Origin of the sequence: Nocardioides panacihumi (assembly GCF_039530925.1) — a bacterium.
In the GTDB taxonomy this organism is placed as follows: domain Bacteria; phylum Actinomycetota; class Actinomycetes; order Propionibacteriales; family Nocardioidaceae; genus Nocardioides; species Nocardioides panacihumi.
Genome location: NZ_BAAAPB010000001.1, coordinates 1,268,437 through 1,322,432, shown reverse-complemented (window position 1 = coordinate 1,322,432; position 53,996 = coordinate 1,268,437). Strand labels below are relative to the sequence as shown.

At 71.8% G+C, this 53,996-nt stretch carries 59 protein-coding genes (1 of these 59 running past the window's edge); 20 read left to right on the top strand and 39 right to left on the bottom strand.

The annotated features are described in order from the left end of the window. The 5 genes from ABD205_RS06315 to ABD205_RS06295 all read right to left on the bottom strand — a co-directional run. A protein-coding gene (locus tag ABD205_RS06315; RefSeq protein WP_344043527.1) for an NADH-quinone oxidoreductase subunit C crosses the window boundary here: on the bottom strand, positions 1–569 show its 5' portion. It extends 115 nt beyond the left edge of the window; 569 of the gene's 684 nt are visible here — the first part of the coding sequence; its start codon is at positions 567–569; its stop codon lies off the left edge, out of view. Further along, complete coding sequence (locus ABD205_RS06310; protein WP_344043525.1) at positions 566–1,120, bottom strand: NuoB/complex I 20 kDa subunit family protein; 555 nt, start codon at positions 1,118–1,120, stop codon at positions 566–568. Before ABD205_RS06310 ends, ABD205_RS06315 begins: the two co-directional genes overlap by 4 nt. 135 nt (positions 1,121–1,255) lie before the next feature. Continuing rightward, a complete protein-coding gene (locus tag ABD205_RS06305) occupies positions 1,256–1,615 on the bottom strand; it encodes an NADH-quinone oxidoreductase subunit A (RefSeq protein ID WP_344043523.1) in 360 nt (119 codons plus the stop codon). Between the two features lie 169 nt (positions 1,616–1,784). Next, positions 1,785–2,474 carry a demethylmenaquinone methyltransferase gene (locus tag ABD205_RS06300; RefSeq protein ID WP_344043521.1) on the bottom strand — a complete coding sequence of 230 codons (690 nt, stop codon included), beginning with the start codon at positions 2,472–2,474 and terminating at the stop codon, positions 1,785–1,787. Positions 2,475–2,478: 4 nt separating this feature from the next. Next, positions 2,479–3,075: a hypothetical protein gene (locus ABD205_RS06295; protein WP_344043519.1), complete on the bottom strand. Its 597-nt coding sequence runs from the start codon at positions 3,073–3,075 to the stop codon at positions 2,479–2,481. Positions 3,076–3,152: 77 nt separating this feature from the next. On the opposite strand from ABD205_RS06295, the gene ABD205_RS06290 reads away from it, so the two are divergent. After that, positions 3,153–4,385: an isochorismate synthase gene (locus tag ABD205_RS06290; RefSeq protein WP_344043517.1), complete on the top strand. Its 1,233-nt coding sequence runs from the start codon at positions 3,153–3,155 to the stop codon at positions 4,383–4,385. Between the two features lie 220 nt (positions 4,386–4,605). On the opposite strand, the gene ABD205_RS06285 is transcribed toward ABD205_RS06290, so the two are convergent. After that, the gene (locus tag ABD205_RS06285; protein ID WP_344043515.1) at positions 4,606–4,887 is read right to left on the bottom strand and encodes a YciI family protein; all 282 of its coding nucleotides are present in this window, start codon (positions 4,885–4,887) and stop codon (positions 4,606–4,608) included. Beyond that, positions 4,887–5,525, bottom strand: coding sequence for an MBL fold metallo-hydrolase (locus ABD205_RS06280; protein ID WP_344043513.1), 639 nt, complete (start codon positions 5,523–5,525; stop codon positions 4,887–4,889). Before ABD205_RS06280 ends, ABD205_RS06285 begins: the two co-directional genes overlap by 1 nt. Positions 5,526–5,619: 94 nt before the next feature. On the opposite strand from ABD205_RS06280, the gene ABD205_RS06275 reads away from it, so the two are divergent. The 3 genes from ABD205_RS06275 to ABD205_RS06265 are packed head-to-tail and all read left to right on the top strand — an operon-like array spanning position 5,620 to position 7,021. Further along, positions 5,620–5,979, top strand: coding sequence for an ArsR/SmtB family transcription factor (locus ABD205_RS06275; protein WP_344043511.1), 360 nt, complete (start codon positions 5,620–5,622; stop codon positions 5,977–5,979). Beyond that, the gene (locus ABD205_RS06270) at positions 5,976–6,473 is read left to right on the top strand and encodes an SRPBCC family protein (protein ID WP_344043509.1); all 498 of its coding nucleotides are present in this window, start codon (positions 5,976–5,978) and stop codon (positions 6,471–6,473) included. The genes ABD205_RS06275 and ABD205_RS06270 overlap by 4 nt, the downstream gene beginning before the upstream one ends. Continuing rightward, complete coding sequence (locus tag ABD205_RS06265; RefSeq protein ID WP_344043507.1) at positions 6,470–7,021, top strand: TIGR03086 family metal-binding protein; 552 nt, start codon at positions 6,470–6,472, stop codon at positions 7,019–7,021. The genes ABD205_RS06270 and ABD205_RS06265 overlap by 4 nt, the downstream gene beginning before the upstream one ends. A 121-nt stretch (positions 7,022–7,142) precedes the next feature. On the opposite strand, the gene menD is transcribed toward ABD205_RS06265, so the two are convergent. The 3 genes from menD to ABD205_RS06250 all read right to left on the bottom strand — a co-directional run bounded on the left by menD (position 7,143) and on the right by ABD205_RS06250 (position 10,811). Continuing rightward, a complete protein-coding gene (menD, locus tag ABD205_RS06260; protein WP_344043505.1) occupies positions 7,143–8,744 on the bottom strand; it encodes a 2-succinyl-5-enolpyruvyl-6-hydroxy-3-cyclohexene-1-carboxylic-acid synthase in 1,602 nt (533 codons plus the stop codon). Further along, positions 8,741–9,685 (bottom strand): o-succinylbenzoate synthase, encoded by a 945-nt coding sequence (locus ABD205_RS06255; protein WP_344044469.1) that lies wholly within the window; start codon positions 9,683–9,685, stop codon positions 8,741–8,743. Before ABD205_RS06255 ends, menD begins: the two co-directional genes overlap by 4 nt. 124 nt (positions 9,686–9,809) lie before the next feature. Continuing rightward, entirely contained in the window at positions 9,810–10,811 is a 1,002-nt protein-coding gene (locus ABD205_RS06250) for an AMP-binding protein (RefSeq protein WP_344043503.1), read from the bottom strand. A 37-nt stretch (positions 10,812–10,848) separates the two neighbouring features. Between ABD205_RS06250 and ABD205_RS06245 the strand changes: the two genes are divergently transcribed. The 3 genes from ABD205_RS06245 (at position 10,849) to ABD205_RS06235 (ending at position 14,369) form a co-directional block, all read left to right on the top strand. Further along, positions 10,849–12,135 carry an MFS transporter gene (locus ABD205_RS06245; RefSeq protein ID WP_344043501.1) on the top strand — a complete coding sequence of 429 codons (1,287 nt, stop codon included), beginning with the start codon at positions 10,849–10,851 and terminating at the stop codon, positions 12,133–12,135. Between the two features lie 26 nt (positions 12,136–12,161). Next, positions 12,162–13,433, top strand: coding sequence for an MFS transporter (locus ABD205_RS06240; protein ID WP_344043499.1), 1,272 nt, complete (start codon positions 12,162–12,164; stop codon positions 13,431–13,433). A 63-nt stretch (positions 13,434–13,496) separates the two neighbouring features. Then, positions 13,497–14,369, top strand: a complete 873-nt coding sequence (locus tag ABD205_RS06235; RefSeq protein WP_344043497.1) for a 1,4-dihydroxy-2-naphthoate polyprenyltransferase — start codon at positions 13,497–13,499, stop codon at positions 14,367–14,369. Here ABD205_RS06235 and ABD205_RS06230 read toward each other — a convergent pair. Beyond that, on the bottom strand, positions 14,362–14,973 hold the full coding sequence (locus ABD205_RS06230) for a CG0192-related protein (protein WP_344043495.1): 612 nt from the start codon (positions 14,971–14,973) through the stop codon (positions 14,362–14,364). The two genes, ABD205_RS06235 and ABD205_RS06230, sit on opposite strands and share 8 nt — an antisense overlap. A 4-nt stretch (positions 14,974–14,977) precedes the next feature. Continuing rightward, complete coding sequence (locus ABD205_RS06225; protein ID WP_344043493.1) at positions 14,978–15,238, bottom strand: DUF4229 domain-containing protein; 261 nt, start codon at positions 15,236–15,238, stop codon at positions 14,978–14,980. 48 nt (positions 15,239–15,286) lie between these two features. Here ABD205_RS06225 and ABD205_RS06220 point away from each other — a divergent pair, with 48 nt between their 5' ends. Then, a complete protein-coding gene (locus tag ABD205_RS06220) occupies positions 15,287–15,493 on the top strand; it encodes a hypothetical protein (RefSeq protein WP_344043491.1) in 207 nt (68 codons plus the stop codon). Positions 15,494–15,670: 177 nt separating this feature from the next. Here ABD205_RS06220 and ccsB read toward each other — a convergent pair whose 3' ends face one another. Genes ccsB through hemL form a run of 6 tightly spaced genes read right to left on the bottom strand, consistent with a single transcriptional unit; the run spans position 15,671 to position 21,657 of the window. Continuing rightward, on the bottom strand, positions 15,671–16,669 hold the full coding sequence (gene ccsB, locus ABD205_RS06215) for a c-type cytochrome biogenesis protein CcsB (protein WP_344043489.1): 999 nt from the start codon (positions 16,667–16,669) through the stop codon (positions 15,671–15,673). Next, positions 16,666–18,285: a cytochrome c biogenesis protein ResB gene (gene resB / locus ABD205_RS06210; protein ID WP_344043487.1), complete on the bottom strand. Its 1,620-nt coding sequence runs from the start codon at positions 18,283–18,285 to the stop codon at positions 16,666–16,668. The genes ccsB and resB overlap by 4 nt, the downstream gene beginning before the upstream one ends. Then, the gene (locus tag ABD205_RS06205; RefSeq protein ID WP_344043485.1) at positions 18,282–19,037 is read right to left on the bottom strand and encodes a cytochrome c biogenesis CcdA family protein; all 756 of its coding nucleotides are present in this window, start codon (positions 19,035–19,037) and stop codon (positions 18,282–18,284) included. The genes resB and ABD205_RS06205 overlap by 4 nt, the downstream gene beginning before the upstream one ends. Continuing rightward, entirely contained in the window at positions 19,034–19,621 is a 588-nt protein-coding gene (locus ABD205_RS06200; RefSeq protein WP_344043483.1) for a TlpA disulfide reductase family protein, read from the bottom strand. The genes ABD205_RS06205 and ABD205_RS06200 overlap by 4 nt, the downstream gene beginning before the upstream one ends. A gap of 6 nt (positions 19,622–19,627) precedes the next feature. Further along, positions 19,628–20,305, bottom strand: coding sequence for a histidine phosphatase family protein (locus ABD205_RS06195; RefSeq protein ID WP_344043481.1), 678 nt, complete (start codon positions 20,303–20,305; stop codon positions 19,628–19,630). Beyond that, positions 20,302–21,657, bottom strand: a complete 1,356-nt coding sequence (hemL, locus tag ABD205_RS06190) for a glutamate-1-semialdehyde 2,1-aminomutase (RefSeq protein WP_344043479.1) — start codon at positions 21,655–21,657, stop codon at positions 20,302–20,304. The genes ABD205_RS06195 and hemL overlap by 4 nt, the downstream gene beginning before the upstream one ends. 190 nt (positions 21,658–21,847) lie before the next feature. Between hemL and ABD205_RS06185 the strand changes: the two genes are divergently transcribed. Beyond that, a complete protein-coding gene (locus ABD205_RS06185; protein ID WP_344043477.1) occupies positions 21,848–23,074 on the top strand; it encodes a lytic transglycosylase domain-containing protein in 1,227 nt (408 codons plus the stop codon). A gap of 101 nt (positions 23,075–23,175) precedes the next feature. Here the strand turns inward: ABD205_RS06185 and hemB are convergent, their stop codons facing one another. The 7 genes from hemB to ABD205_RS06150 all read right to left on the bottom strand — a co-directional run bounded on the left by hemB (position 23,176) and on the right by ABD205_RS06150 (position 30,957). After that, positions 23,176–24,156, bottom strand: a complete 981-nt coding sequence (hemB, locus tag ABD205_RS06180; RefSeq protein WP_344043475.1) for a porphobilinogen synthase — start codon at positions 24,154–24,156, stop codon at positions 23,176–23,178. 127 nt (positions 24,157–24,283) lie between these two features. Beyond that, the gene (locus ABD205_RS06175; protein ID WP_344043473.1) at positions 24,284–25,957 is read right to left on the bottom strand and encodes a bifunctional uroporphyrinogen-III C-methyltransferase/uroporphyrinogen-III synthase; all 1,674 of its coding nucleotides are present in this window, start codon (positions 25,955–25,957) and stop codon (positions 24,284–24,286) included. A 31-nt stretch (positions 25,958–25,988) separates the two neighbouring features. Further along, positions 25,989–26,927, bottom strand: coding sequence for a hydroxymethylbilane synthase (gene hemC, locus ABD205_RS06170; RefSeq protein ID WP_344043471.1), 939 nt, complete (start codon positions 26,925–26,927; stop codon positions 25,989–25,991). Beyond that, the gene (locus ABD205_RS06165; RefSeq protein ID WP_344043469.1) at positions 26,924–28,201 is read right to left on the bottom strand and encodes a glutamyl-tRNA reductase; all 1,278 of its coding nucleotides are present in this window, start codon (positions 28,199–28,201) and stop codon (positions 26,924–26,926) included. Before ABD205_RS06165 ends, hemC begins: the two co-directional genes overlap by 4 nt. Further along, positions 28,198–28,863: a redox-sensing transcriptional repressor Rex gene (locus tag ABD205_RS06160; protein ID WP_344043467.1), complete on the bottom strand. Its 666-nt coding sequence runs from the start codon at positions 28,861–28,863 to the stop codon at positions 28,198–28,200. The genes ABD205_RS06165 and ABD205_RS06160 overlap by 4 nt, the downstream gene beginning before the upstream one ends. Positions 28,864–29,101: 238 nt before the next feature. Beyond that, the gene (locus ABD205_RS06155; protein WP_344043465.1) at positions 29,102–29,344 is read right to left on the bottom strand and encodes a glutaredoxin family protein; all 243 of its coding nucleotides are present in this window, start codon (positions 29,342–29,344) and stop codon (positions 29,102–29,104) included. Further along, positions 29,341–30,957 carry a class I adenylate-forming enzyme family protein gene (locus ABD205_RS06150; protein WP_344043463.1) on the bottom strand — a complete coding sequence of 539 codons (1,617 nt, stop codon included), beginning with the start codon at positions 30,955–30,957 and terminating at the stop codon, positions 29,341–29,343. The genes ABD205_RS06155 and ABD205_RS06150 overlap by 4 nt, the downstream gene beginning before the upstream one ends. Before the next feature lie 69 nt (positions 30,958–31,026). Between ABD205_RS06150 and ABD205_RS06145 the strand changes: the two genes are divergently transcribed. From ABD205_RS06145 to ABD205_RS06135, 3 genes are all read left to right on the top strand, one after another. Next, positions 31,027–31,902: an HAD family hydrolase gene (locus ABD205_RS06145; protein ID WP_344043461.1), complete on the top strand. Its 876-nt coding sequence runs from the start codon at positions 31,027–31,029 to the stop codon at positions 31,900–31,902. Positions 31,903–32,065: 163 nt separating this feature from the next. Then, positions 32,066–32,848: a sigma-70 family RNA polymerase sigma factor gene (locus tag ABD205_RS06140; RefSeq protein WP_344043459.1), complete on the top strand. Its 783-nt coding sequence runs from the start codon at positions 32,066–32,068 to the stop codon at positions 32,846–32,848. 113 nt (positions 32,849–32,961) lie between these two features. Then, positions 32,962–34,227 carry a DUF5667 domain-containing protein gene (locus tag ABD205_RS06135; RefSeq protein ID WP_344043457.1) on the top strand — a complete coding sequence of 422 codons (1,266 nt, stop codon included), beginning with the start codon at positions 32,962–32,964 and terminating at the stop codon, positions 34,225–34,227. Positions 34,228–34,276: 49 nt separating this feature from the next. On the opposite strand, the gene ABD205_RS06130 is transcribed toward ABD205_RS06135, so the two are convergent. The 5 genes from ABD205_RS06130 to ABD205_RS06110 all read right to left on the bottom strand — a co-directional run bounded on the left by ABD205_RS06130 (position 34,277) and on the right by ABD205_RS06110 (position 38,610). Beyond that, complete coding sequence (locus ABD205_RS06130) at positions 34,277–35,470, bottom strand: lysophospholipid acyltransferase family protein (RefSeq protein ID WP_344043455.1); 1,194 nt, start codon at positions 35,468–35,470, stop codon at positions 34,277–34,279. Continuing rightward, on the bottom strand, positions 35,467–36,507 hold the full coding sequence (locus ABD205_RS06125) for an NAD-dependent epimerase/dehydratase family protein (protein ID WP_344043453.1): 1,041 nt from the start codon (positions 36,505–36,507) through the stop codon (positions 35,467–35,469). The genes ABD205_RS06130 and ABD205_RS06125 overlap by 4 nt, the downstream gene beginning before the upstream one ends. Before the next feature lie 103 nt (positions 36,508–36,610). Further along, the gene (locus ABD205_RS06120; RefSeq protein WP_017933175.1) at positions 36,611–36,712 is read right to left on the bottom strand and encodes a 30S ribosomal protein bS22; all 102 of its coding nucleotides are present in this window, start codon (positions 36,710–36,712) and stop codon (positions 36,611–36,613) included. 327 nt (positions 36,713–37,039) lie between these two features. Next, positions 37,040–37,240 (bottom strand): helix-turn-helix domain-containing protein, encoded by a 201-nt coding sequence (locus ABD205_RS06115; protein ID WP_344043448.1) that lies wholly within the window; start codon positions 37,238–37,240, stop codon positions 37,040–37,042. Positions 37,241–37,425: 185 nt separating this feature from the next. After that, entirely contained in the window at positions 37,426–38,610 is a 1,185-nt protein-coding gene (locus tag ABD205_RS06110; protein ID WP_344043446.1) for an acetoin utilization protein AcuC, read from the bottom strand. A 108-nt stretch (positions 38,611–38,718) separates the two neighbouring features. Between ABD205_RS06110 and ABD205_RS06105 the strand changes: the two genes are divergently transcribed. After that, complete coding sequence (locus ABD205_RS06105; protein ID WP_344043444.1) at positions 38,719–39,192, top strand: DUF2231 domain-containing protein; 474 nt, start codon at positions 38,719–38,721, stop codon at positions 39,190–39,192. 10 nt (positions 39,193–39,202) lie between these two features. On the opposite strand, the gene proC is transcribed toward ABD205_RS06105, so the two are convergent. The 6 genes from proC to ABD205_RS06075 form a co-directional block, all read right to left on the bottom strand. After that, positions 39,203–40,006, bottom strand: coding sequence for a pyrroline-5-carboxylate reductase (gene proC / locus ABD205_RS06100; RefSeq protein WP_344043442.1), 804 nt, complete (start codon positions 40,004–40,006; stop codon positions 39,203–39,205). A 291-nt stretch (positions 40,007–40,297) separates the two neighbouring features. After that, positions 40,298–41,035, bottom strand: a complete 738-nt coding sequence (locus tag ABD205_RS06095) for an ABC transporter permease (protein WP_344043440.1) — start codon at positions 41,033–41,035, stop codon at positions 40,298–40,300. Continuing rightward, positions 41,032–41,745: an ABC transporter ATP-binding protein gene (locus tag ABD205_RS06090; RefSeq protein WP_344043438.1), complete on the bottom strand. Its 714-nt coding sequence runs from the start codon at positions 41,743–41,745 to the stop codon at positions 41,032–41,034. The genes ABD205_RS06095 and ABD205_RS06090 overlap by 4 nt, the downstream gene beginning before the upstream one ends. A gap of 32 nt (positions 41,746–41,777) precedes the next feature. Continuing rightward, a complete protein-coding gene (locus ABD205_RS06085) occupies positions 41,778–42,368 on the bottom strand; it encodes a TetR/AcrR family transcriptional regulator (protein WP_344043436.1) in 591 nt (196 codons plus the stop codon). 18 nt (positions 42,369–42,386) lie between these two features. Then, on the bottom strand, positions 42,387–43,178 hold the full coding sequence (locus ABD205_RS06080; RefSeq protein ID WP_344043434.1) for a sugar phosphate isomerase/epimerase family protein: 792 nt from the start codon (positions 43,176–43,178) through the stop codon (positions 42,387–42,389). Next, positions 43,175–44,125, bottom strand: a complete 951-nt coding sequence (locus tag ABD205_RS06075) for a Ppx/GppA family phosphatase (RefSeq protein ID WP_344043432.1) — start codon at positions 44,123–44,125, stop codon at positions 43,175–43,177. Before ABD205_RS06075 ends, ABD205_RS06080 begins: the two co-directional genes overlap by 4 nt. Positions 44,126–44,211: 86 nt before the next feature. Between ABD205_RS06075 and ABD205_RS06070 the strand changes: the two genes are divergently transcribed. From ABD205_RS06070 to ABD205_RS06060, 3 genes are all read left to right on the top strand, one after another. Then, positions 44,212–44,973, top strand: a complete 762-nt coding sequence (locus ABD205_RS06070; protein WP_344043430.1) for a DUF3109 family protein — start codon at positions 44,212–44,214, stop codon at positions 44,971–44,973. A 102-nt stretch (positions 44,974–45,075) separates the two neighbouring features. Then, on the top strand, positions 45,076–45,735 hold the full coding sequence (locus ABD205_RS06065; RefSeq protein ID WP_344043428.1) for a VOC family protein: 660 nt from the start codon (positions 45,076–45,078) through the stop codon (positions 45,733–45,735). 17 nt (positions 45,736–45,752) lie between these two features. Continuing rightward, positions 45,753–46,436 carry a class I SAM-dependent methyltransferase gene (locus tag ABD205_RS06060; RefSeq protein ID WP_344043426.1) on the top strand — a complete coding sequence of 228 codons (684 nt, stop codon included), beginning with the start codon at positions 45,753–45,755 and terminating at the stop codon, positions 46,434–46,436. Positions 46,437–46,506: 70 nt separating this feature from the next. Here the strand turns inward: ABD205_RS06060 and ABD205_RS06055 are convergent, their stop codons facing one another. Then, positions 46,507–47,691 (bottom strand): NAD(P)/FAD-dependent oxidoreductase, encoded by a 1,185-nt coding sequence (locus ABD205_RS06055; RefSeq protein ID WP_344043424.1) that lies wholly within the window; start codon positions 47,689–47,691, stop codon positions 46,507–46,509. 69 nt (positions 47,692–47,760) lie between these two features. On the opposite strand from ABD205_RS06055, the gene ABD205_RS06050 reads away from it, so the two are divergent. Beyond that, positions 47,761–48,252 carry a hypothetical protein gene (locus tag ABD205_RS06050; protein ID WP_344043422.1) on the top strand — a complete coding sequence of 164 codons (492 nt, stop codon included), beginning with the start codon at positions 47,761–47,763 and terminating at the stop codon, positions 48,250–48,252. A gap of 32 nt (positions 48,253–48,284) precedes the next feature. Here the strand turns inward: ABD205_RS06050 and ABD205_RS06045 are convergent, their stop codons facing one another. Beyond that, positions 48,285–49,352: a LacI family DNA-binding transcriptional regulator gene (locus ABD205_RS06045; protein ID WP_344043421.1), complete on the bottom strand. Its 1,068-nt coding sequence runs from the start codon at positions 49,350–49,352 to the stop codon at positions 48,285–48,287. 101 nt (positions 49,353–49,453) lie between these two features. On the opposite strand from ABD205_RS06045, the gene radA reads away from it, so the two are divergent. Together radA and disA are read left to right on the top strand one after the other, a co-directional pair. Further along, entirely contained in the window at positions 49,454–50,881 is a 1,428-nt protein-coding gene (gene radA, locus ABD205_RS06040; protein ID WP_344043419.1) for a DNA repair protein RadA, read from the top strand. A 50-nt stretch (positions 50,882–50,931) separates the two neighbouring features. Continuing rightward, positions 50,932–52,014: a DNA integrity scanning diadenylate cyclase DisA gene (gene disA, locus ABD205_RS06035; RefSeq protein ID WP_344043417.1), complete on the top strand. Its 1,083-nt coding sequence runs from the start codon at positions 50,932–50,934 to the stop codon at positions 52,012–52,014. Positions 52,015–52,156: 142 nt separating this feature from the next. Here disA and ABD205_RS06030 read toward each other — a convergent pair whose 3' ends face one another. Continuing rightward, the gene (locus ABD205_RS06030; RefSeq protein WP_344043415.1) at positions 52,157–52,972 is read right to left on the bottom strand and encodes a hypothetical protein; all 816 of its coding nucleotides are present in this window, start codon (positions 52,970–52,972) and stop codon (positions 52,157–52,159) included. An 82-nt stretch (positions 52,973–53,054) separates the two neighbouring features. Between ABD205_RS06030 and ABD205_RS06025 the strand changes: the two genes are divergently transcribed. Next, positions 53,055–53,921, top strand: a complete 867-nt coding sequence (locus ABD205_RS06025) for an HhH-GPD family protein (RefSeq protein ID WP_344043413.1) — start codon at positions 53,055–53,057, stop codon at positions 53,919–53,921. The last annotated feature ends 75 nt before the right edge of the window (positions 53,922–53,996 follow it).

Sequence of the window (53,996 nt, the reverse complement as noted above, 5' to 3'; positions counted from 1 at the left end):
ATCAGGATCCGGGTCAGCGCAGGGTGTCCCTCGAAGACCAGCCCGAACATGTCGTAGGTCTCCCGCTCGTGCCAGTCCAGGGTCGGGTAGACCGGCACCAGGCTGGGCAGCCGCGGGTCCGCGTCGGGCGCGGTGGTCTCGACCCGGATCCGGCGGTTGTGGGTCATCGAGAGCAGGTGGTAGACGGCGTGCAGCTCCTTGCCCGCGTCATCGGGGTAGTGCACCCCGCTCACGCCGGAGCAGAACTCGAACCGGAGCTTGTCGCGCAGGATCCGCGCGACCGCGACGAGGTCGTCGCGGCGCACGTGGAACGTGATCTCGCCACGGTCGATGACGACGGTGGGCTCCGCCTCGGCGAGCGCGCCCGCGACCTCGTCGTACCAGCCGCCGTACGGCGCCGTGGCGGGCGCCGGGAACAGCACCGGCCGCACCAGACCGCCGAAGCCGGACGTGTCGCCGGTGCCGGAGGTGCCGAACATGCCGCTGCGGGTGCCGATCTGCTCCTGCTCGACGGCGGCCGGGCTCGTCGTCTCGTCCGGGACGTTGTCGGGGACGTTCCCCTCGGTCATCGGAGCAGGCCCTTCATGTTCGACGTCGGGAGCGCCTTGAGGGCGTCGTCCTCGCGCTGCACGATCTGGCGCTCGCGGTTGACGCCCAGCTTGGCGTGCTGCACCTGGTCGTGCAGCTTGAGGATCGCGTCGATCAGCATCTCCGGGCGCGGAGGGCAGCCAGGGAGGTACATGTCGACGGGGACGACGTGGTCGACGCCCTGCACGATCGCGTAGTTGTTGAACATCCCGCCCGAGCTCGCGCACACGCCCATCGCCAGGACCCACTTGGGCTCGGGCATCTGGTCGTAGATCTGGCGAAGGACGGGGGCCATCTTCTGGCTCACCCGGCCGGCGACGATCATCAGGTCGGCCTGGCGAGGCGACGCGCGGAAGACCTCCATGCCGAAGCGGGCCAAGTCGTACTTCGGGCCGCCGCTCGTCATCATCTCGATCGCGCAGCACGCGAGGCCGAACGTGGCGGGCCAGAAGCTCGCCTTGCGCATGTAGCCGGCGACGCCCTCGACCGTGGTGAGCAGGACGCCGGACGGCAGCTTCTCTTCAATCCCCATGTCAGATGTCTCCCTCAGAGGGTCGTGAGGCGCGTGCCGAGCCGAGGCGGAGGAGCGAGGGCGGCCTTCGTACGGAGCGCAGCGGCGCGGCCGTCGACCGACGGCGACGCTGGCGGGGTGCGTGGATCACGAGCCTCAGTCCCAGTCGAGTCCGCCGCGGCGCCATACGTAGGCGTAGGCCATGAAGACCGTGGCGATGAAGAGCGCCATCTCGACGAGTCCGTAGAAGCGGAGCGAGTCGAAGAAGACCGCGAACGGGTAGAGGAAGATGATCTCGACGTCGAAGACGATGAATAGCATCGCGATGATGTAGTACTTCACCGGGAAGCGGCCACCGCCCACGGGGTGCGGCGTCGGCTCGATGCCGCACTCGTAGGAGTCGAGCTTCGCGCGGTTGTAGCGCTTCGGGCCGACCAGGCTCGACATCACCACGGAGCCGACGGCGAACAGCGTCGCGAGCGCCATCAGCACCAACACCGGTGTGTAGAGGTGCACCAGCACGTCCTCCCTGAGCCCACGAGTTCCGACCGGGCTTTGTGATCTTGTGAACTGGATCACAAACCCGCTCAGATGTTTCTATCACTCGTGAGGCATGGCGTCACGCATTACCCGGGTCACAACCCCGTCACAACCGCCAGGGGCCGCGGGAGAGCCGGCCCGAGGGTCAGGCGGTGGCGCGATGGAGGGCGACGATGCCGCCCGAGAGGTTGCGCCACTGGGGGTGGTTCCAGCCCGCCTCGCGGATCATCAGGGCCAGGCCCTGCTGGTCGGGCCAGGCGCGGATCGACTCGGCCAGGTAGACGTAGGCATCGGGTGAGGACGAGACCGCACGGGCGACCTTGGGCAGCGTCTTCATGAGGTACTCCATGTAGACGGTGCGGAAGGCGCGGTTCGCCGGGTGGCTGAACTCGCAGACGACCAGACGGCCGCCCGGCTTCGTCACGCGGCGCAGCTCGGCCAGGCCAGCGGCCGGGTCGACGATGTTGCGCAGCCCGAAGGAGATCGTCACGGCGTCGAACGTCGCGTCGGCGAAGGGCAGCCTCGTGCCGTCTCCAGCCGTGAACGGAAGCTCCGGCTTCGCGGCCTTCCCGACCTGGAGCATGCCGAGGGAGAAGTCGCACGGCACCACCACGGCGCCGGCGTCGGCGAACGGCTGCGACGACGTGCCGGTGCCGGCCGCGAGGTCGAGGACCCGCTCGCCCGGCTGCGGGTCGACCGCGTCGTACACGTCACGGCGCCAGCGGCGGTCCTGGCCGAGCGAGAGGACGTCGTTGGTCAGGTCGTAGCGGCGCGCGACGGCGTCGAACATGCGACGGACGTCGACCGGCTGCTTGTCGAGCTCGGCCCGTGCCATGGGACTACTTCACCTCGTCGAAGACGTCGTCGACGACCGCGACGGCCTTCGTGAGGGCGAGAGGGCTGGTCACCTGGACGGTGAGGTCACCGTCGGACTTCTGGCACTCGACGTACGACGCCTGCACGTTGCCCTGGCCGTCGGCCTGGCCGGTCTGGATGCAGACCACGTCGCCCTTGCGGACCAGGCTCTCGACCTGCTGGCCGGCCTGGGCCGTCTTCGGGTCGGAGAACTGGAACGGCGCGAACGCGCCGCCGGGAGCGCGGAAGACCTGCACGATGAGCGGGGTCGAGAGGTCCTTGCTGACGTAGCTGCGCGTCGCGGACTTCACGCCGGAGGCCTGCAGCGCCTTGTCGCCGTACGTCCGGGCCGAGCGCTCGGTGGTCGAGGCCTGCTTGACCTTGGCGTCGGTGGCGCCCTGGGCGCCCTTGTAGGCCGCCTCGAGGTCGGTGGCCGTGTAGCCGCCGGGCAGCTTGTCGGGCAGGGCGATGTCACTCGTGTCGCCGTTGACCTTCGGCAGGACGACCGCGAAGACGGCTGCCAGCGCGAGGACGATGATGCCGAGGATGACTCCGGGCAGGACGACGCGTCGGTTGCTCACGGGCCACGACGGTACCGCCTGCGCAAGGCGTGCCCCTCATCGGCGTCAGCCTGGGAGGCAACCTCTAGAGTGGGCGGGTGCAGTCCGCTCTCGTCGCCCGCACGGTCGCCGTGCCGGCAGAGGTCGCGGCCGACCTGATCGCGCTGCTTCCCGCCGACGCCCCGGTGTCCTGGGTGCGCCGCGGTGAGGGTCTGGTCGGCTGGGGCGTGTCCGCGACGCTGCGAACCACCGGCCCGACGCGCTTCACCGACGCCGCCAAGTGGTGGGCCGAGCTCGTCGCCCGCTCGACGGTCACCGACGAGGTCGGCGAGCCGGGCACCGGCCTGGTCGCTTTCGGGTCGTTCGCCTTCGCCGACGACGCGAGCGTCGACTCGGTCCTCACCGTCCCGGCCGTCGTCGTCGGCCGTCGCGGCGCCGTCGCCTGGGTCACCACGATCGGCGACGTCCTGCCACGGGAGTGGCTGCCCGAGCGGGCGCTGCCCGCCGTGGCACCCCAGGGAGTGACGTACGCCGACGGCGCGCTCGACAGCGAGCAGTGGATGAGCGCCGTCGCCGAGGCCGTCGCCCGGATCGAGGCCGGCGCGCTCGAGAAGGTCGTGCTCGCGCGCGACCTGGTCGCGACCGCCGAGTCGCCCATCGACGTGCGCTGGCCGCTGGCGCAGCTCGCCTCGGCGTACCCGATGTGCTGGACGTTCCACGTCGACGGCCTCTTCGGCGCCACCCCCGAGCTGCTGGTGCGCCGCGAGCGCGGCCTGGTCACCTCCCGGGTGCTCGCCGGCACCATCCGTCGCACCGGTGACGAGACGCGCGACGACGAGCTCGCCGGCGCACTGTCACGGTCGTCGAAGGACCTCGAGGAGCACGAGTACGCCGTCCGCTCGGTCGCCGACGCGCTCGAGCCGCACTGCTCCTCGATGAACGTCCCGGAGGCGCCGTTCGTGCTGCACCTCCCCAACGTCATGCACCTGGCGACGGACGTGACAGGAGTCGTCCACGACGGGATCACGTCCCTCGAGCTGGCCGCCGCACTGCACCCGTCCGCAGCCGTCGGGGGCACCCCGCGCGACCGGGCGGTCGCGCTGATCGACGAGCTCGAGCAGATGTCACGCGACCGCTACGCCGCGCCGGTGGGCTGGATGGACGCGGCCGGCGACGGCGAGTGGGGCATCGCGTTGCGCTCCGCGCTGCTGAGCGGGGATACGGTGCGGCTCTTCGCCGGCTGCGGCGTCGTCGGCTCCTCGGACCCGGCCGCCGAGCTCGCCGAGTCGCAGGCCAAGCTCGTCCCGGTGCGGGACGCGCTCGGCGGCTGACGCGTCCGGGGGCGGGCGGAGTACCCGGTTAACCGGGGACTCCGTACGCGACCCAGGGAAGAGCGGAACTCCCGGGGTGTCGTGCACCCCCGGAAGTTCCGGAGTACCCGGTTAACCGGGGACTCCGTACGCAACCCAGGGAAGAGCGGAACTTCCGGGGTGTCGTGCACCCCCGGAAGTTCCGGAGTACCCGGTTAACCGGGTACTCCGCCGCCCACCCTCAGAGGTCCACCGAGTCGCGCCAGGGGCCCAGGACGGGGTTCCAGCCGACTACGGACCGCTCCGTGATCAGGTCGGCGGTCCAGAACGGGTCGTCATCGAGGACCTCCTCGACCTCGGCGACCGACTTCGCCTCCCAGATCAGCAGGGCGCCGTTGTCGTCGGTCGGCCCCGAGAGGAGCAGTCCGTCCGTCGCTGCGAGGAAGGCACGATGCTCGGACCGGAGTCGGTCGAGTGCGTCGGTGTCGGTCGAGTAGACGTAGGTCACCGCATAGATGGCCATCAGAGATCCTGTCCGTCCTGGAGCCGGGTGTACTCCTGCCCGGCCTTGGGCAGGAAGAGGTTGATCTGGTTGTCGAAGATCGCCGAGCCCGCCGCGGAGTAGACGCGGTCGTGGATGGCGACGTTGCGGGGAGCCTTGACCGCACGCGCGAAGTCGATGAGGTCGCGGCTCGCCGCCCACGGGGCGGAGACCGGCAGGAAGAGGACGTCGACCTGCTCGCCAGGTCCGGTGAGCGCGTCGCCGGGGTGGAAGAGCCGCTGGCCGCCCATCTCGATGCGGTAGCCACTGTTGAAGAAGCGCGGCAGCTCCTCGTGGATGACCGCGTGGAGCTCGCCGACCGCGGTGACCGCGACGCCGGCAGCCGAGAACGACTCCCCCGGGGAGACGACCGTGGTGCGCTCCGCGACGTCGGGCGCGTCCTCGCGGATCTTCGCGGCGACCGCGTCGATCGTGAAGACGGGCGCATCGGACCTGCCGAGCAGGTCGGGCAGGTAGTGGTCGGGGTGCTCGTGGGTGATCAGGACGGCGTCGGCGCCGTCGATCGCCTCGGGGTCGGTGAACATCCCGGGGTCCAGCACCAGCGTGGTGCCGTCGTGCTCCAGCCGGACGCACGCGTGACCGAACTTGGTGATCCGCATGGCGTCAGCCTAGTGGCCGACGTGATCAACCTGTCGGTTGACCACAGGGTCGGGCAAGGCTATCGTCGTACTCAACCGATGAGTTGAGGATGGCATGGACGACGACAGGCTCTCGCTGGTGTTCGCGGCACTCGCGGACCCGATCCGGCGGGACATGGTCGCCCGCCTCACCGACGGCGACGCGGGCGTGAGCGAGCTCGCCGCGCCGTACGACGTGACGCTGCAGGCCGTCTCGAAGCACCTCAAGGTGCTCGAGGATGCGGGCCTCGTCTCGCGCCGGCGCGAGGCGCAGCGGCGTCCCGTCCATCTCGAGGCGGAGGTGTTCGACCTGATGACGAAGTGGATCGAGCGCTACCGCGAGCGCGCCGAGGAGCGGTTCCAACGCCTGGACGCCGTCCTCGACCGGCTGCAGGACAAGGAGCAGGAACCGACCAAGGAAGAGGACGCATCATGACCACCACCACCCGGCGCGAGACCGAGATCGAGGCGGCGAAGGACGTCCCGACGATCACGATCACCCGCGAGTTCGATGCTCCCCGCGAGCTCGTGTTCCGCGCGTGGACCGACCCCGAGCTCGTCGTGCAGTGGCTCGGCCCCAAGGCCTCCCGGATGCGGGTCACCCACTGGGACTGCCGCACCGGCGGGTCGTGGGCCTACGTCGACGGGCGCGACGGCGATCCCGAGTACGCCGCCTTCTACGGCAGCTTCCACGAGGTCCGCGAGCCCGCACGACTGGTGCAGACGTTCACGTGGGCCGGCGCCCCCGACGGCGTCTCGCTCGAGACCCTGACCCTCGAGGAGCTGCCCGGTGGTCGCACCCGGTCGGTGGCCGTGAGCGTCGTGGAGACCTTCGAGATCCGCGACATGATCCTGTCCAGTGGGATGTCCACCGGGGTCATCGAGGGCTACGAGAAGCTCGACGAGCTGCTGGGTACCGAGCGGTCATGACTCCCTCAGAGCAGCATGCGTACGACGCGGAGCGGTTCGCCGCGCTCACCGAAGGTGCCTCGGCCGGTGACTGGTCGCGGGCATCGCCGGTCGCGGCCTGGACCGCGCGAGACGTGGTCGGCCACCTCGTCGAGTGGCTGCCGCCCTTCGTGTCGCGGGCCGGCGTGACGTTGAGCGACGTACCGGTCGAGGACGACCCCGTGGCCGCCTGGCACACCCGCGCCGACGAGGTCCAGCAGGTGCTCGACCAGCGGGGCGACGACGTCTTCGCGAGCCCGATGTTCGGCGAGATGCCGCTCTCCAGGGCGATCGACCAGTTCTACACGAACGACGTGTGGATGCACTCCTGGGACCTCGCCCGGGCGCTCGGCGTCGACTTCGACCTCGGCGAGGAGCGCTGCGCGCGGGCGCTGGCCGGGATGGAGCCGATGGACGAGGTGCTGCGCAGCAGCGGGCAGTTCGGCCCGCAGGTGCCGGTGCCGTCCGACGCGTCCGTCCAGGACCGGTTCATCGGCTTCATCGGTCGGGACCCGTACTGGCGGCCCTGAGGGGTAACCGTCTGTTCGGTACAGCACCCGAGGGGTAACCGTCTGTTCGATACGGCACCTGACGGTTGCAAGGGTCAGGTGGCGTACCGAACAGACGGTTACCCCTGTATCGAACAGACGGTTACCCCTCCGCGAGGCCCCGGATCCGGGCGTCCAGCGCCCGGCGGTCCGTGCGGCTGACGACCGCCTCGACGACCTCGATGCCGCCGTTCGGCATGGCGAGCGCCTGCTCGAGTGCGGGAAGCGAGTCGACCCGGGTGTACGCCGTCCGGCTGGCCGCGCACAGCGACTCGATCGAGACGCCGTGCGGGGTGCCGAAGAGTCGCTCGAAGCGATCGGCATACGCGGCCGCACCCTGCTCGAGCGTCGCGAAGATCGACCCGCCGTCGTCGTTCGAGACCACGATCGTCAGGTCGGGCCGCGGCTCGTCCGGGCCGAGCACCAGCCCGTTGGAGTCGTGCAGGAAGGTCACGTCGCCCATCAGCGCCAGGTCGCGGGTCGAGGATCGGCCGAGCGCAGCACCGATCGCCGTGGAGACGACCCCGTCGATGCCCGCCAGCCCCCGGTTGGACAGCACCTTGCGCCGAGCGCCGACCTCGTAGCGCGGCACCATCAGGTCGAGGTCGCGGATCGGGTTCGAGGCACCGACGACGAGCTGCCCGCCGGGCGGCAGGGCGCGGGCGACGGCACCGGCGACGGCGTACGGCGTCAGAGCGGGCTGCCCGGCCAGCAACGCGTCGAGCCGACGGCCGACGGCCCTGTCCGCGTCCCGCCACGCCGTCAGCCAGGCCGGGTCGTCCGAGCCCTCGACGTGGAGCCGGGTGACGAAGCTGCGATCGACCGGGAACGGCCGCTCCCACCACGCGCCCGGGACCGGGCCGGCGACGACCTCGACGTCCTCGCGCGCGAGCAGCCGGCTGACCGGCCGGGAGAGCGTCGGGTGGCCGCAGACGACGACGCGCTGGATCTCTTCGGCGAGCGGCGAGCCCAGCAGCAGGCGGTAGGTGCGCAGGGCGTTCTCGCCCGTGCGTGAGCCGCTGGACGGCTCGGCGAACAGAGGCCAGCCGGCGGTCTCGGCGAGCACCCGTGCGGGCGGGCCGGCGTCGTCGCCGGCGACCACGACCGTGCGGGCACCCAGCTCGATCGACTCGTAGATGCGCGGCTCGGGCCGCTGGATCCGCGGGCGCGCCTCGATCTCGGGCACGGACCACGGTGCATCGGGCAGGAGCGGCTCGTCGAGGTGGACGTTCCAGTGCAGGGGGCCGGGCGCCGCCCAGAGCTCGTCGACGTCGACGTCGCCGAGCGCGGAGAGGCTGCGCCACGGGACGAGCGGGCCGAGGATCGCGCGCTGGTCGGTGGTCTGGTTGGCCCCCGTGCCGTAGAGCCGCTCGGGCCGGTCGGCGCTCACGACGACGAGCGGCACCCCGGAGTGGGCCGCCTCCAGCGCGGCCGGGTGCAGGTTGGCGACAGCCGTGCCGCTCGTGCACATCACCGCCGCGCGGGACCCGGTCTTGGTGAGCCCCAGCGCCAGGAAGGCGGCGCTGCGCTCGTCGACACGGGTGTGCAGGCGGACACGCCCGGCCGCGGCGGCGTCGTAGGCGGCGAACGAGAGCGGCGCGTTGCGGCTCCCCGGCGCGATCACGACCTCCCGGACGCCCGCCTCGACCAGCGCGGACACGACGGCGCGGGCGAGGTCGGTGCTGCCGGTCGGCGCGAGGGTCACGAGCGGAACTCTCTCACCGCCGCGAGCCGGGCGTCCCAGTGGGCGCGCCGCTCCTCGGTCGCCGCGAGGGCGGCGAGCCTGTCGGCGTCGACCGACGGCTCGGTCACCGGCAGCTCGCCGTCGACGGGCAGCAGCGGTCGGGTCACGACGTCGTCGGTCAACAGCTGCACGGTCGCGAGTCCGCAGGCGTACGGCAGCTCCGGCAGCGCGGCCGCCAGCGCGACCCCGGCCGCGATCCCGACACTCGTCTCCAGTGCGCTCGAGACGACGACCGGCAGACCGATCTCCTCGGCGATCCGCAGGCAGGCGCGTACGCCGCCCAGCGGCTGCACCTTGAGCACGGCGATGTCGGCCGCCTCGAGATCACGGACGCGGTAGGGGTCGGCGGCCCGCCGGATCGACTCGTCGGCCGCGATCGGGACGTCCACCCGCCGCCTGACCCGGGCCAGGTCCTCGACGTCGGCGACCGGCTGCTCGACGTACTCCAGGCCGACCGCGCGATCCAGCGCACCGATGCTCGCCACGGCGGTGTCCACGTCCCACAGGCCGTTGACGTCGACCCGGATCCTGCCGTCCCGCCCGAGGGCGTCGCGGACGGCCTCGACCCGGGCCAGGTCGTCGCTCAGCGTCTGGCCGGGCTCGCCGACCTTCACCTTGGCGGTGCGGCAGCCGCTGCGACCGACGATGTCGTGAGCCTGCTCGGGCCCGACGGCGGGCACGGTGACGTTCACGGGGATGCTCGTGCGCACCGGTCGCGGCCAGTCCCCCGCCGCAGCCTCCTCGGCCGCCCGCAGCCACGGCTCGACCACGGCCACGTCGGTGTAGTCGAGGAACGGGCTCCACTCCCCCCACCCCGAGCCGGTGCGGATCAGCATCCCCTCACGGACGGTGATGCCCCGGAAGCGGGTGCGCATGGGGATCGACCAGACGTGGGTCTCCATCACGCTCGACCTCCTCGGTCGGGGCGACCGGGGCGACCGGGGTAACTCAGTGTCCGCCGAGGTACGAGGCCGTTGGAACGGGCTTGTGCCCCACCGAACACTGAGTTACCCCCGCAGAGCCGCGTCACGCCAGCCCCCGCAGCAGCACCCGGTCGGGCTTGCCGTTGGGCAGCATCGGGATCTCGGGCAGGCTGACGAGCTGGCGCGGGGCCCAGGAGCGCGGACGCTCCTGCGCGACCCAGTTGCGCAGCTCGTCGAGGGTCGCCGTGCCGACGACGAAGGCCACGAGCCGGTTGCCCCACTCCTCGTCGGGTACGCCGAGCACCTCCGCGGCGTCCACCAGCGGATGCGCCCGCAGCCGGGCCGCGACGGCCGGGGCGGGCACGTTGACGCCGCCGGTGACGACCATGTCGTCGATGCGGCCGAGCAGCTGCAGCCGCCCGTCCTCGTCGAGCCGTCCCGCGTCGGAGGTGAGGAACCAGCCGTCGACCAGGACCTCGGCGGTCAGCTCCGGGTCGCCGCGGTAGCCCTCGAACAGCACCGGCCCGCCGATCCTCACCCGGCCGTCGGCGCCGAGCGCCAGCGCGACGCCGTCGAGCGGGAGGCCGTCGTACACGCAACCGCCGCAGGTCTCCGCCGAGCCGTACGTCGCGACGACCCGCACCCCCGCCTCGGCCGCCCGCGCCCGTAGTGCCGGGTCGATCGGGCCGCCGCCCAGCAGCACGGTGTGGAACTCGGCCAGGGCGGAGGCGTCGGTGTCGAGCAGCCGCTGGAGCTGCGTCGGCACGACCGACAGGAAGCCGCCCGGCCCGAGCGCGGCGACGGCGTCCGCGAAGGAGTCCTCGAGCACCACCGGCTCGCGCCCGGCCACGAGCGACCGGACGATCACGTTCAGCCCAGCGACGTACGACGCCGGCAGCGCCAGCAGCCACCTCCCGGCTCCTCCCACGCGGGCCGCCGACGCGTCCGCGGAGGCCAGCATCGCCCGGCGCGACAGCTCCACGCGTTTGGGCCGTCCGGTCGATCCGGACGTCTCGACGACCCACGGCTCGGGCTCTCCCGGAGCGGCCAGCCACCGGTCGACGGCGGCGACGACGTCGGCCGTCCTGGGACCGGTCTTAACCATGTGACGAACGCTAGCCGCCCATGGTCAGATGAGACTCATGCCCTCCCCCTCCCCAGCCCGGGGCTTCTTGGCGCGCCTGATCCCGCCGACGCCGCTCTCGCGGCGCCTGGCGGTGCAGTCGATGGTGTTCGCGCTCGGCGAGGGCACCTTCAACACGGGCAGCGCCGTCTTCCTGACCCAGGTCGTCGGCATGTCGGCCGCGCAGGCGGGTCTGGGCATCAGCATCACGATGGTCGCCTCGTTCCTCTTCTCCTACCCGCTGGGCCTGGTCGTGGACCGGATGGGTCCCAAGCGGATGTGGTCGCTGGCGGCGTTCGGCCGGGGCGCGGCCTTCCTCGCGCTGCCGTTCGTCGACTCCTTCGGCCAGTACGTCGTCGTGGGCGTCGTCTTCGCCGCCTTCGAAGCGCTCGGCGACACCAGTCGCGAGGCCTACATCCTCGACGTCATGTCGCGCGAGGAGCGGCTGAGCACGCAGGCGTACCTCTACTCCTGGCTCAACGCAGGCTTCACGCTGGGCGCGATCCTCGGCGGCGCAGCGCTGGCGTTCGACAACCTCGACGTCATCAGGTTCACGCCGTGGTTCGCGGCCGCACTGATGCTCGCCAACTCGGTGTCGATCAGCCGCATGCCGAAGGCGCCGCACGACCTGCGCGTCGCGGCCGGGGAGGTGCGGCAGCGCATCGCGGGACCGGGGCCGATACGCAACGTCGGCTGGATCCTCACCGAGCTGTTCACCGGCACGATGTGGACCAACCAGGTGCTGCTGAACATCGTCATTCCACTGTGGCTCGTCCAGCGCACCGATGCGCCGCACGTCCTGCTGGCGTGGCTGTTCGGCACCAACACCGTGCTGTGCATCTTCCTGCCGCCGTACATGTCGAAGATGGTCACCGACCTGCGCAGCGCGATGCGCAACATCGGCATCGCGACCGCGTTCTTCGTCGTCAGCTGCGTGATCACCATGGCCACCCACTCCACGGTCGGCTTCCTGACCATCGCACTGGTCTGGCTCGGTCACGTCACCGTCACCGGCGCCGAGCTCTTCCTGTCCGCGGCGAACTGGACCTTCCAGGCCGACCTGATGGACCCGCGCCGGCGCGGTGAGTACCAGGGCGTCGGCGACGTCTTCGCCAAGGCGGGCTTCCTGTGGGCGCCGGCGGTCTACACCTACCTGGCCATGAACTGGGGGGACGCCGGCTGGCTGCTCATCGCCGCCATCGTCTCGGTCGCCGCGCTGTGCCTGCGCTGGACGGTCGCCGCGGCGGGACGCTTCGCCGAGCGGAACTTCCCGGTGGCGGACTCCATGGTGTCTGATATATCTTGACGTCAAGATATACGGAAGGGAATCACTTGCTGACACGTCTGCTCCGCGGCCTCGTGCCCGAGGACCCGCTCACCCGGCGGCTGACCATCCAGTCGGTCATCTCGGCGTTCGGCGAGGGCGCCTTCCTCACCGGCTCGGCGTTCTACTTCACACAGCTGGTCGGCCTCTCCCCGCAGCACGTCGGCCTGGGACTCTCGCTCGCCGCGGCCGTGCAGTTCCTCGCGTCGGTGCCAACGGGGCGCTGGGTGGACAGAGCGGGCGCCAAGCGGGCCTGGCTCTCGATGGCCGCCGTGGAGGCGGTGCTCTACTTCCTCTGGCCGGCGATCAACGGCTTCGTCACCTTCCTCGCGCTCATGGCGGCGATGAGCGTCGTCGAGTCGGCGATGCGCGCGGGCCGCAACGCGTACACGATCGCCGTCTTCCCGCGGGAGCAGCGCGTCGCCTCCCAGGCGTTCATGCGCGCAGCACGCAACGTCGGCTACACCCTCGGCGCGCTGCTGGCCGGCCTCGCGCTCGCGATGGAGTCGAACACCGCCATGGAGCTCGTGCCGCTGGTCACCGGCGCACTGCTGGTCGCCAACACCCTCTGGGTCTGGCGCCTGCCCGCACTCGAGGTCCGCGTGCCCGAGCCGGCGCTGTCCAAGACGCTGGAGGACGCCATCGAGACAGGCGGCGAGAAGGGCGGCGCGCTGCGCAACCGCGGCTTCCTGATGATGTCGATCTTCAACGGCGTGCTGAGCACCCACGGCGTGCTCCTCAACACCGTGATCCCGCTGTGGCTGGTCAACGAGACGGACGCGCCCCGGGTGCTGCTCGCCTGGCTGTTCGGCACCAACACCGTCATGGCGGTGTTCCTCCAGGTCGCCGCCGCCCGCGGCGTGACCACGGTCGCGGAGTCGCTGCGCGCGCAGTACCGCGGTGCCGCCTGCTTCGTCCTCTCCTGCGGCATCGTCCTGGTCACCCACGACACCGCCGGCTGGGTCACGATCGTGCTCGTCTGGGTCGGCCACGTGACGGTCACCGGCTCGGAGCTGTTCCAGTCGGCCGGCATGTGGGGCCTGGTCGCGGAGCTGTCCGACCCCGAGCGCCTCGGCGACTACCAGGGGGTCTCGTCGCTGGGCTACACGCTCGGCGAGGTGTGGGCGCCGGCGCTCTACACGTTCCTCGCGATGTCGCTCGGCGCTCCGGGCTGGATCATCATCGCGCTCATCGTCGTGGCCGCGGCCGTCGCGATCGGCCCGGCGACCCGGTCGGCCGAGCGCTACCTGGCCCGGCAAGGCGTGTCCGTCGCCGCATGACGCCGGGGGTGACCGGGAGGTCACTCGCCGCCTCGCGCCGGCAGACGTGTTGAATGACCCCTCGTGGCGACAGCAGCACAGTGGTTCGAGGGGGCGCGCCCGAAGACGCTCCCGGCGGCGATCTCCCCGGTCGTGGCCGGCACCGGCCTGGCGGCGTACGACGACCAGCTGGTCTGGTGGAAGGCGCTGCTCGCCCTCGTGGTGGCGCTGGCGCTGCAGGTGGCGGTCAACTACGCCAACGACTACTCCGACGGCATCCGTGGGACCGACGACGACCGGGTCGGCCCGCTGCGGCTGACCGGCTCCCGGCTGGCGGGGCCCGGTGCCGTGAAGCGGGCCGCGTTCGGCGCCTTCGGCGTGGCCGCGGTGGCCGGCCTCGTGCTGGCGGCGAGCACCGGCTGGTGGCTGGTGCTCGTCGGGGCGCTCTGCATCCTCGCCGCGTGGTTCTACACCGGCGGGGAGCGCCCGTACGGCTACGCCGGCCTCGGCGAGGTCATGGTGTTCGTCTTCTTCGGCCTCGTCGCCGTCGTCGGCACCTACTACGTGCAGGCGGAGCAGTGGTCCTGGCCGGCGCTGTACGCCGCGGTCGGGGTCGGGGCCCTCGCCTGCGCGATCCTGGTCGCCAACAACCTGCGTGACATCCCCACCGACACCGTCGCCGGCAAGCGGACGCTGGCCGTGATCCTGGGGGACGGCCGCACGCGCGCCCTCTACACGCTGCTGGTGCTCGCCGCGGCCGCCGCGGTCGTCGCGGTCGCCGTGTCGACGACGTGGTGGGCGTTGATCGGGCTGGGCTTCCTGGCCATCGCCGGACGCTCCGCACGCACAGTCGCGCAAGGCGCCGTCGGACCAGCGCTGATCCCGGTGCTCCAGGCCAGCGGTCGCGCCGAGCTGCTGTGGGCGGTGCTGGTCGCCGTACCGCTCGCTCTCAGCTGAGCGCCGCGACGACCGTCCCGGCGCCGTCCCACACGACCGACAGGGTCTCGCGGCCCGACACCTCGGCCGGCAGCAGTCGGGCGAGGACGAGCTCGCCGCCGGGCGACCCGACGACGGCGGTCGCGCCGCTGCTGCGGACGCTGACGGGACCGATCTCAGGGCCAGTGGCGGCAGAGCCGCTTCCGCTGGCGCGCACCGCCGGCGTACGTCGCTCGACGACCTGACCCTCGCGCGCCACCTCCAGCGTGGCCTGCTCGCCCCCGGTCACGATGGCGGTCACGAAGGCGCGCACCGCGACGGGGTCGGCGCACGCGTCGTAGATCCAGCGCTTCCCGAGCACGGTGTGCTCCATCGTGCCGAGCAGGAACGCCTCGGCGCCCTCGAGCGGCGCGGCGCGGTAGGTCAGCGGCAGGTGCAGCACCCGCTCCCCGGCCCGGAAGAGGAGGGCCTCGATGCCGACCTCGCCGTCGGGGTCGTCGAACCGGTAGGCGCCGAACTGCTCGACCTCGCCGAGCCCCTCGGCCCAGGGCTGTGTCGGCAGCCAGGCGGCGACGAGCTCCGGCTTGGTGGGCGACAGCGACGCGTCTGCGTGGACGACGGCCATCGCGTCAGTCCTGGTCTTCCTTGGTGCGCATGCGCTCCATGGTCGCGTCGGCCCGCCTCTCGACCTTGGACGCGAAGGCGACACGCTGGCCGTTGAGGAGGAAGTACGACGCGACGCCGCTGACCACGAAAGAGATCAGCAGCACCACGAACACCGAGGTCGCCGTGAGACCTTCGCCGACGAGCATCCAGATCCCGGCGATGACGGCGAACGTGGCGACCAGCAGGGCCAGTCGCATCAAGGTGTAGACGACGAACTCCTTCACCCGACCAACCCTAGGACGGGATGTGGAAATCCGAACTATCGTGGAGGCGTGCTCAAGGTCCTGCTCGTGCTGATCATCATCGCGATCGCCACGTACGCGCTGGTCCGGGTAACCCAGCGCCGAGGCGTGACTCCGCCGCTCGCCGGCACACGTCGCTCCACCCGCCCGACCGGGCCGCTCGGGCCGGACGACGACGAAGAGTTCCTCCGCGACCTCGACCGCAAGAGGCTGGACGGCGACGGGCCGGACAGCTAGCTCGGTCGGAGTACCCGGTTAACCGGGGACTCCGGACGTTACCCAGGGAAGAGCGGAACTCCCGGGGTGTCGTGCACCCCCGGAAGTTCCGGAGTACCCGGTTAACCGGGGACTCCGTACGCAACCCAGGGAAGAGCGGAACTCCCGGGGTGTTGTGCACCCCCGGAAGTTCCGGAGTCACCGGTTAACCGGGTACTCCGCCACCGAGGGCGCCGCCGGCGCGGCGTAGGAGTGCTGCGACGTCGACGAGAAGTAGTTGATCCCGATGAAGTTGAACCAGAGCGTGCCCACGCCGACCAGCGCCAGGATCGCGGCGTTGCGGCCGCGCCAGCCGGCGGTCGCCCGGGCGTGCAGGTAGCCCGCGTAGACGACCCAGGTGATGAACGCCCAGACCTCCTTGGGGTCCCAGTTCCAGTACGACGACCAGGCCTGGTGCGCCCAGATCGGGCCGGTGATGAGGACGGCGAACGTCCACACCGGGAAGCCGAACGCGTGGATCCGGTAGGCGATGCGGTCGAGCACGTCGAGCGACGGGACGCGCGACAGCCAGCCCCCGACGAGGCCGGACCCCTCACGTGAGCCGACGCGCGCCTTCACCAGGTAGGCCGCCGAGACGATGCCGCCCAGCGTGAACGCGCCGGTCGCGAGGATCGCCGAGACGACGTGGATCACCAGCCAGTAGGAGTTGAGCGCCTCGGTCAGCTCGGCGACGGGCTCGTAGAGCCACAGCACGGCCACCATCAGGCAGACCAGCACGAACGTCACGACGATCGGCGCCATCCACTGCAGCGCGAAGCGGCGGTGCAGGACGACGTACGCCGCGGCGACGACGAAGGTGCCGCTCAGCGTGAACTCGTACATGTTGCCCCACGGGACCCGGTTCGGGTCCGCGGCCATGCCCCGGCCGACGAGCGCCACGAAGTGTGCCGCGACGGCGATGATCGTCAGCAGGAAGCCGAGCCGTCCGAACAGCGCGACACGGTGCTCGCGGTCGTCGTCTGCGGCGAGCGGCTCCTCGACAGGCGCGCCGGCGCCGACGAGCGCCTCGGCCGGGACCCGCTTGCGCGCGGAGAGCGCCGACCACTCGACGAGGTGCGCGATCAGCGCGAGGAAGTAGACGATCCCCGCCGCACCGACCGCCTGGTTCGAGAGCATGCCCCAGCTGGTGTCTGTCATTGCTTCTCCTCCTGGAGCGCTGCGACGAGTGAGCGTACGACGGCGTCGGTGTCGCCGCCCCCCGAGCGATCGAGTGCCGCGACCTCGACCAGTGTGCCGCTCTCGCCCCGGCGGGCGCGAACCCAGACCCGTCGCGGACGGATGAAGAGCGACCCGAGCAGGCCGATGAGGCAGAGCACGACCCCGCCGAGCGCGAGCCCCTTGCCGGGCGTCTGGCTGATCTGGACCCGGTTCCAGCGCACGACCTTGTCGAAGGTGACCGAGCCGAGCCCGTTGGGGAGCTGCGCGGTCTGGCCGGGCTTCATGTCGAGGCGCAGCGGCTGCTTCGGGTTGGCGGGGTTCATCACCTGCTTGGCGGCGGAGGTGTCCAGCGCGTAGACGGACTGCGGCCCGCCGGAGGGGTTGAGGTCGCCGGCGTACACGTGCATCGAGATGAGCGGGTTGAGGTCGTTGCCCATCAGGGTCGCCGGGTTGCCCTTGTCGTCCATGATGAACGTCGGGTAGAAGACGCCCTGCAGGCCGATCTGCTCGGGCTTGGCGGCGGTGGCCTTGACGACGCCGAACGAGAAGAACGTCTGGTTCTGCGGCAGGAAGACGGTCGGGCCGGAGTACGAGACGTTGCCCTGGCCGTCGCGCACGGTGATCACCGGCGCATACCCGTGGCCGATGAGGAAGACCTCGGTGCTGCCGATCTTGAGCGGGTGGTTCACCCGCAGGTCGTACTTCTTCTCGTCGGAGCAGTCGGTCTTCTGGCAGTAGGTCAGCTCGGACTGGAAGCCCTTCGCCATCCCCTGCCGGGGACCCGAGTTGAGCCAGCTCACCTTGAAGTCGTCGATGTGGAACGTGAACGGGTCCATCCGGCTCTCGCTGAAGAGCGAGCCCGGGTCGAAGTCGTCGTACTGGCTCAGCGTGTTGGTGAAGCCCGCGTCGGGCCCCACGACGACGATGACGCCGCCCTTGTAGCCGAGCAGGCTGCCCATCGCGAAGCCGACGAGCACGAGGATGACCGAGAGGTGGAAGACCAGGTTGCCGGCCTCGCGCAGGAAGCCGCGCTCCGCGCTGACCGCGTCGTCGCCGGCCTCCGCCCCTCGGATCCGGTGGCGCTGCCGGCGCAGGATCGTGCGCGCACGGGCCAGGACGGCGTCGGGCTCCTCCGACGTCGTGTACGACGCCGAGTCGGGCAGGCGCAGGAGGTGGCGCGGCGCCGCCGGCGGCTGGGCGCGCAGCCCCCGCCAGTAGACCCGCAGCCGCGGCACGATGCAGCCGACGAGGGAGACCATCAGCAGGACGTAGATCGCGCCGAACCAGGGCGTCGAGTAGACGTCGAAGAGCCCCAGCTTGGAGTAGATCGGGGTCAGCGTCGCGTGCTCGTCCTGCCAGCGCGACGCCTTGAGGGAGTCGACGCCGCTCTGCGGGATGAGCGAGCCCGGCACGGCGGCCAGGGCGAGCAGCAGCAGGAGGACGAGCGCCGTCCGCATGGACGTGAGCTGGCGCCACGACCAGCGAAGCAGCTCGCGCAGGCCGAGCTCGCCGGGCCGGCGGGCAGGTGCCTCGTCCGGGTCCTCGGGCATGTCGGGCATGCGGCCCTCGGGGCCGGCCACGGATCGCTGGGTCATACGGAGACCGTCCAGCCGTCGACGAGGTGGATCTGCAGCCACTGCACCGCCCAGTCCCACCAGCCGGTGAGCAGCGCGAGGCCGATGAGCACGAACATCGCGCCACCGACCCTCGTCACCCAGCGGATGTGGCGACGGATGAATGCCAGCGTGCCCAGGGCCCGGCGCCACAGCAGCGCGAACACGATGAACGGGAGCCCGAGCCCGAGGCAGTAGAACGCCAGCAGGAGGCCACCGCGGGAGGCTGTGCCCTCGTTACCGGCGAGGTTGAGCATGACGCCGAGCGTCGGGCCGATGCACGGGGTCCAGCCGACGGCGAAGAGGACGCCGAGCAGGGGCGCGGCGACGAGCCCGACCGCGGGCACGCGGTGGAAGCGGACGTCGCGCTGCAGCCACGGCACCAGCCCCATGAACGCCAGGCCGAGCACGATCGAGACGATCCCGAGGGCGATCTTGAGCTGACGGTCGTACTCGATGAGCCAGTCGCCCACGGTGCCCGCCGCGACGCCGAGCAGCACGAAGACCGCGCTGAAGCCGAGCACGAACAGCACGGCGCCGGCGAGCATCCGGCCGCGGCCGCCGTGGCCCTCGGCGAGGTCGGCCCCGGAGAGCCCGGTCGCGTACGAGAGGTAGCCGGGCAGCAGCGGGATGACACACGGCGAGAAGAACGACACCAGCCCCGCCAGGACGGCGAGGGGCAGGGCGAGCACGAGCGACCCGCTGGACGCCGTGCTGTGAATCCACTGGGTCATGACCCGACCTGGCAGTGCTTGGTGGCGTCGGACGCGGCGCACTCGACGAGCTGGGTGATGGTCAGCTTGCTCGGGACGGGGCCGCTGATCATGGCGCTGATGCGGCCCTTCGCGTCGAGCACGACCGTCTGCGGGAGCGTCCGCGCGAGACCGGGGAACGCCAGCAGCGCGCGGCCGTCCGGGGCGTAGAGAGAGGGGTACGCCGCCCCGACCGACCGCTCGAATGCGAGCCCGTTGTCGGCGCTGTTGTCGCGGGTGTTGATCCCGAGGAAGACCGCCTTGCCGGCCAGGTCCTTGCTCGCCTGCTGCAGCAGCGGCATCTCGGTGCGACACGGTCCGCAGCCCGACCACCAGACGTTGACCACGACCGGCGTACCGCGGTAGTCGGCGAGGTCGATCCTCTTCCCGTCGAGGGTCTGGCCGGTCAGCGCGATCGGCTTGCCACGGTCGGCGGGCGCCCACGCGGTGGTCGCGCCGTCACCGGTGATGTAGCCGCCGCTGTTGGTGCCGGACAGGCTGCTGCACCCCGCGGCCAGGGACAGCAGGGCGGCGAGGACGAGGACTGGGAGGAGGCGTCGCAGCATCAGGTGTTACGGCTTCAGCTGCTCCGGGGCGTCGCCGGCGGAGAACGGCGCCTTCCGGTCCTTCGTCGGGATGAGGTCGCCGGCCGGCTCGCTGTAGGAGACCTGCGTGAGCCGGTCGCCGACGAAGTGGAACGACGTCATCGAGCACAGCGTGCACTGGCGCTTGCGCGGGTCGTGCAGGAAGCTGCGCCGCTCGACGTGGAGGCGGGTGGTCCAGATCGGCAGCTGGTGGCTGACGATGACCGCCTCGTGGCCGGCCGCGGCGGTGCGGGCGTCGTCGACGGCCGCCATCATCCGGGCCACGATCTCCTTGTAGGGCTCGCCCCAGCTCGGCTTCATCGGGTTGTAGAGCCTGAGCCACGTGCGCGGGCTGCGCAGCGCGTTGTCGCCGCGGGCGAACCGCTTTCCCTCGAAGTCGTTGCGCGACTCGATGACGCGCTCGTCGAGCACCGGGGTCAGGCCGAGCCGTGCGGCGAGCGGCGCCGCGGTCTCCTGGGCGCGCTCGAGCGGGCTGGAGACGATGTGGGTGATGTCGCGGTCGCCGGCGACGTCAGCGACGCGCTGGGCCATCTTCTGACCGAGGTCGGAGAGGTGGAACCCGTCGCGGCGGCCGTAGAGGATGCCCTGCGGGTTGTGCACCTCGCCGTGGCGCAGCAGGTGGACGACGGTGTCGGGAGTGCTCATCGCACGACCTCTCGCGATGTGTTGGACGCCTCGGCCGCCGCCTGCGCGGCCTCGGGGAGCGCCGCGAGGATCGCGCCGATCGCATCGTCGTCGTGGGCCGAGGAGAGGAACCATGCCTCGTAGGCGCTCGGCGGGAGGTAGACACCGCGCGCGAGCATCGCGTGGAAGAACGCCGCGTACGCCGCCACGTCCGTGGTCGATGCGGTCGCGAAGTCGGTCACGGGCGTGTCGGTGAAGAACACCGAGAACATCGTGCCCGCGGCCTGGACCACGTGCGCCACGCCCGCCCGGGTGAGCGCCTCGGACGTCGCGGCCTTCACCGTCTCCGCGGCGGAGGCGATGTGCGCGTACACCTCGTCGGTCGCCAGGCGGAGCGTGGCGAGGCCGGCGGTGGTCGCGACGGGGTTCCCGCTCAGGGTGCCTGCCTGGTAGACCGGGCCGACCGGCGACAGCGTCTGCATGACCTCGGCGCGACCACCGAAGGCCGCCGCCGGGAACCCGCCACCCATCACCTTGCCGAACGTCATCAGGTCGGGCGTCCAGCCCTCGTGCTTGCCGTCCAGGCCCCACGCACCCTCCCGGGTGGCACGGAAGCCGGTCATCACCTCGTCGCTGATGAACAGCGCACCGTGGCGACGGCAGATCTCGGCCAGGAAGCCGTTGAAGCCGCGACCGTCGACCGAGCCCGGCGGCACGACGCCCATGTTGCCGGGCGCCGCCTCGGTGATCAGGCACGCGATGCGCTCGCCGTGCTCGGCGAAGGCGGCCTCGACAGCGGCGCGGTCGTTGTAGGGCAGGACCAGCGTCAGCTCGGTGCTGCTGGCGGGCACGCCGGGGGTGCCGGGCACCGCGAACGTCGCCAGTCCGCTGCCGGCGCTGGCGAGCAGCGCGTCGACGTGGCCGTGGTAGCAGCCGGCGAACTTGATGACCACATCACGCCCGGTGAAGCCGCGGGCGAGACGGATCGCGCTCATCGTGGCCTCCGTGCCGGACGAGACGAGGCGGATCTCCTCGACGGGCGTCCTGGCCACGATCTCCTCGGCGAGCTCGACCTCGGGCACGGTCGGGGTGCCGTACGACGTCCCGCGGGCCACCGCGGCCTGGACCGCGGCCTGGACCTCCGGGTGGGCGTGGCCGAGCAGCATCGGGCCCCACGAGCAGACGAGGTCGACGTACCGGTTGTCGTCGACGTCGGTCAGCCAGGCGCCCTTCGCCTCGCGCATGAAGCGTGGCGTGCCGCCGACGGCGTTGAACGCGCGCACCGGGGAGTTGACCCCGCCCGGCGTCACCGCCTTCGCGCGCGCGAAGAGCTGCTCGGAGGCAGGAACCGATCCTTGATCGAGCGTGGGCACCGGGTCATTCTCCCCGAGAGGGCAACCTGGGCGAAGCCGGGGACCACGTCCGGGGCGATCATGAGACGCGGCTCACGGGTACCGGCACGTTCACGGACCGGCCGCTCGCATGTGACCGGCGCGTAACTTACCGGGCGGCGGCCTCGTTGGGACTTGTGTCACACGGGGAGCAGATGAGGGAGAGACAACCATGACCGTCTCACGGCAGGGTCGGCTGAAGAAGGCCGCCGCGCTCGTGCCGCTCGCCCTGTTGTCGGCGGCGTGGACGATCTCGATCAGCTCGACGGGCGCGCCCCAGGCGACGGCCGGAGACACCCGCGGCCGGCTCCCCGACGGCACCTCGATCCCGGCGGACGCCCTGCAGATCCCGGCGAGCGTGTCGGTCCCCGACAGCGGCTCGCTCGGGGTGACCGGCGAGAGCTCGTCGCAGATCGTCTCGCCCTCGTCGGCGTCCTCGATCCCGTCGGCAGCCCTCGCGGCCTACCAGCGCGCCGAGACGGTCATCGACAAGGCCGACAGGACCTGCCACCTCCCGTGGCAGCTGGTGGCCGCCATCGGCCGCGTCGAGTCCGACCACGGCCGTGCCGACGGCAACCGGCTCTCCGTCGCGGGCATCTCGCAGCCCGGCGTGTTCGGTGTCGCCCTCGACGGACTCCACGGCACGACCCGGATCCCCGACACCGACGGCGGGGTCTACGACGGCGACACCCGGTTCGACCGGGCCGTCGGCCCGATGCAGTTCATCCCGTCGACCTGGTCGACCGTGGGCGTGGACGCGGACGGCGACGGGCAGCGCAACCCGCAGGACATCAACGACGCCGCCCTCGCCGCGGCCGTCTACCTGTGCTCGGGCACCGACGACCTGTCCTCCTCGGCCGGCCAGTCGACGGCCGTCTACCGCTACAACCACTCGTCGTCGTACGTCGCGACGGTGCTGGCGGTCATGCAGTCCTACCTGGCCGGCGACTACACCGCGGCGCCGAACGACACCATCCCAGCGACGTACTTCGAGCCCGACCCCGCGCCGGCCGCGGCGCCGCACAAGAAGGCCAAGCACTCCCCGCGGCACACGCCGTCGGGCACGAGCCACACCACCCCTTCGGCCCCGTCGACCTCCGGTGTGCCCGCGACCGGCGGTGGCACCGGGACGTCCGGCGCTCCGAAGCCCCCGAAGCCCTCGGCGAGCGTGCCGACCTCCGCCCCGAGCGCGGTCGCACAGCCCGTCGCCCACGTGCTCAGCGCGGCCGAGGCGCTGACCCTGTGCAACCAGCAGATCGGCGCGATCCCTGACCCGCTCGGCCTGCTCAAGGGCACCCAGCAGGCCTGTGCCGACAAGGTCACCGGCAAGACGAAGTCAGCCGCGCTGGCCGCCATCCCCAACACGATCCAGGGCGTGCTCAACTGGCTCGGCCTCTGATCCGCCGAGACGTCAATCCCCACGGTCCGAGACGTCAATCCGTGGATACGGATTGACGTCTCGGACCGTGGGGATTGACGTCTCGGCGGGTTTGAGGCGGGTCAGATAAGACCAGCAGCCTCGACGGCCCAATACGTCAGGATCACGTCGGCACCCGCGCGACGGATCGCGAGCAGCGTCTCGAGGATGGCGGGCTCCCGGTCGATCCAGCCGTTCGCGGCGGCGGCCTCGACCATGGCGTACTCGCCGGAGACGTTGTACGCCGCGACCGGCACGTCCACGGTGTCGCGGACCTGGCGGATCACGTCGAGGTAGGCCAGGGCCGGCTTCACCATCACGATGTCGGCGCCCTGCTCGACGTCGAGCACCGCCTCCCGGACGCCCTCGAGGGCGTTGGCCGGGTCCTGCTGGTAGGTGCGGCGGTCGCCCTCGAGCGACGAGCCGACCGCCTCGCGGAAGGGCCCGAAGAACGCGGAGGAGTACTTGGCGCCGTACGCGAGGATCGAGACGTCGCTGCGACCGGCGCCGTCGAGCGCTGAGCGGATGACCCCGACCTGGCCGTCCATCATCCCGGACGGGCCGACCATGTGTACGCCGGCCGCGGCCTGCGCCAGCGCCATCTCGGCGTAGATCGCCAGGGTCCGGTCGTTGTCGATCCGACCGGTCTCGTCGAGGACGCCACAGTGACCGTGGTCGGTGAACTCGTCGAGGCAGAGGTCGCTCATCACGGTCAGCGCGGTGCCGACCTCGGCGACGGCGTCCGCGATGGCGACGTTCAGGATGCCCGCGGGGTCGACCGCGCCCGACCCGACGCCGTCCTTGCTCTCGGGGACGCCGAAGAGCATGACACCGCCGACGCCGGCCTCCGCGGCCTCCGCGACCGCCTTGCGCAGCGAGTCACGGCTGTGCTGGACCTGACCCGGCATCGAGCTGATCGGCAGCGGAGCGTCGATGCCCTCGCGCACGAACAGCGGCATCACCAGCTGACGCGGCTCGACCGTGGTCTCGGCCACCATCCGCCGCAGCGCCGCCGTCTGTCGCAGGCGTCGCGGACGGATGACGGGCGGTTCGAACTCGGTCATGCGCACCTCCTCGTGATGGTCCCGACTCGGGCCTCGATGCGCTCGCCGGCGCCCGCTACCCGACCCACGAAACCCCTCCGCCGGCCGAGCGGCCCGCGAGGGACGAGCGGGCGTGTCGAGACCGACGTTACTTGGCCTTCGCGCGCCGGGTGGCGGGCTTGCGGTCCGACGGCTTCGTGACCGGCTGGCCGGCCTCGACCAGGGACGCCCGGCGGATGGCCCCGAAGTCGGCGAGCGCGTCGGTGAGCGCCTCGATCGACGGCTCCGGCGAGAGGACGTCGACCCGCAGGCCGTGCTCCTCCGCGGTCTTCGCCGTGGCCGGCCCGATCACCGCGATGACGGTGGAGGGGTGCGGCTTGCCGGCGATGCCGACGAGGTTGCGCACCGTCGAGGACGACGTGAAGACGACCGCGTCGAACTTGCCGCTCTTGATCGCATCACGCGTCGGCGCCGGCGGCGGCGCGGCCCGGACGGTCCGGTACGCCGTGACGTCGTCGCACTCCCAGCCCAGGTCCACCAGGCCGGCGACGAGGTTCTCGGTCGCGATGTCGGCGCGCGGCAGGAAGACCCGGTTGATGGGGTCGAGCAGCTCGTCGAACTCGGGCCAGTCCTCGAGCAGGCCGGCGGCCGACTGCTCCCCCGACGGCACGAGGTCGGGGCGCAGGCCCCACTCGAGCAGCGACGCCGAGGTCTTGTCGCCGACAGCGGCGATCTTGAGGCCGGAGAAGGCGCGGGCGTCGAGGCCGTACTCGTCGAACTTCTCGCGGACGGCCTTCACGGCGTTGATCGAGGTGAACGCGACCCACTCGTAGCGGCCCTCGACGAGGCCGCGGATCGCCTTGTCCATCTGCTGCGGGTTGCGGGGCGGCTCGACGGAGATCGTGGGGACCTCCTCGGGGACGGCGCCGTAGCCGCGCAGCCGCTGCGACAGCGCCGGGGCCTGCTCCTTGGTGCGCGGCACCAGCACGCGCCAGCCGAAGAGCGGCTTGGTCTCGAACCACGACAGCGTCTCGCGCAGGTTGACGACCTTGCCGACCACGATGACGGCCGGCGGGGCCATCCGGGCGGCGCGGGCGTCGGCGGCGATGTGCTCGAGCGTCGAGGTGACGGTCGCCTGCTCGGTCGTGGTGCCGACGCGGGTCATCGCGACGGGCGTCTGCGGCGAGCGGCCGGCGGCGATGAGCTCCTTGGCGATCTCACCGACGAGGCCGACCCCGGAGAGCAGCACCAGCGTGCGGTCGTCGGCGTACGCCGACCAGTCGATCCCCCGTGAGTTGGACTCAGTGCCACAGGTGACGACGGCGACCTCGCGGTGGTCCTTGGTGGTCAGCGGGATGCCGGCGTACGCCGGGACCGCGGCGACCGACGAGACGCCGGGGACGATCTCGAACCCGATGCCGGCCTTCGCGCAGGCCTGCGCCTCCTCGGGGCCCGAGGCGTACAGGAACGGGTCGCCCGTCATCAGGCGGACGACCTTCAGGCCCCGCTTGGCCTGCTTGACGACGACCTTCGCCCGCGCTGCACGCGTCAGCGGCTGGCCGTCCTCACCGAACCCGCCGTCGACGAGCTCGGGGCCCTGGACCGGACCCTGGAGCTCCGCGCCCTCGACGGGCTCGGGGAGCCCCAGCAGCGTCCGGACCAGCGGTCCGTGCTCACTCGCCTCGGTCACGATGACGTCGGCCTGACGGATCAGGTCGGCGGCACGGACGGTCAGCAGCTCCGGGTCGCCCGGGCCGCTGCCGACGAACGACACCCAACCGGTCCTCGTCGACTGCACCGTGTATCCGGTCTCTCGCGCCATTGCCTCTTGCCCTCTTGCCTCTAGACGCCGTTCAGACGTCATGTCCTGCTTCGCTCCCGAGGGCGTCTGCACCCTCGGCGAGCATCTCCTTCGCCAGCCGCGTCCCGACCTCAACCGCTTCGGTCGTGGCACCGGTCGCGGACATCCGCACGGCCACCGCACCGTCCGGTGAGAGCGCCACCGCCCTCACCCAGAGCTCGTCGCCGTCGTCGCCCTCGACGACCTCGGCGAGCGTCCCGATCGGCGCCGAGCAACCGCCCTCGAGCGTTGCCAGCACTGCTCGCTCGGCTTCGACAGCGGCCCGCGTCCGAGGGTCGTCGAGCGCCGCGAGGGCGTCGACGAGCTCGTCCGTGGCCCGGCACTCGATCCCCAGCGCGCCCTGCCCGGGGGCGGGCAGCACCTGCAGGGGGTCGAGCGTCTCGGTCACCTCGTCGAGGCGGCCGATCCGAGCCAGTCCGGCCCGGGCGAGCACGACGGCGTCGTACTCCCCGGAGCGGACCTTGCCGATCCGGGTGTCAACGTTTCCACGAACACCCACCACATCCAAACCGAGACCGAGGGCGGCCAGCTGCGCGGCACGACGCGGGGAGCCCGTGCCGACCCTGGAGCCCGCGGGGAGCTCGCCCAGGGTGAGGCCGTCACGCGCGACGACGACGTCGCGCGGGTCCTCCCGCTCGGGCACGGCAGCCAGGGCGATGCCGGCCTGGGGGTACGTCGGGAGGTCCTTGAGCGAGTGGACGGCGACGTCCACCTCTCCGGCCAGCAGGGCGTCACGCAGGGCGCTGACGAACACGCCGGTGCCGCTCGCGGGCGTGTCGGCCAGCGGCGTCCCGGCGGCCTGCGACCGGTCGCCGTCGGTGGTGATCTCGACGAGCTCGACCTCGCGGCCGAGACGGTCGCGGATGAGGTCGGCGACGTGGCCCGACTGCGTCATGGCGAGCAGGGAACGGCGCGTGCCGATGCGGATCATGCGTCCTCCTCCGGCACGACGGACCGGGTGACCGCGTCGACCGCGTCCGGGTCCAGCGCGAAGAGCTCGGCCAGCGCGCGCTCGTAGGAGACGGCGCCCTGCTCGTTGGCCAGCTCCCGGACCCGGACGGTGGGCTCGTGCAGCAGCTTGTCGGCGACGCGTCGCACGGCCTGGAGCACCTCGGCGCGGGCCCTCCCCTCGAGGTCGGGCAGGCGGTTGTCGAGGCGGGCCATCTCGGCGTCGACGACGCTCGTCGCCATCGTGCGCAGCGCCACGACGGTCGGGGTGACGCTGGCCTGGCGACGAGCCGACAGGAACGCGGCGACCTCCTGGGTCACGATCCGGCGTACGGCGGCGACCTCCTGGCCGGCTTCGGTGCCGTGCAGCGCCGTCGCGAGCTCCTCGAGGCCGATCAGCGTGACGCCCGGCAGGTCGGCGACCGCGTGGTCGACGTCGCGCGGCAGGGCCAGGTCGACGATGCTCAACGGACGGGTGACCATCGCGGGCGTGACCAGCGTGCCGGTCGCGCCGGCACACGTGATGAGCAGGTCGGCGTCGGCGATCCGGTCGGTCAGCTCGGAGAGCGGGGCGGCCGTGGCGGCGTACTCGGCGGCGAGGCGCTCGGCCTTCGCCAGCGTGCGGTTGACGACGGTGACCGAGGCGGCGCCGAGGCGGCTGACGGTCGAGGTGGCGAGGCCGGCCATGGCGCCCGCGCCGACGACGACGACCCGGGCACCGGCGACGCCCTCGGGCATCGCCTGCTCGAGTGCGGCGGTGACCAGGGTCGGCGCGGCGCGGTCGATGTCGGTCTCGGCGCGGGTGCGCTTGCCGACGCGCAGAGCCTGCTGGAAGAGCGAGTTGAGGGCGGGGCCGACCGTGCCGAGCTCCTGGCCGAGCCGGAGGGCCTCGCGCGTCTGGCCGAGGATCTGACCCTCGCCCACGGCCATCGAGTCGAGGCCCGCCGCGACCTGGAACAGGTGCGAGACGGCGCCGTCGTCGTAGTGGACGTAGAGGTGCGGGAACATCCCCTCGACGCCCTCGCCCGCACGCTCCACCAGGAGCCGGGAGAGCCCCTCGACGGAGCCGTGGAAGCGGTCGACCTCGGTGTAGATCTCCAGCCTGTTGCAGGTCGCGATCACCGTCGCCTCGGTGACGTGCTCGTTGCCGACCACGTCGGTGACCAGCTTGTGCACGCCCTCGGCGTCGAGCGCGACCCGCTCGAGGAGGGTCACCGGGGCGGTGTTGTGGGAGATGCCGACGACGAGGATGCTCATACGGGTTCTCCGTGTGCCTTGCGCTGCTCGTGATAGGCGAGGATCTGCAGCTCGATGGAGAGGTCGACCTTGCGCACGTCGACGCCCGGCGGGACGGACAGCACGGTCGGCGCGAAGTTGAGGATGCTGCTGATGCCGGCCGCGACCATGCGGTCGGCCACGTCCTGGGCGGCGAACGCCGGGACGGAGATGACCCCGATGGCGACGTCGTTCTCGCGGACGATCTGCTCGAGGTCGTCGAAGGGTCGTACGACGATGCCGGCGACCTGCTGCTCGTGCAGCGCCTGGTCGGCGTCGAGCAGCGCGACGACCCGGAAGCCGCGGCTGCGGAAGCCGGAGAAGTTGGCCAGCGCGTGGCCCAGGTTTCCGATGCCGACGATGACGACCGGCCAGTCCTGGGTCACCCCGATCTCGCGGGCGATCTGGTAGCGCAGGTAGTCGACGTCGTACCCGACGCCGCGCGTGCCGTAGCTGCCCAGGTAGGAGAGGTCCTTGCGGAGCTTGGCGCTGTTGACGCCGGCCGCCGTCGCGAGCGCCTCGCTGGAGCAGGTCGTGATGCCCTGGTCGCCGAGGGCCGTGAGGGCACGGAGGTAGACCGGGAGCCGCGCGACAGTCGCCTCGGGGATGTCCCTGACGGCGTCGGTGGGGGTCCGTGCGGTCACGTGCGTCGCTCTCTCGTTGCCCGGTCGCGCAACGGGGGCCGCCAGCGGTCCGGACGCGTCGCACGCCGTCGTTCACTTTAGGAGTTTGTGAACGTGAGAACAAAACGAGCGGGGTGTGACCCAGGTAACTCCGGGCAACGCCGGGTAACACCGGGCAGCACGGGGCAACCCGGGGTAACTCAGTGTTCGCCGAGGTGGAACGCCGTTGGAACGGACTGCCACCCCGGCGAACGGTGAGTTACCCCTGCTGTAGCGCCGCCCGGAGCCGGTCGGGCGAGACCCGCCAGAAGTCGTGCTGCCTGCCGTCGACGAACGTCACGGGGACCTCGTCGGTGAACCGCTCGCGCAGCTCGGGGTCGTCGTCGATGAAGATCTCGTCGTACGACTCCCCCATCTCGGCACACACCGCCTTGATGGTCGCCCGCGCGTCGTCGCAGAGGTGACAGTCCGGGCGGCTGTAGAGGGTGACGCGGGCGGTCATTCGAGCAGCCGGAGGTCTCGGCGGCGTTCGATGTTGCGCAGTCGCCCCTTCTGCACCTTGCCGGTCGCGGTGTGGGGCAGCGCATCGACCAGCTCGAGCCGGGACGGCTGCTTGAAGCCGGCCAGCCGCTCCGCGCAGCGCGAGCGGATCCGGAACTCCAGGTCGCCCGGCGCGTCGTCATGAGGTACGACGTACGCGACGACCGCCTCGCCGGTCCGGTCGTCCGGCACGCCGATCACGGCGACGTCGGCGACGCCCTGCACGTCGGCGATGGTGTCCTCCACCTCGACCGGGTAGACGTTGAAGCCGGACACGATGACCAGGTCCTTGAGCCGGTCGACCAGCGTCAGGTCGCCCGACGGCGAGAGGAACCCGACGTCGCCGGTGGCCCACCAGCCGTCGGGCGCGGGACCGTCGGCCCCGTCGGGCCAGTAGCCGCCGAACAGGTTGTCGCCCCTGACCCAGATCTCGCCCGGGTCGCCCTGCTCGGGCACGCCGCCGACCTCGTCGACCAGCCGGATGCCGACGCCCGGCAACGCGGCTCCGACCGAGCCGGTCTCGAGCGTCTCCGAGCACAGCGTCGAGGTGACGACCGGCGCCGCCTCGGTCAGTCCGTAGCCCTGATGGACCGGGACGCCGGTCCGCGCGGTGAACGCGTCGACCAGGTCGGGGTCGAGCGGCGCGGAGCCCGAGAGGAGCAGGCGCACGGGGCCGAGCCGCTCCTCCAGGGTCGGGTCCTGCATCCAGTAGGCGAGCACCGGCGGGGCGACCGGGACGACGCTGCAGGCCTCGTCCTCGATCAGGTCGAGCGTGCTCTGCGGCTCGAAGCGGTCGACGAGCAGCAGCTTGGCGCGCCGGTGCAGCACCGTCCCGAGCACCGCGTTGAGCCCGTAGACGTGGAAGAGCGGCAGCACCCCGAGGACGACGTCGTCGCCGTGGATCATCGGCGGGTCGACCGCGGCGATCTGCTCGATGTTGGCGAGCAGCGCACGGTGGCTGAGCATCGCGCCGCGCGGGCGACCGGAGGTGCCGCTGGTGTAGAGCAGGACCGCGAGCCGCTCGGGGTCCGAGACCGGCGGCAGCGGACGCGCTGACTCGGCGCGCAGGTCGTCGTACGCGTGCTCGCCGGGCCGCGGGGACGCGTCGACGACGTACACCTGCGGGCGGACGGTGCGGGTCAGCAGCTCGGAGTCGAGGCGGCCGAGGTCGAGGTCGCCGCCCATCGCGCGGTCGACGTAGGCGATGGCCTGGCGCACGGACGCGATCGAGTCGGCGTCCGCGACCACCAGGCGGGAGCCGGAGTCGCCGACGGTGCGGGAGATCTCCGTGGCGGTCGACCGCGGGTTCACGGGTACGGCAACCGCGTGGGCGCGCAGCACGGCCAGGTAGGTCGCCACGAACTCGAGGCGGTTCGTCGTGGCGATCGCGACGCGGTGGCCGGCGAGGATCCCCGCCGCGCCGAGGCCGGTCGCGAGACGGCCGACCTCGTCCTCGAGCTGCGCCCACGTCAGGCTGCGTCCGCCCGCCTCGACCAGCGCGAGCTTGTCGGGGCTCTCCAGCGCGGCCACTCCGAGCAGATCGGCGACACCGCGGACGGTCCCGGGCAATGACATAGGCGCGATCCTCGCACAGCCCGTCGTCGGCGGGGACGGGAAGATGCGGCGACCACTACATTGAGGCCCGTGGCCGCGAACCCGCCCCGCAGGAACCTCACACGCCGCTCGACGCTGGCCGGTGAGGCCGCCGCCGCGGCCGCCGAGGTGGAGTCCGCGCTGACCACTCCGGCGGTGCTCGACACGGCTGCGTTCTTCGACGTGGACAACACGATCATGCAGGGCGCGAGCATCTTCCACCTGGCCAAGGGCCTCTACCGGCGCAGGTTCTTCACGACGCGCGAGATCCTCGGTGCGGCCTACAAGCAGGCCTACTTCCGCTTCGCCGGCGTCGAGGACCCCGAGCACGTCGCGTCGGCACGGGCCTCGGCCCTCGCGTTCATCCAGGGACACACGGTCGCCGACCTGCAGTCGGTCAGCGAGGAGATCTTCGACGAGGCGATGGCCGGTCGGATCTGGCCGGGCACCCGCGCGCTGGCCCAACTGCACCTCGACGAGGGCCAGCGGGTCTGGCTCGTCACGGCGGCGCCGGTCGAGATCGCCGAGATCATCGCGCGCAGGCTCGGTCTCACCGGCGCCATGGGCACGGTCGCCGAGCACGTCGACGGGGTCTACACGGGCCGACTGGTCGGCGAGATGTTGCACGGACCAGCCAAGGCGGCGGCCGTGCAGGCGCTGGCCGAGCGGGAGAGTCTCGACCTGAGCCGCTGCTCGGCGTACTCCGACTCCTTCAACGACCTGCCGATGCTGAGCCTCGTCGGCGACCCCTGCGCGATCAACCCCGATGCCCGGCTGCGCGCCTACGCACGCGAGAAGGGCTGGCGGGTGCGTGACTACCGCACCGGACGCAAGGCGGCCCGGGCCGGCCTGCTGACGGCCGCACTGGGCGGCGCGGTGACGGGTGCGGTGGCGGCCGGGGTCGCTCTGCGGAGCCGACGGGACTGATTCGGCCCCGCGGCGGGTACCCACGGTGGGACGGATCGCTCCGCTGTCGACGACGTGTTACCGCACTGTGGGCCACCTGACAGTTCGGGCCGTTCCGTCTACGATGTCGACGAAGTTAACGGCCAGTAGCATTGGCGATCCCGGCCTGGGGAGGGCGGTCTACATGCCGCACAGCGAGCTCGAGCGTGGGCTCGACGCGCTCCGCGCCGCTGTGGCACGCGCGATGTACGCCGCCCGGCCGGCGTACGCGGGCCACGGCGTGCTCCTCATGGCGACCGGCCCCGCGACCGAGGCCTCACCGGGCGACTCGCCCCGCGACCCGGCCGGCGGCCACTCGGGGGACGCCGGCGGCGACGACCACGATCTGGCGGCTTCGTCGGAGGAGTCCGAGGCCGACCGGCAGCGACTGATCGCGCTCGTCGAGCTGGCACGGAAGGGCGATACCGAGGCGTTCGGCCTGCTCTACGACCACTACAACGGCGCGGTCTACCGGTTCCTCTTCTACCGGACCCGTTCGCAGGCGCTGGCCGAGGACCTGACCTCGGAGACGTTCTTCCGGGCGCTCCGCTCGATGACCGGCTTCCGCTGGCAGGGCAAGGACTTCGGCGCGTGGCTGATGACGATCGCCCGCAACCTGGCGACCGACCACTTCAAGGCCGGCCGGACCCGGCTGGAGCTCACGACCGAGGACATGGGGCTCCACGACGACGCCGCCGACGGCCCGGAGAACGAGGTGCTCGCCGGGCTCACCAACGAGATCCTGCTGCAGTCGCTGGCGAAGCTGCCCGACGAGCAGCGCGACTGCGTCGTCATGCGGTTCCTCCAGGGCATGAGCATCGCCGAGACGGCGGCCGTCCTCGGGCGCAGTGAAGGGGCCATCAAGCAGCTCCAGCTGCGTGGCGTCCGCAACCTGGCGAAGCTGATGCCGGAAGGGTTGCGTGGCTAGATGATCGCGACCGTAACCCTTTCGCTCCGCCCGTCGTTGGTCCGGATGACTGCGGCATCACGCGGCACACTGCCGCGTCCGAACGACCGCATCCAGACCGAAGGACGACCCCGATGAGCCCGGCGTTCCCGAACCGCCGCCGCGCCGACCAGTTCGACGCGTTGGTGGAGGGCACCCTCACGCAGGCCCCGAGCGCCGAGCTGGCGGAGCTGGCGGCGCTCGCCGAGGGGCTGCGGGCCGCGCCTGAGGTCACCCCGCGTGCCGACTTCGCCGCGAGCCTGCGCGAGCGGCTGATGGAGGCAGCGCCCGAGGCGCTGGCGAGCCCGGCCGGCCCGGCCACCGAGCACGCCGCCGGTCGTCTCACGGTCGCGCACCGCACCCCGTCCAAGACGTCCCGCGAGCGGCGCATCGGCGTCGCCATCGCGGCCTTCTCGATCGTCGGCGCCACCGCCGTCTCGGCTGTCGCGTCGCAGGGCTCCCTGCCGGGCGACACCCTCTACCCGGTCAAGCGACTCATCGAGGACGCCCGGACCTCGCTGACCATGGGTCAGGACGCCAAGGCAGACGTACTGCTCTCGCAGGCCCGCACCCGCCTCGACGAGGCGCGCAGCCTCGGCAGCGAGAGCGACGTCGACACCAGCGCGGTCGAGCAGGCCCTGCAGGACTTCGGCGACACCGCGAACCACGCCTCCACGATCCTGCTGGCGCAGTACGCCGACCACGGCAACGCCCAGGACATCACCGAGCTCCGCACGTTCGCCCAGCAGAGCGTCACGACGCTGGCCCAGCTCGCCGACCTCCTGCCCCCCAGCCTCGACGGCGCGCTCGCCGACGCGACCACGACCCTGCTCACGATCGACCACTCCGCCGCCCAGGCCTGCTCGGCCTGCGGTGGTGGCGTCGGCATCACCGAGCTTCCGTCCACGCTGGTCGACCTGTTGGCGGCCAGGCCCGCCGGTGCCGCGACGACGTCGTCGGTGGGCACGCCGCCCGCCACCACGAAGACCGGCAAGCCCCGCCTGAACGGGCCCTCCTCGGTCCCGTCCCCCGCCACCGGCGGATCGGCCACCGGCCCGCTCACCGGCGTCACCGGTCCGTTGACCGGCGGCTCCCCGAGCAAGCCCGGCAGCGCCCCGACGAGCCTGGGCGGCGTCGTGGGTGGCGCCGGCGGAGCCGTCGGCGGCGCGGTCGGCGGTGTCGGCGGCGCTCTCGGCGATGCGGGCGGCAAGGTCGGCGGACCCGTCGGCGGCGTTCTCGGCGGCGCCGGAGACGCGGTCGGCGGTGTGGGCGACGCGGTCGGCGGAGTCACCGGCGGAGTCGGCAACACCTTGGACGGCGTCGGCGGGCTGCTCAGCCCGAGCCCGACCACTCAGCCCTGACCCACGCCGAGATCCGGGTTCTGGTCCTTCGAGATCCGGGTCTCGACGCCTAGCGGAAGACCGACGGTCGCTGCATCAGCAGTGAGTAGAGCGTCTGCTGGATCGTCTCGCGCACCTGGTCGGTGACGTTGAAGACCAGCATCGGGTCGTCGGCAGCGCCCGCGTCGTACTCGTCGGTGCGGATGGGCTCACCGAACTCGATGATCCACTTCGACGGCAGCGGCACGAGGCCGAGCGGGCCGAGGAGCGGGAAGAACGGCGTGATCGGGAGGTACGGCACCCCGAGGATGCGCGCCAGCGAAGGGACGTTGCCGATCAGCGGGTAGATCTCCTCCGCGCCCACGACCGAGAGCGGGATGATCGGGACGCCCGTGCGAAGCGCCGCCGAGACGAAGCCCCCGCGACCGAAGCGCTGCAGCTTGTAGCGCTCGCTGTAGGGCTTGCCGATGCCCTTGAAGCCCTCGGGCCAGACCCCGACGAGCTCGCCGTTGCGCAGCATGCGCTCCGCGTCCTCGGTGCACGCCAGGGTCGCACCGGACTTGCGCGCGAGGGCGCTCACGAACGGCAGCCGGAAGACCAGGTCGGCGCCGAGCGGGCGCAAGAAGCGGCCCGTGTGGTCGTGGATGCTGGCCATCGTCATCAGGCCGTCGACGGGGACCGTGCCCGAGTGGTTGGAGACGACGAGGGCCCCGCCACGGGTGGGGATGTTCTCCGTGCCACGCACTTCGATGCGGAACCACTTCGCGGCGATCGGGCGCAGCGAGGCGAGCAGGAAGCGCTGGGTGAGCTCGGCGTCGAAGCCGTACTCGTCGACGACGTAGTCCCCCGTCACGCGGCGGCGCAGGAACGCGAGGAAGCGGGCCAGCTCGGGCTCCCAGTCGTCGCCGAAGACCTCCTTGGCGGCGCCGGCGATGGCCGCCTGCCAGTCTCCGACAGGGATGCCCGCCAGCCTCGCGCGCTCGCGGACCGTGGCCACCGGCGCGGTCACGTCGGTCGCCTCCAGCGGCGGCTCGGGAACCGCGTGGACGACCGGCTGCTCCGCGGGCTGCTCGACGGGCGGTTCTGCGGGCGGCTCGACGGGCCGCTCGACATCCTTCTTGACGCGGGGCGGCGTCCGGGGCGAGGACTTGCCCGCCAGCCCGCGCGCCGCCGCCGACGGGCGCTGCCCGGTGCCGCGGCCCGGACGACCACGCGTGCCGATCGGGATGACCTCGGCGCCCTCCGACTCCTCCAGCTCGCTCACCGCCCCGCCACCTGCTCGAGCGACTCGCGCTGGGACGGCAGGTGTCGCTCGATGTCGGCGAGCAGCCGCTCGGCGCGTCCGCCGGTCGGGATGAGGTTCGATGCGAAGTCGTCGACCGTCGAGGCGGTCGAGTAGCGCGGCTCGAAGCCGAGGTCGCGCCGCATGCGCGTGGTGTCCACGCCCCGGCCGAAGGTCAGCAGCGCGCGCAGCTCGGGTGAGAACTCCGAGACGTGCATCGACCTGAGGACACCGCCGAGCCCACTCAGAGCGAAGCCGGGCAGCGGCAGCGTCGGGCGCTGGAGTCGGCGTACGAGCTGGCTGAGCGTGAGCAGGCCGTCGCCGGCGATGTTGAAGGTGCCCGGCACCTCCGCGGCGATCGCGTGGCCGATGGCGCCGAGCAGATCGCGCTCGTGCAGGAACTGCAGCCGCGGGTCGTAGCCGAGCACGGTCGGGATCAGCGGCATCCGGAGATACCTCGCGATGGGGCTCTCGACCTGCGGGCCGAGGACGTTCGCGCAGCGCAGCAAGGTGACGAGCACTTCGGGGCGTCGCCGCGCGAAGCCGCGCACGTACCCCTCGATCTCGGCGACGTCCTTCGCATAGCCGCTGCGGGACTGTCGGCGCGGCTCCATCTCCTCGCCGAACATGGCGGGGTCACGGCTGCTGGCGCCGTACACGTGCGTCGTCGACTTCACGACCAGCTGACGGACGCTCGGCGCCTTCTGGCACGCAGCCAACAGCTGCATGGTGCCGATGACGTTGAGCTCCTTCATCGTCGACCGGCCGCCGTTGGCGCCAGGGGTCGAGATGATGCTCATGTGGACGACGGTGTCGACGTCCTCCTTGGCGATCACCTTGGCGATCACCGGGTTGCGGATGTCCGCTCTGACGAAGGACATCCCGCCGACGTCGCCGCGCGGGGGCACGACGTCGACACCGATCACCCGCTCGACGGCGGGGTGGTCAGCGGCAGCGCGCGCGAACCGTCGACCGAGGTCTCGAGAGACCCCGGTGACGAGTACGACGCGTCCGGCCACGTGGCGACCCTATCGACTCAGACGAGCGGGGATCGGGCGCAGACGGGTGAAGTTGACCACCCGCCACGCAAGGTCGCAGGGACGAGCCGTGCGACCTCGAACGTCACTTGCCGAGCTTGCGACGCGCGACTCGCGTCTTCTTCAGCAGCTTGCGGTGCTTCTTCTTCGCCATGCGCTTGCGACGCTTCTTGATGACAGAACCCACGGGAAACCTTTCGAGAACCGGCTCCGGCTCGAGCCGGACCGGGACAGCCTAGCCGTCCCGTGCTGAGCGGGCGGAATCGAGAGGTCCCGTGGGCCTGCGTGAAGACGCACCGTCGTCCTGGTCGTGCGCTCGCAAGGCGGGGCCGCGAGGCTCCGGAGCCAGCGTCGTCCGGGTCGTGCGCTCGCAAGGCGGGGCCGCGAGCGTGCGAGTCGGGCGGCGGCTGAGCGCCTCCGGTGGTGCGATGCCAAGGCGGAGCGGCGAAGGCGGCCTTGGAGCGAAGCGGGCCGGCGAGGCGCGACAACGCAGGCAGGGCGCCGCCGGAGGCGCTCAGCCGGCGTTGTAGAAGCTGTTTTTGATGTATTCGTTCGCATCGTCCTCGCGGACGCGGAACGAGCGGCCGACCCGAACGGCCGGGAGGTCACCGCCATGCACCAGGCGATAGACGGTCATCTTGGAGACGCGCATCATCGCGGCAACCTCGGCGACGGTCAGGAACTTCGCCTCGGAGAGTTCGGGCTTGCCAGCCATCGTGTCCACCGTACTTTCTTGGGCGCGCCACCGGCTTCCCCACCGATGCTCCACGCGCCGCGTGCCGTGAGAATAGAGCCTGATGTGACTGATGGGGAAGAGGAAACTTGTGCGAATACCCATTTCTCGGCGTGTCGCCTTGCAACTCTCATCATCAGGTGTTCTAACTCTTTACTTTTCGGGAGTCACCAGACACTCGGATCGAGCCCGTGCAACGGGAACGCGGCCATCCGGGTGGCGTGCACCTGACGGTCCAGCCAGGCCTCCGGGTCGTAGCCCTCCCGCCAGTCACGGTAGCGCGGCTCACGGCCGTCGGTCATCCGTCCCGGCGCCACACGGCCGAGCCGGTGGAGGACGTGCTCGCGCCAGCCGACCGGGGTGTCGAGCGTCGGGTCGAGCGGGCTGCCGCCCACGATCGCGAGCAGGTGCGTCCAGGCGCGCGGGACGACGTCGACCACGGCGTACCCACCCCCGCCGAAGGCCACCCAGCGGCCGCCGGCGACGTCGTGCGCGAGCTCGTGGAGCGCGAGGTACGTCGCCCGCTGACCGTCGACGGTCAGCATGAGGTGCGCGAGCGGGTCCTCGATGTGGGAGTCGCAGCCCTGCTGGGTCACGAGCACGTCCGGCTTGAACGCGTGCAGCACGTCCGGGACGACCGCGTGGAACGCGCGCAGCCAGCCGGCGTCCGCGGTGCCGGGCGGGAGCGCGAGGTTGACCGCCGTGCCCTCTGCGCCGGGGCCGCCGAGGTCCTTGGCGAAGCCGGTGCCCGGGAAGAGCATCTGCCCGGTCTCGTGCAGGCTGATCGTGAGGACGCGCGGGTCGTCCCAGAACGCCCGTTCGACGCCGTCACCGTGGTGGACGTCGACGTCGACGTACGCCACCTTCTCGGCGCCGTTGTCGAGCAGCCACTGGATGCCCACCGCGACGTCGTTGTAGATGCAGAACCCGCTCGCCTGACCGCGCATCGCGTGGTGCAGGCCGCCCATCACATTGGCGGAGTGGACCGACTCGCCGGTCCAGACCTGCCGGCAGGCCTCGACGCTCGCGCCGACGATGTGGGCGCTGGCGTGGTGCATGTTGCCGAAGACGGGGTCGTCGTCGGTGCCGAGCCCGTGCTCGAGGTCCGGCTCCAGGGTGCGGCCGGCGCGCTGCACGGCCTCGATGTACGCCGGGTCGTGGACCGTCGCGAGCAGGTCCTCGCTCGCCATCGGCGCCGGGACGGTGCGCAGGCGGCCGCCCGTGACGCCGAGCTCGTCGGCGAGCCGCATCGTCAGGTCTATCCGTAGCGGGCTCATCGGGTGGGTCGGTCCGAAGTCGTACTCCGTGAGGCTCTGGTCGAAGACGACCGTCGCCGGCCCGCTGCACTCCACGGATCGAACCTACCGCGAGGCGTGTGGTGAGCGGCTCGGCGACCACGACCCGCCCCCGGCCTTCCCCCCGTCAGGTTGTCGTCAGGGGCGACCGGCGAGGCTGGTGGCATGTTCGACCTGATCAACGGCCTGCCCGTCCACCCGCTCATCGTCCACGCGATCGTCGTCCTGCTGCCGCTGGCGGCGATCGGCACGGTCGCGATCGCGCTGGTGCCGCGGTGGCGCGCGCCGTACGGGCCGTTGGTCACGGCCGCCGCGATCGCCTCGGTGATCCTGCTGCCGATCGCGACCTCGAGCGGCGAGGCGCTCGAGCGACACGTGGGCGACCCCGGCCGGCACGCCGCGATGGGTGACATGCTCATCTGGTTCGCCGTGCCGCTCGCGGTGCTCGCGCTCGCGCTGACCTACGTCGCGCGCCGTGCCGCGGCCGGACGCGCACTCGTCGGCCCGCACTGGCTGCCGACTGCCGTGGCGGTGCTCGCCGTCGTCGCCGCCGTGGCGACCGGCGTGCAGGTCTACCGGGTCGGCGACTCGGGCGCGAAGGCCGTGTGGGCCGACCAGGTGCAGGCGTCGCACCACTGAGGGTTCGCGGTCACTCCGCGGCGATCTCGCGCGAGCGGTCGCGGTTGGCGCGGGTGGCGTCGAGGAACGCCGCCCGCACCGCTGCCGACTCCAGCACCCGGAGCGCGGCGGCGGTCGTGCCCCCGGGCGAGGTGACCCGCTCGCGCAGCACGGCCGGGTGCTCGCCGCTCTCGCGCAGGAGCAGCGACGAGCCCGCCAGCGTCTGGGTGACGAGCTTCGACGCGGTCGCGCGCGGCAATCCGAGGTGGACACCCGCCTCGACGAGCGCCTCGGCCACGTAGAACACGTACGCCGGCCCCGACCCGGAGATCGCGGCGGCCGCGTCGACGTTCTTCTCGGGCACGACGGCCACGCCGCCGACCGCCTCCATCAGCCTGACCGCGTCGGCCACGTCGTCGTCCGAGGCGCTCACCCCGCCGGCCACGACGGTCATCCCCTCGCCGATGCCGGACGGGGTGTTGGGCATGGTCCTTACGACCGCGACGCCGTCGGGGACGGCCGACTCCATCACCTCGGTGGTGATCCCCGCCGCGAGGGACACCACGAGCTGGCCCGCCCTCAGGTCGAGCGAGGACAGCATCGCGACGACGTCGTACGGCTTCACGCCGAGCACCACGATCTCCGCCGCGGCCGCGGCCTCGGCGGCCGGCGCCGCAGTCACGCCGTAGCGGGCGGTCAGCTCCTCGCCGTGCTCAGGCCGGCGTACGCCTGCGAACAGGTCGGCCGGGGCGTGCCCTGACTTCACGAGACCGGCCAGGACCGCCTCGCCCATGTTGCCGACGCCGACGATCGCGATGCGGGAGCGCTGGGACATGGCCGCGAGTCTAGGCGGCACGGCCGGGCCAAACTGTCACCGTGATAGTTCGCGCTGTGGGTGATGGTTCGTAAGTGTCACCGACCGCCCGAACTATCACGGTGACAGTTTGGCGGGCGGCGGGCGGCGGGGCGGCACGCTCAAACTGTCACGGTGACAGTTCGCGTTGTGAGTGACACTTCGTAAGTGTCACCGACCGCCCGAACTATCACGGTGACAGTTTGGCGAGCGGCGGGCGGCGGGCAACCAGCGCGGGGCAACCAGCGCGGGGCGGCGCAGGCCGCGCGGGCGTCAGGCGGTACGCCGCCGGAGCGTCACCGCACCGAGCGCCAGTCCCGCGGCCGCGAAGCCGACCACGACCGCGAGGTCGCCCCACACCGACCCGCCCGCGGACGAGTCGACCAGGTGCTGCATCGCGTCGACGGCGTACGAGAGCGGCAGGACGTTGCTGACGGCCCTGAGCACGGCCGGCAGGTCGTCGCGCGCGATGAAGAGCCCGCACAGCAGGATCTGCGGGATCACCACGACCGGCATGAACTGCACCGCCTGGAACTCCGTCCGGGCGAACGCGCTGACGAAGAGCCCGAGAGCCGTGCCGAGCACGGCGTCGGCGACAGCCACGACCCCGAGCATCGGGACCGAGCCGCTGATGTCGAGGCCCAGCAGCCCCACGCTCACGGTGACGGCGATCACCGACTGGGCGGCGGCGAGCAGGCCGAAGGCGATCGCGTAGCCGACCAGGAAGTCCAGGCGCCCGAGCGGCATCGCGAGCAGCCGCTCGAGGGTCCCGCTGGAGCGCTCGCGCAGTGTCGTCACGCTGGTCACCAGGAACATCACGACGAACGGGAAGATCGCCAGCAACGCCGGCCCCAGCGAGTCGAACGGCGAGACCGGCGAGTCCTTGAACATCCACCACAGCAGCACCATCAGCAGCGACGGCACGAGCAGCAGCATGGCCAGCGTGCGACGGTCGCGACGGACCTGCGTGAGCACACGCGCGGCGACGGCGAGGGTGCGGCGCGGGCTCATGCCGCACCTCGCACGATCGCCAGGAACGCATGCTCGATGTCCTCGGCGCCGGCCTTCTGCTTGATCTCGGCAGGCGTCCCGTCCGCGAGGAAGACCCCGTCGCGCATCAGCAGCAGCCGGTCGCAGCGGTCGGCCTCGTCCATCACGTGGCTCGAGACCAGCACGCCGGCGCCGGCGTCGGCGAGTCGGTGGAACATCGCCCACAGGTCCTCGCGCAGGACGGGGTCGAGCCCGACCGTCGGCTCGTCGAGCACCAGCAGGTCGGGCGTCCCCAGGAGAGCGACGGCGAGCGAGACCCGCGAGTGTTGACCACCTGACAGCTCTCGGACCACCGAGCCAGTCTGCGCGCGGAGGTCGACCGCCTCGATGCAGCGGTCGACCTCGTCGCGGCCGAGACCGAAGACTCGCGCGAAGAAGACGAGGTTCTCGGCGACCGTGAGGTCGTCGTACACGCTGGGCGCCTGAGTGACGTAGCCGATCCGGGAGCGCAGCGCCGCCGCGCCGGCCGGCTCGCCGAGCACCTGCAGAGACCCCGCCATGCCTGCCTGTACGCCGACCACCGACCGCATCAGGGTCGACTTGCCGCATCCGGAGGGACCCAGCAGGCCGGTCACCTCACCGGGCGGCACGGAGAAGTCGAGCCCGTGGAGCACCTCGCGACCACCTCGGACCACCCGGAGGTCGCGGGCCTCGATCGCGAAATTCACCATGTGATGAATTCTGCTCCTCCCTCGCGCTCAGATCAAGGGAGCGGGCCGGTGAGGTAGCGCTGGATCGTCGGCCCGACGACCGTGACCACGTCGGCGGCGGGCATCGAGGCCAGCGGCTCGAGCTCGAGCACGTAGCGCATCAGGATGAGCCCGCCCAGCTGGCTCGCCACGAACGGCAGCCGGCGGTCGACGTCGTCGAGCCCGAGGTCGACGAGCACCGGTCCGATGACGACCGTCAGGAAGCCGTCCTGCAGCAGGTGCTGACCGGACACCTCGAGCACGCTGCGCGCGAAGGCGAGCAGTGGGAGGCGCCGCTCCTCGTCGTCCCACACCCCCAGGAGCGCCGTGAGCAGCCGCTCGCCGGCGCCGTCGGCTCCGGCCGCGACGACCGGCGCGAGCACCTCACGGGGGTCGACCGGCAGGGCGAGGGCAGCCACGAACAGGTCGCGCTTGCTGCCGAAGTAGTGGTGCACGAGCGCGGGGTCGACACCCGCCTCGGCCGCGATGGTGCGCACCGACGTCGGCCCGTAGCCGACGTTCGCGAACCGCTCTCGCGCCGCGGCCAGGATCGCCGCCCGCGTGTCGGGAGCTCCCGGCCGGCGACCGCGTCGCGCGGTGCTCATCAGCGCCCCATCACGGTCTCACGAGGGGGTTCGGGCCCCGAAGTGCCGGCGGGCGAACTCCAGCGACTCGCGCAGATCGGTCTCCCGGTCGGCCTTGCTCGTCGCCTTGCGGGTGTTGATCTCCACGACGATCTCGCCGTCGAAGCCGCTGCCCGCGAGGTGCTCGAGGAAGCGGTCGGCCCCGGTGCTGCCGCGGCCGGGCACGAGGTGCTCGTCCTTGGCCGACCCGTTGCCGTCGGTCAGGTGGATGTGCCGCAGCCGCGGCCCCAGGCGCTTGGCCATCTCGACGATGTCGTCGCCGGCGATCGCCGCGTGCGAGAGGTCGATCGTCGCGTTGGCGTAGGACTCCTCCGACGGGTCGCGCCCGGGGAGGTACATCTCGACCCCGCGCCGCGACGACGCCTTCCAGGGATACATGTTCTCGACCGCGAAGAAGAGTCCCGTCTCCTTCTCGAGCCGCTCGATGCCGGCGACGAAGCCGGCGGCGTACTCCTTCTGCCAGCGGAAGGGCGGGTGGACCACGACGGTGCCGGCGCCGACCGCGTGGGCCATGTCGGCGGAGCGGTAGAGCTTGCCCCACGGCTCGGTCCCCCACACGCGCTGCGTGAAGAGCAGGCACGGGGCGTGGATCGCGCTGATCGGCACCTCGTGGTGCACCGAGAGCTGGCGCACCGCCTCGACCTGTTGCGACAGCGCGTCGACGCCCACCATCACCTCGACCGCGTCGTAGCCGAGGCTTGCGGCGTAGGCGAAGCCGTGCGCGGTCGACTCGGGGTAGACCGAGACCGTCGAGAGTCCGATCCGGGTCACTGAACCGGCTCCGCGGGAGCGAGGAAGCTGAGTCGGTCGAGTCGGTCGAGGATCACACCCTCGCGAAGCGCCCAGGGGCAGATCTCGAGCGCGGGGAGGTCGAAGATGTCCATGCACGCCTCGGCGACCAGCGCGCCGGGCACGATCTGGTGGGCGCGGCTCGAGCTGACGCCCGGGAGGCCGGAGAGCTCGGCGGCCGGCATGGCGATCAGCTTCGGCAGCCACTCCCGGAGTTCGGCGAGCCGCAGCGTACGTCGCACGAGCAGGCCCTCGCCGGACGGCGCCGCGCCGCAGATGCGCGCGAGGCTGCGGAACGTCTTGCTGGTCGCGACCGCCTTGTCGGGCACGCCGGCCCGGAGCAGGTGTCCGGCGTCGCGGGCGATGTCGGCACGGATCTGACGGCGCAGCTCGCGCAGCGACTCCTCGTCGGGGACACCGCCGGCGAAGATGCGGGCGAGCCGTGCGGCGCCCAGCGGCAGTGACCAGGCCACGTCGGGCGCCTCGTCCGAGCCGCCGCCCAGCTCCAGGGAGCCTCCGCCGATGTCGAAGACGGCCAGTCGTCCGGCCGACCAGCCGAACCAGCGGCGTACGGCGAGGAAGGTGAGCCGCGCCTCGTCCTCCCCGCTCAGCACCTCGATGGTGACGCCCGTGCTCTCGGCGACATGTGCCAGCACGGCGTCGGAGTTGACCGCGTCGCGCACCGCGGAGGTTGCGAACGCGAGCATCTCGCTGCAGCCCTTGTCCTCCGCGACCCGGACCGACTCCCGGGTGAAGTCGGTCAGCGCGTCGATCCCGCGCGGGCTGACTGCGCCGGTCTCGTCGAGGTGCTCGGCGAGCCGCAGCGGCTGCTTGAAGGAGTACGCCGGGAGCGGGGCCGCTCCACCGTGGGCATCCACCACGAGGAGATGCCCGGTGTTGGAGCCGATGTCCAGCACGCCCAGCCGCATGCCACCCACGCTACCGGGCGAGGCGTCGCGACGTGCCGATCGGTCCGCGGCGCCTCCGACTGACGGCCCGCACGTAGGGTTGCGGCATGCCCGAGGTGCCGTTGGACTTCCCGCGCGCGTGGGTGGAGTTCACCAACCCCGACGACGAGTCGGAGGTGATGCGCTGCGACCTGACCTGGCTCACGTCGGCGTACCAGTGCATCTTCGGCGGCGGTTGCAAAGGCATCTACGCGGACGCCCCGGACATGGGGTGCTGCACCCTGGGCGCCCACTTCGCGGACAAGGACGACGAGAAGAGGGTCGCGGGGTTCGTCGCGCAGCTGACCGAGGACGAGTGGCAGCTCATGCCGAAGGGCGAGGTGCGCACACGCGACTGGGTGGAGAAGGACGAGGAGGGCGCCCGCAAGACCCGCACGGTCGTCGCCGGCGGCCAGCAGGCGTGCGTCTTCCAGAACCGCCCCGGCGCGCCGCAGGGCGCCGGGTGCGCCCTCCACATCCTCGCGATGAAGCAGGACCGCTCCCACGTCGAGACCAAGCCGGACGTGTGCTGGCAGCTGCCGATCAAGCGCGCTTTCCGCGACGTGGAGCGGCAGGACGGGTCGACGTACACCGAGGTGACGATCACCGAGTACGACCGCCGCGGCTGGGGTCCGGGCGGGCACGACCTGGACTGGTACTGCTCGGGCAACACCGAGGCGCACACCGCCGTCGAGCCGGTCTTCGTGACACACGAACCCGAGTTGGTCGCGCTCATGGGCCAAGCGGCGTACGACGAGCTCAAGAACCACTGCGAGGCGCACCTGCGCTCCCGCTCGGCGCTCGCGCTCCACCCTGCCGACCCGCGCTGACCTGCGCAGACAGTCGCGTCACATAGCCGTCGCTACCTCTCGACGTCAAGAGATCCGGACCCCCGTGTGAGGGCTTTCTCAGGAGTTGTTCAGAATCTGGGCATGCGCCTGGACCATCTCTCATACGCCGCGGGCCCCGACGGGCTGGTCGGCACCGCGAAGCGCATCGGCGAGCTCCTGGGACAAGAGTTCGAGGACGGTGGCGTCCATCCGCGCTTCGGGACACGCAACTACACGCTGCCGCTTCGTGGCGGCATCTACCTCGAGGTCGTCGAGTGCCTCGACCACCCGGCCTCGGACAAGGCTCCGTTCGGCCAGGCCGTCAAGGCGCGATCCGGGATCGGCGGCGGCTGGCTCGGCTGGGTCGTCTCGGTCGACGACATCGGCCGCGTCGAGGAGCGGCTCGGCCGTCCGGCCGTGCCCGGCAACCGGCACAAGCCCGACGGCACCGAGCTGCGTTGGAGGCAGCTGGGCCTCAGCGACCTCATCGTCGACCCGCAGCTGCCCTACTTCCTGCAGTGGGAGTCGCCGGCGGAGCTGCACCCGGGCAACGCCGGCTCCGACGTCACCCTGACGACCGTGGAGATCTCGGGCGACCCGCAGCGCGTCCGCGACTACCTCGGCGAGTCGCTCCGCGACCGTGTGGACCCCTGGACCGGCAAGCCTGCGGAGAACGTCCAGATCGAGTGGGTCGCCGAGCACGGCACGCCCGGCATCGTCGCGGTCCAGTTCGCGACTCCCAACGGCACGGTCCGGATCTGACCCACCTCGAAGGGGCGGTGCCGAGCCCGAACATCTGGCACCACACGGCGACCTACGAGATCGAGAACAGGGCCGCCGACCCCCGGGGCGCGCTGTGGCAGGCGATGGAGTCGGTCGCCGGCGGCGACGCCTGGACCGCGCGCGACGTGCTCGACCTCGGCTGCGGCACCGGCTACCACCTGCCGCGCTTCGCGGAGACCGCGCGGTCGGTGACCGGCGTCGAGCCGCACCCCGCGCTGGTAGCGCTCGCCCGTCGTCGTACGCGCAGGCTCGAGCACGTCGAGGTCCTCGAAGGCATCGCCCAGGCCATCCCGCTGCCACCCGCCTCGGTCGACGTGGTGCACGTGCGGTGGGCCTACTTCTTTGGCCCCGGGAGCGAGCCGGGCCTGGCCGAGCTGGCGCGGGTCGTACGCCGCGGCGGCACCGCGATGGTGATCGACAACGACGCCACCCGGTCGACGTTCGGCGCATGGTTCCGGCGCGGCTACCCGATGGTCGACCCGGTCGCCGTCGAACGGTTCTGGTCGACCCGTGGCTGGACCCGTGTCCCGGTCGACATGGGCTGGTCGTTCGGGTCGCGCGCCGACCTGGAGGCGGTCGTGCGCATCGAGTTCACGCCCGAGGTCGCCGACGAGGTCCTGTCCTCGCACGAGGGGACCGAGGTCGACTACGCGGTCAACCTGTGGTGGAAGCGGTTCTGAGCCGACCGACGCCCCAGGCCTGAGTGTCTCGGCCACCCAGGGGTGGCCGAGACACTCAAGCCTGGCGGGCTCAGGACCGCAGGTCGGTGAGCTCGTCCCGGTCGACGCTGGTGCCGACGATCTCGCGCAGCCGGTCGTTGACGTCCCAGACGTTGACGTTCATCGCCGCCGTCACCGTGGTGCCCGAGAGCCAGTAGGCGATGAACTCGTTGTCCGCCAGCGAGCCGCGGACGACGACCTCGTCGCCGGGCGCGGAGCGGCCGACGTACTCCATGGAGAAGTCGAACTGGTCGGTGTAGAAGTACGGCAGCCAGTCGTAGGCAGCGTCCTCGCCGCCGATGACGCGGCCCGCGAGCTTGCCCTGCCGGATCGCGTTGTCCCAGTGCTCCACCCGCACGCGCCTGCCGAGCGCGGTGTTCGAGGCGTTCGCGACGTCGCCCGCGGCATAGATGCGGGGGTCGGAGGTCCGCAGGTGCTCGTCGACGACGATCCCGTCCTCGACCTCGAGCCCGGCCGCCACGGCCAGCTCGACGTCCGGGGCGACGCCGACCGCGACCACCACGATGTCGGCCGGCACGGCCCCCGTCGAGGTCTCCACGCCCTCCGGCGTGATGGCCGAGACCGTCACCCCGGTGCGCACGTCGACGCCGTTGCGGACGTGCAGGTCGCGCAGGTACGTCGCGATCTCCGCGCCGAGGATGTGCCCGAGCGGCAGGTCGAACTGCTCGATCACCGTCACGTCGCGGCCGTAGCCGCGAGCGGCCGCCGCCACCTCGAGCCCGATCCAGCCACCGCCGACGATCGCGACGCGCCCGCCCTGCTCGAAGGCCGCCTTGAGCCGCTGGGAGTCGTCGATCGTCCGGACGTAGAGGGCGGACTCCGCCCCCGGGAGGTCGGGGACGCGGGGTGACGCGCCGGTCGCGAGCAGCAGGGCGTCGTACGACAGGGTCTCGCCTGTGTCGAGCGTGACGGTGCCTGTGTCCCGGTCGATCCCGGTGGCGGCGGTGCCGGACAGGAGTCGGATCGACTTGTCGGCGTACCAGTCGGTGTCGTGCGGGAACGCGGCCTCGATCGGGTCGGCGCCGGTCAGGAAGCCCTTGGTCAACGGTGGGCGCTCGTACGGCGGGTGCGGCTCGCGGCCGACCACCGTGATGCTGCCGTCGAACCCGCTCTCGCGGAGGGTCTCGACGGCGTTCGCAGCCGCCAGTCCGGCACCGATGACGACGACGCTCCGTGGCGTCTCGAGGGTCTCCATGGCCACATCGTCGCGCCCTCTGGGGAATCGGGCCAGTGCCGGTCTCGTCAGGCCCGGTCGGGCCCGCTCGTGCCGCGGATCTCCAGCGTCGGCGTCACGCCGGGGCCAACTCCGTTCTTCGGTCACCACGTCGACGTCACCGAACGCATCTGCCACAACGGCACATTCATCAAGTGGGCGACTCAACCGAACATCTCGTTCCCGGGCGCTTTCAACCCGTTCGCGACGCCGTTCGAGAGCCTTCGAGTGACGCAGAAGCCATTCATCTACTCCACGAGGACGTGCCTTGGAGGTCCATGCCGGATCACATGGCGATTCACGGTCACACAGGGCATCAAAGGCATCGACGTCAACGAGTTCGTGTTCTACTACCGCGCTTATCCGGCGCGCTCGGAGCTCTGCTTCGGCAAGACGTGCGCCGAGACGAAGTGGACACGGGGCTGGGATCGCCGTATGTCTCGCGAAGCGCAGATGTTCTTCCGCGCGCTCGGCGTGATGCTCGTGCTCTACTTCGCCGGCGCAGCGCTGTTTAGCGTGATCCAGCTTCTCGCACGGTCCTGATCGTCAGCTCCGACGGATCCCGTGCCGCGTCCTCAGGCCCGGTCGGGCCCGCTCGTGCCGCGGATCTCCAGCGTCGGCGTCAGCATCACGCCGGGGCCGACCTGGGACGGTGTCGCGAGCAGCCCCTCGAGGGCCTTGACCACCTCGATGGCCGCCTCCTCCAGCGGCTGCCGGACGCTGGTGAGGCCGGGCCACACCGTCTGCGCCACCTGGCTGTCGTCGAACCCGACCACGGCGACGTCGTCTCCGGCCTGCAGGCGGCGCTCCGCGAGCGTGTGCATGACGCCGACGGCCAACGTGTCGGAGGCGCAGACGAACGCCGTCGGCGCCGCCTCGTCGAGCATGACCCCCGAGGCGCCGCGTCCGGACGCGACGGCGTCCTCCACGCGGGAGGCGAGGCCCGTCGTGGGCAGGCCGGCGCGGTGCATGGCGCGGACCCAGCCCGAGCGACGCTCCTCACCGAGCACGGAGTCCTTCCTCCAGCCGATCCAGGCGATCCGGGTGTGCCCCTTCTCGATGAGGTGCGCCGTGGCGAGGTCCGCGCCGGCGGCGCCATCGACGTCGACCCACGGGTGCCGGGCGCTGGTGTCGTCCCACGGCCTGCCGAAGGCCACGAAGGGGGCACGCCGCTCGCGCAGCCACGCCGCCTGCTCCTCGCCGAAGTAGGTGTCGGTGACGACGAACGCGTCGACAGCCGTCGAGCGGAGCAGATCGTCGTAGCCGGCCAGCGGGTCCTCGTGGTCGCTGGTGAAGAGCATGACGTGGTAGCCCGCTTCGCCGCTCTTGTCGACGAGCGAGTGCACGAAGCGGTCCATCACGGCGCTCGCCGTCCCCTCCTGGACCGGGGAGATCCGCAGCCCGATCAGGTGCGAGGAGCGGGTGCGCAGGTTGCGGGCCGCCCGGTTCGGCTTGTAGCCGAGCTCGTCGATCGCCTGCTGCACCCGCGCGAGGGTGTCGGCGCGGAGCAGGTCGGGGTTGTTGACGGCGTTCGAGACCGTCTGGCGGGAGACGCCCGCGAGCTCCGCGACGTCGGCCAAGGTCGGCGCCGAGACGGAGAAACGCGCCCGTCGGCCGGCCTCGAGCCTTGATCGTTCCAACACGCGGCCAGCATACGAGTCTTCGGGCCCTGCCCGCGAAGACTCGGGCGACCTGCCGGGAGGGCGTCCCCCGGATGTCGGTGGCCTGGCCTAGCGTCCTGCCCATGTCGAAAGCCGCCCCGAAGCCGCGACCCGCCTTCCGCTGCTCCGAGTGCGGCTGGGAGGCGGTCAAGTGGGTCGGCAGGTGCGGCGAGTGCCAGGCCTGGGGCTCGGTGGCGGAGACGGCGGTCGCGACGGTGGGGCGTACGGCGGCTGCGCCGGTGTCGGCCAAGGCCGTGCCGATCGGCGAGGTCTCGGTCGAGCAGTCGGCTTACCGGTCCTCGGGCGTGCCCGAGCTCGACCGCGTGCTGGGAGGCGGGCTCGTCCCCGGGGCGGTGATCCTGCTCGCCGGCGAGCCCGGTGTCGGAAAGTCGACGCTGCTGCTCGAGGTGGCCGCTCAGACGGCCCGCTACCAGCGTCGGGCGCTCTACGTCTCGGGTGAGGAGTCGGCCTCCCAGGTGCGCCTGCGGGCCGACCGCACCGAGGCCGTGCAGCCGGAGCTGTATCTCGCGGCGGAGACCGACCTCGGCGCCGTGCTGACTCACATCGAGGAGACGAAGCCGGCCCTGCTCGTGGTCGACTCGGTCCAGACGATCGGGGCAGCCGGTGTCGACGGCGTCCCGGGCGGCGTCGCGCAGGTGAAGGAGGTCGCGGCGGCCCTGGTGCGCACCGCGAAGACCCGCAACATCACCACCGTCCTGGTCGGCCACGTGACGAAGGACGGCTCCATCGCCGGGCCGCGGGTGCTCGAGCACCTCGTCGACGTGGTGCTGCACTTCGAGGGCGACCGCAACTCGCGCTTCCGCATGGTCCGGGCGATGAAGAACCGCTTCGGGCCGGTCGACGAGGTCGGCTGCTTCGACCTCTCCGCCGACGGGATCACGGCCGTCACCGACCCGACCGGGCTGTTCGTGGAGCGGCATCACCAGCCCGTCTCCGGCACCTGCGTGGCGGTGACGATGGAAGGCCGCCGGCCGATGCTGGCGGAGGTGCAGGCGCTGGTGACCGCGTCGGCGCTCGACAGGCCGCGACGGACGACCTCAGGTCTCGACGGCTCGCGGGTGGCGATGGTCCTGGCCGTCCTGCAGCGACATTGCGGCTACGGTCTGGCGGTCCGCGACATCTTCGCCTCGACCGTCGGTGGTGCCCGGCTCTCCGAGCCCGCGAGCGACCTCGCGGTCGCCGTCGCGCTGGCCTCGGCGACGACCGGCGACCCGACTCCGCCCGGCGTCGTCGCGATGGGTGAGATCGGTCTGGCAGGTGAGCTGCGGCGGGTGCGCGACCTGCCGCAGCGGCTGGCCGAGGCCGCCCGGCTCGGATTCTCGGTCGCCGTCGTCCCGGCCGAGCCCGGCGAGCGCTCCGCCACGGTGCGCGAGCGCAGGGTCGACGGGATGCGGGTCTTCGAGCTCGGCGACGTCCGGTCGGCGCTGGAGTTCCTCCGGCTGACGACGCCGGTGCGCGAGTCACACCTTCGCGACGATCCCGAATTCTGAGCCCACGCGGATAGACTCGGCACGCCGTCATACATGAGGAGGCAGAGGCGTTGGGTCCTGACCGCCCTGAGGACACCCTCAAGCTGCGCGAGACCCTCGCCCAGATCGCGCCCGGCACCGCCTTGCGCGACGGGTTGGAGCGCATCCTGCGCGGTCGCACCGGCGCGCTGATCGTGCTCGGTTTCGACAGGACCGTCGACTCGATCTCGACCGGTGGCTTCCAGCTCGACGTGCCGTTCACGTCGACCGGTCTGCGCGAGCTGGCGAAGATGGATGGCGCGCTCATCCTCGACTCCAACATCAGCCGGATCATCAAGGCCGCCGTACACCTCATGCCGGACCACACGCTGCCGTCGAACGAGACCGGCACGCGTCACCGCACGGCCGACCGCGTCGCGCGGCAGACCGGCTTCCCGGTCGTCTCGGTGTCGCAGTCCATGCAGATCATCGCGGCGTACGTCGGCGAGACCCGGCACGTCCTCGAGGACTCCGGACAGATCCTGTCGCGCGCCAACCAGGCACTGGCGACCCTCGAGCGTTACAAGATGCGCCTCGATGAGGTCGCCTCCACGCTCTCGGCGCTCGAGATCGAGGACCTGGTCACGGTGCGCGACGTCGCCGTCGTGGCGCAGCGGCTCGAGATGGTCACGCGCATCGCCCGCGAGATCGAGGACTACATCGTCGAGCTCGGCACCGACGGTCGCCTGCTCGCCCTCCAGCTGGAGGAGCTCGTGACCGGTGTCGACGCCGAGCGCGAGCTGGTGATCCGCGACTACCTGCCCCGCGGCCGACGGTCGAAGAGCCCCGAGGAGCTGCTCGCCCAGCTGGAGGCCCTGTCGGCCACCGAGCTGGTCGACCCGGCTGCCACCGCGCGCGTCCTCGGCCTCGGCAACAGCGAGCACCTGGACGGTGCTGTCACGCCGCGCGGCTACCGGCTCCTCGCGAAGGTCCCGCGCCTGCCCGTCAGCGTCGTCGACAGGCTCGTCGACCACTTCGGCACGCTTCAGAAGCTGCTCTCCGCGGGGATCGACGACCTGCAGGCCGTCGACGGCGTCGGCGAGCTGCGCGCCCGGTCGGTCCGCGAGGGACTGTCCCGTCTCGCCGAGTCGACGATCCTCGAGCGCTACGTCTGACCCATCGCCGAGTCGGCGCAACCTCGCACGCGAGCGCCAGCGAGCTGCGAGGATGCGCCGACTCGGCGTCTCAGCACTGCGAGGTTGCGCCGACTCGGCGTCTCAGCACTGCGAGGATGCGCCGACTCGGCGTCTCAGGGCGTCAGTCGACGCGGCGGTGCTTCTTCTTCACCTTCGTCTGCGGGTTGCTCTGCGGCTCCTGGCGGGCCCCGGCAGCCGCCGTTGCGGTCGGGGAGGCCGCCGGCGTCGGTGTCGGCGTCGGCTTCGGGAGCGGGCGCGGCTTGGTGAGCGCGAACTGGATGTCCCGCGGCTCACCGCCCAGCGCGGCGACCGCCACGTGGTAGTAGCCCGGCACCGCCCACTGGGTGTGGCTCGAGCAGGTCTCGTCGGACCGGCGGGAGTTCCAGGCGACGTTGACGACGGCGTCGCTGTCGCGGCGTACGACGACGTCCTGCGTCGGGATCGCGCGCGGGCAGTCGATTGTCGACCAGATCCGGTCGGAGCCCGACGTGATCTTCATCTGGATCGAGTGCGAGCTCGTCCGCCACGTGCAGGCGGTCGTCACCATCGTGCGCAGCGTGAGACGCAGGATGACCGTCCGCGTCGCCTGAGCGTCGGTGACCGACGGAGCCACGACGACGTCGTCGTCGGAGCAGCGGCCCGTGGGGGCCGGCAGGGTCGGCGCGGCGCTGACCGTCGGCGTGGGTGCCGGAGCGGGTGTCGTCGTCGGGGTCGCCGCGACGCTCGGTGACGACGTCGTCGCGGTCGGCGAAGGCGTCACCGACGGAGTCGGCGTCGTCCGCGCCGAGACGTTCGTCGCCTTCGCGTTCGGGTCCTCGCCGCCGCCCCCGAACATGCGCGAGATGCCGATCACGAGGAGCAGCACCACGCCGAGGACCGCGAGGCGCCGGCGCCAGTACACCCCGGCCTGCAGGGGCCCACGGGTCAGCGACGTCATGCGCGTCAGGTTAAGGCCGCGCGCCGCCCGAGCCGGGGTGCCACTCCGTGGCGCCGCCCGACGGGGCAGAATCGACCGCGTCATGACCGATCTGCACACCGCCGTCCTGGATTGGTACGACGCCCACCAGCGCGACCTCCCGTGGCGCCGCCCCGAGGCGACCCCGTGGGGCGTCATGGTCAGCGAGTTCATGCTCCAGCAGACGCCCGTCGTCCGGGTCCTCCCGGTCTGGGAGGCGTGGATGGAGCGCTGGCCGACGCCGGGGGCGCTCGCGGCCGAGCCCAGCGGCGAGGCGGTCCGGGCCTGGGGCCGCCTCGGCTACCCGCGCCGGGCGCTGCGCCTGCACGCCGCTGCGACGGCGATCGTGGAGCAGCACGGCGGCCACGTCCCGTCGTCGTACGACGGCCTGCTGGCCCTTCCCGGGATCGGCGACTACACCGCGGCAGCCGTGGCGTCGTTCGGCTTCGGCCGGCGCCACGTCGTGCTCGACACCAACGTCCGGCGGGTGCTGGCCCGCCTGCTCGCGGGGCAGGAGCTCCCCGCACCCAGCGTCACCAAGGCCGAGCGCGCGCTCGCCGAGACGGTGCTCCCCCACGACGACTCGGCCCCGGTCTGGTCCGTGGCGGTCATGGAGCTCGGCGCCCTCGTCTGCACGGCCGCGTCGCCGCGCTGCGACGCCTGCCCCGTGGCGCGGCTGTGCGCCTGGCAGGAGGCCGGCCGGCCGGCGTACTCGGGACCGGAGCGGAAGGCACAGGCCTGGGCCGGGACCGACCGGCAGTGCCGCGGTCGACTCATGGCCGTCCTGCGCGATGCCGACGGACCCGTGCACCGCACCGCCCTCGAGGCGGTCTGGGACAAGCCGGCCCAGCGGGACCGCTCCCTCGCCGGGCTGCTCGAGGACGGACTCGCCAGCCAGGTCGGCCCGGACACGTTCGCGCTGCCGGGATAGTCGCCGAGTCGGCGCATCCTCGCACTCCAGAAACGCCGAGTCGGCGCATCCTCGCACTCCAGAAACGCCGAGTCG

What these genes read in the sequence shown, in the direction of transcription:
- ABD205_RS06310 (WP_344043525.1), bottom strand. Translation starts at nt 1,120, where the DNA reads ATGGGGATTGAAGAGAAGCTGCCGTCCGGCGTCCTGCTCACCACGGTC.
- ABD205_RS06300 (WP_344043521.1), bottom strand. Translation starts at nt 2,474, where the DNA reads ATGGCACGGGCCGAGCTCGACAAGCAGCCGGTCGACGTCCGTCGCATG.
- ABD205_RS06285 (WP_344043515.1), bottom strand. Translation starts at nt 4,887, where the DNA reads ATGGCCATCTATGCGGTGACCTACGTCTACTCGACCGACACCGACGCA.
- ABD205_RS06280 (WP_344043513.1), bottom strand. Translation starts at nt 5,525, where the DNA reads ATGCGGATCACCAAGTTCGGTCACGCGTGCGTCCGGCTGGAGCACGAC.
- ABD205_RS06275 (WP_344043511.1), top strand. Translation starts at nt 5,620, where the DNA reads ATGGACGACGACAGGCTCTCGCTGGTGTTCGCGGCACTCGCGGACCCG.
- ABD205_RS06270 (WP_344043509.1), top strand. Translation starts at nt 5,976, where the DNA reads ATGACCACCACCACCCGGCGCGAGACCGAGATCGAGGCGGCGAAGGAC.
- ABD205_RS06265 (WP_344043507.1), top strand. Translation starts at nt 6,470, where the DNA reads ATGACTCCCTCAGAGCAGCATGCGTACGACGCGGAGCGGTTCGCCGCG.
- ABD205_RS06255 (WP_344044469.1), bottom strand. Translation starts at nt 9,685, where the DNA reads ATGGAGACCCACGTCTGGTCGATCCCCATGCGCACCCGCTTCCGGGGC.
- ABD205_RS06250 (WP_344043503.1), bottom strand. Translation starts at nt 10,811, where the DNA reads ATGGTTAAGACCGGTCCCAGGACGGCCGACGTCGTCGCCGCCGTCGAC.
- ABD205_RS06245 (WP_344043501.1), top strand. Translation starts at nt 10,849, where the DNA reads ATGCCCTCCCCCTCCCCAGCCCGGGGCTTCTTGGCGCGCCTGATCCCG.
- ABD205_RS06230 (WP_344043495.1), bottom strand. Translation starts at nt 14,973, where the DNA reads ATGGCCGTCGTCCACGCAGACGCGTCGCTGTCGCCCACCAAGCCGGAG.
- ccsB (WP_344043489.1), bottom strand. Translation starts at nt 16,669, where the DNA reads ATGACAGACACCAGCTGGGGCATGCTCTCGAACCAGGCGGTCGGTGCG.
- resB (WP_344043487.1), bottom strand. Translation starts at nt 18,285, where the DNA reads ATGACCCAGCGATCCGTGGCCGGCCCCGAGGGCCGCATGCCCGACATG.
- ABD205_RS06205 (WP_344043485.1), bottom strand. Translation starts at nt 19,037, where the DNA reads ATGACCCAGTGGATTCACAGCACGGCGTCCAGCGGGTCGCTCGTGCTC.
- ABD205_RS06200 (WP_344043483.1), bottom strand. Translation starts at nt 19,621, where the DNA reads ATGCTGCGACGCCTCCTCCCAGTCCTCGTCCTCGCCGCCCTGCTGTCC.
- ABD205_RS06195 (WP_344043481.1), bottom strand. Translation starts at nt 20,305, where the DNA reads ATGAGCACTCCCGACACCGTCGTCCACCTGCTGCGCCACGGCGAGGTG.
- ABD205_RS06185 (WP_344043477.1), top strand. Translation starts at nt 21,848, where the DNA reads ATGACCGTCTCACGGCAGGGTCGGCTGAAGAAGGCCGCCGCGCTCGTG.
- hemB (WP_344043475.1), bottom strand. Translation starts at nt 24,156, where the DNA reads ATGACCGAGTTCGAACCGCCCGTCATCCGTCCGCGACGCCTGCGACAG.
- ABD205_RS06175 (WP_344043473.1), bottom strand. Translation starts at nt 25,957, where the DNA reads ATGGCGCGAGAGACCGGATACACGGTGCAGTCGACGAGGACCGGTTGG.
- hemC (WP_344043471.1), bottom strand. Translation starts at nt 26,927, where the DNA reads ATGATCCGCATCGGCACGCGCCGTTCCCTGCTCGCCATGACGCAGTCG.
- ABD205_RS06165 (WP_344043469.1), bottom strand. Translation starts at nt 28,201, where the DNA reads ATGAGCATCCTCGTCGTCGGCATCTCCCACAACACCGCCCCGGTGACC.
- ABD205_RS06155 (WP_344043465.1), bottom strand. Translation starts at nt 29,344, where the DNA reads ATGACCGCCCGCGTCACCCTCTACAGCCGCCCGGACTGTCACCTCTGC.
- ABD205_RS06150 (WP_344043463.1), bottom strand. Translation starts at nt 30,957, where the DNA reads ATGTCATTGCCCGGGACCGTCCGCGGTGTCGCCGATCTGCTCGGAGTG.
- ABD205_RS06140 (WP_344043459.1), top strand. Translation starts at nt 32,066, where the DNA reads ATGCCGCACAGCGAGCTCGAGCGTGGGCTCGACGCGCTCCGCGCCGCT.
- ABD205_RS06135 (WP_344043457.1), top strand. Translation starts at nt 32,962, where the DNA reads ATGAGCCCGGCGTTCCCGAACCGCCGCCGCGCCGACCAGTTCGACGCG.
- ABD205_RS06115 (WP_344043448.1), bottom strand. Translation starts at nt 37,240, where the DNA reads ATGGCTGGCAAGCCCGAACTCTCCGAGGCGAAGTTCCTGACCGTCGCC.
- ABD205_RS06105 (WP_344043444.1), top strand. Translation starts at nt 38,719, where the DNA reads ATGTTCGACCTGATCAACGGCCTGCCCGTCCACCCGCTCATCGTCCAC.
- proC (WP_344043442.1), bottom strand. Translation starts at nt 40,006, where the DNA reads ATGTCCCAGCGCTCCCGCATCGCGATCGTCGGCGTCGGCAACATGGGC.
- ABD205_RS06095 (WP_344043440.1), bottom strand. Translation starts at nt 41,035, where the DNA reads ATGAGCCCGCGCCGCACCCTCGCCGTCGCCGCGCGTGTGCTCACGCAG.
- ABD205_RS06090 (WP_344043438.1), bottom strand. Translation starts at nt 41,745, where the DNA reads ATGGTGAATTTCGCGATCGAGGCCCGCGACCTCCGGGTGGTCCGAGGT.
- ABD205_RS06085 (WP_344043436.1), bottom strand. Translation starts at nt 42,368, where the DNA reads ATGAGCACCGCGCGACGCGGTCGCCGGCCGGGAGCTCCCGACACGCGG.
- ABD205_RS06075 (WP_344043432.1), bottom strand. Translation starts at nt 44,125, where the DNA reads ATGCGGCTGGGCGTGCTGGACATCGGCTCCAACACCGGGCATCTCCTC.
- ABD205_RS06070 (WP_344043430.1), top strand. Translation starts at nt 44,212, where the DNA reads ATGCCCGAGGTGCCGTTGGACTTCCCGCGCGCGTGGGTGGAGTTCACC.
- ABD205_RS06065 (WP_344043428.1), top strand. Translation starts at nt 45,076, where the DNA reads ATGCGCCTGGACCATCTCTCATACGCCGCGGGCCCCGACGGGCTGGTC.
- ABD205_RS06055 (WP_344043424.1), bottom strand. Translation starts at nt 47,691, where the DNA reads ATGGAGACCCTCGAGACGCCACGGAGCGTCGTCGTCATCGGTGCCGGA.
- radA (WP_344043419.1), top strand. Translation starts at nt 49,454, where the DNA reads ATGTCGAAAGCCGCCCCGAAGCCGCGACCCGCCTTCCGCTGCTCCGAG.
- ABD205_RS06030 (WP_344043415.1), bottom strand. Translation starts at nt 52,972, where the DNA reads ATGACGTCGCTGACCCGTGGGCCCCTGCAGGCCGGGGTGTACTGGCGC.
- ABD205_RS06025 (WP_344043413.1), top strand. Translation starts at nt 53,055, where the DNA reads ATGACCGATCTGCACACCGCCGTCCTGGATTGGTACGACGCCCACCAG.